Source organism: Vreelandella sp. F11, assembly GCF_042466685.1.
GTDB lineage: Bacteria > Pseudomonadota > Gammaproteobacteria > Pseudomonadales > Halomonadaceae > Vreelandella.
The window spans coordinates 3,540,139-3,596,812 of record NZ_CP170448.1; the positions used below are offsets into that span (position 1 = coordinate 3,540,139).

The following is a 56,674-nucleotide window of genomic DNA, read 5'->3' on the forward strand; positions in this document are numbered from 1 at the left end:
GAGCGAAAAACGTGCCAGCGAACTCTCCAGCGAAATGATTCGCCAGGTCATGTTCGACAATTTCACCCAGGAAGCACCGCTATCCTTAGTGGATTACCAGCTCTCCAAAGGGCAGCAGGAGGGTATTGAGGTCACGCTGCAACAGGGTGATGAAACGTTGCGTCTCTCTGGCAAGGGCAACGGCGCCATGTCCGCCTTTACCGATGCCTGGCAACGTCACTCCGGCAGCAGTGTGGGGATTATCGATTACAGCGAACACTCCTTGGGCGCCAGCAGTGAAGCCAATGCCATCGCCTTTGTACAGCTCAATATCGATGGCCAGCGTCTCTGCGCGGTGGCCGAGGATAGTGACACCGTGAGCGCATCGCTCAAGGCGCTGCTGTCAGGTATCAATCTCACGGCTATGAAAACCGATCAAGAGACTCAACCACAAGCTTCTGCGCTGGAACTCTAACGAACAGCATAACGTACCCATGCTTAGCGACGCCGCGTCGCTAAGCATGGGGTGAAATGGCGACACTCTCCATCAGCGCAGCATCAACACCGCCACCTGTGCTTTACTTTCGGCACTATACGCAACGCAGGTGAACCACCACTGCTGTTACTACCTTCTTCCTTTCTACACGACCTCTTTGACCGCCTCCCTAAAGCGCTCTTTGATGCTGTTCTGACGCTATAAAACGCGCGTGCTACACTCAGCAGCCTATTTAAGTGAGCGCCAATGGGGGGGGAACATGGGGTATGGCCTAACAAGCGTGCTGTTAGTCGCGCTTGGCGGTGCGCTAGGCGGTATGGGGCGGTTTGCAATCTCCAACCTAATGGCTAGCCATTTTGGCAAGACCTTCCCCTGGGGCACCCTGGCCGTTAACGCCAGCGGCGCCATTTTTGCCGGGTGGCTGCTCGGCAGCCAAGGGTTAGCCAGCCCTTCCTCGCCTTTATGGCTCTTCACCGTGGCAGGCCTGCTGGGCGGGTATACCACCGTTTCCTCATTTAGCTTACAAACGCTTGAGCTATGGCAGGGCGGTCAGGCACTGCGTGCCACTCTTAACGTGAGTGCCACACTGTTATTGGGCCTGGCAATGGTTGCGCTGGGTTGGACGGTAGCGGGGGGCTCGCTATGAGTGCCTGGAAAACCTACTTAGCCGTAGGGCTGGGCAGCGGACTGGGCAGCGTGCTGCGCTATGGCGTTTCACTGCTCTCCCAGGCTGCATTGGGGGGCTATTTTCCCTGGGGGACACTCATCGTCAACGTGCTGGGCTCCTGTTTGATTGGCTGGCTCGCCGCTACTATCTCGCGCTTTCCTCACGGTCAGTTGGCGCCGTTACAGCCATTGCTGGTCGCTGGCTTTTGCGGCGGCTTTACCACCTTTTCGCTGTTTAGCTTAGAGACACTGCATCTGGTGCAGTTAGGCCGACCGGGGATTGCACTGATTTATATTGTGGTCAGCTTACCCCTCTGGCTGGGCGCCGCCGTGGTGGGTGAGCGTATGGCGCTTAATCGTTAACAATCCGTTTTAATAGCATACGTCGACCAAAGGGTTAGCCAGATGCGCGATCAAATGGAAAAGCATCAGTCTTGGCTCTACCTGCTATTCATTGGTTTGGGATTAGCACTAGGCGCCGAGTCGCCGGGCGCTGCTGAGCAACTCGAAGGGCTGCTTTGGCCCCTGCTCGGCCTACTGCTCTACGCCACCTTTACCCAAATTCCCCTACTGCGCATTGCCGGTAGCTTTAAAGATACGCGCTTTATGGCCGCTTTGATGGTGGGAAACTTTATGGCTATTCCGGCCTTTTTAGCCGTTACCGTTGTCTGGCTACCACTCTCCCCCGCCGTGCTGGCAGGCGTTCTGCTTGTCCTGCTAGTGCCCTGCACCGATTGGTTTATCACCTTCACCCATTTAGGCAAAGGTGATAGCGCTCAGGCGGTTGCCGCCACCCCGCTTTTGCTGCTGGTGCAGATGATCGCGCTGCCGGTTTATTTGTGGCTGTTCTTGGGCAGTGAGTGGTTGGGGGTGGCCCTCTCTCGGGAGCTGCTGAACGCTTTTGCAGGGCTTATTATTACCCCATTAGCACTCGCCTGGCTTACCGAATACGCCGCCAAGCGCCACAAAGCGGTTAAAAGGGGCGTACATTACCTGGGACTACTGCCAGTACCGCTACTCGCCTTAGTCATATTTATAATTGCCGCCTCTCAGGTCAACACGGTGTTTGGCCTTAGCCAAGTATTGGTTCAGGTGGTGTTTATCTTTATCGGCTTTTTACTCTTTGCAGCACTGTTGGGTAAGGGGCTTGGCAAGTTGTTTAAACTGCCCATCGCCAGCGCTAGAACACTAGCGTTTAGCTTTGGCACACGTAACTCTTTTGTGATGTTGCCCATCGCTCTGGCGCTACCCAGCGCTTGGCAGGCGACAGTCGTGGTGATGGTGTTTCAATCACTGGTAGAGCTATTGGGTATGGTGGCGCTCTTACGCTGGGTGCCGAGTAAATTACTACCGGAACCCTAGCTTATGTTAGGTAGCGATTAGCTAACGCGGGAATAACCTCCCAGCACCCCCTGCTTACTCATCACCAACTGCCAAAGATGGATTTCCCTGGCCCGAAAGGCACCGGCACAACACAGCAAGTAATAGCGCCACATGCGATAGAAATGCTCGCCATACTGGCTTGCAAATGTCGACCAATGCTTCTCAAAGTTATGGTGCCATGCCATCAGGGTACGGTCGTAATCAGCTCCAAAATTATGCACATCCTCCACCACGAACAGTGCCTCAGTGGCATGCATGATTTGCCCCAGGGTGGGCAGTTCACCATTGGGAAAAATATACTTATCAATCCATGGATCAGTCACCGTGTGGCTTAAATTTTTGCCGATGGTATGCAGTAAAAACAGGCCGTCATCTTTTAGACAGCGGTTAGCCACGCCCATATACTCACGGTAGTTTTTATGCCCCACATGCTCAAACATGCCAATACTGACAATGCGGTCAAACTGCTCGCTTTCATTGCGGTAATCCTGCAAACGAAACTCTATCGGTAGCCCTTTTTTGATCAGCCGCTGCCCGAACTCCGCCTGCTCTTTGGAGATAGTCAGACCCACACACTCCACACCATAATGCTCGGCCGCGTAGGCCATAAAGCTACCCCAGCCGCAGCCGATATCCAGCACGCGCATGCCTGGCTTTAACTGCAGTTTACGGCAGACCAGGTTGAGCTTGGCCTCCTGAGCCTCGTCCAGGGTTTGGGCATTTTTCCAGTAACCGCAGGTGTAGGTCATGCGCTGATCGAGCATGGCCGCGTAGAAGTCATTACCCAAATCGTAATGCTTTTCACCCACCTCCCAGGCTCGTTTGGCCGATTGACGATTGAGCAGGCGCGAACGCAGTGAGTGATAAACCAATTGAGTGGGCTTGATACGCTGCCCGAGCCGGGCGCGCATTAAGCGGTAAAACAACTCGTCAAGCCGGTCGGCGTCCCAGTCACCCTTCATATAGCTTTCGCCAAGCCCAAGGTTGCCTCGCGAAAGGGCGCTATCAATAACGCCGGGGGTATTTAACTGGATATCCCAGGGGCGATGACCGTCAAGCTGAATATCGGCTTGCGCCAGCAGCTCGACAACAAAACGGTGGGAAGTAGAGGCTTCGTCGAAGCCAACAGGCTTTTTTTCCAACGTCGGCATATTCACAGCAGGCTCCTTACGCTATTCCGGTGGGTGAATAGGTCACAACCTGACTACTAGCATAGAAGCGCATTGCAACATTAGCATCATTTGATGGAGATCAATTTTATGCACTACAGAGATTAAAAAGCCGGCTCTCTCCAGAAAGAGGGCCGGCTGCGGGAAAGTCATAATGCGAGCTAAACGGTTATGCGCTACTACTTTTTTGGAGTTTTAGCTTTTTGAATTTTAGCGCAAAATAAGCACTGGTATGCGGCTACCACGGAGCATGGTCGTGGTTGTGCTGCCGACCAGCAGGTGACGAATACGCGAGTGCCCATAGGCCCCCATCACCAGCAGATCAATGCCGTGCTCTTTTTCATAGGCTTGTAGGGCTTCGTCTACCTCGCCAGCACGAATAGCACCTTCTGCTTCATGACCCGCTTCGCGCAGTGTGCTTACCGCCCACTCAAGCTCAGAACGACGTTCAGCCGTTTCAGCCCCCACGATCAACACATAGCACTCAGTACCGGCAAAAAGTGGCGAGCGTGCCAGCATCTCGACCCCTTTACGGGCGGTTTTGCTGCCGTCAAAGGCCATCAGGATCTTTTCAGGCTGCTTGAAGGTTTTCGGCACCATCAGAATCGGTCGATGCAGTTCACGCACCACCCGTTCAAGGTTAGAACCAAGATGTCCACTGGCCTGGTGAGCGGTTTCACCGCGTTTCCCCACCACCAGCAAACGCACCTCTTTTTCAAGCTCTAACAGGCTCTCTACGAGGGTGCCATTACGCTGACGAGTAACAGGGCCGCTGACCCCACCCTCAATGGCTCGCTCTTTAGCAGCCTCCAGCATCAGCTTGCCATGCTCGCGATTCACCTTAGCGCGCTGCTCATCCAGCTCAGAAAGCTCTTTCATCAGCCGCTCACGGGCACCGAAACGCAGATTACCGGAGAGGTTCTGCTCTTCGGGTACTTCTGAGTGGTTGTCGACCACATGCACAAAGGTTAACGGTGCCTCCATGGCCAAGCTGGCCCAGGCGGCGTAATCGCAGACGCCTTCAGAAAACTGGGAGCCGTCAATAGCGGCTAATACTTGATCAGTCATATTGCTCTCCATGCGTTGGTTTAGTGGCCGCCCATTAGTTTTTCAACCGCTTCAGGGTCGTTGTGTACCGCATAGCGATCCACGACCGTTGCGCTAGCTTCGCTCAAGCCCACCAACGCTACCTCGGTACCTTCACGACGGAATTTAATCACGATCCGATCAAGGGCCTGTACGGCAGTAACATCCCAAAAGTGTGCACGGGAAAGATCAATCGTCACTTGATCAATGCTTTCCTTTAGATCGAAAGCGGCTGTAAAGCGTTCAGAAGAAGCGAAGAATACTTGCCCCACCACCTGATACTCACGATGCTTACCAACTTCCACTTCTGTTGAACCAACGTAGAGGATATTGCCCACTTTATTAGCAAAGAACAGCGCTGCCAGCAGCACGCCCACAAAAACGCCAATCGCTAGGTTGTGTGTACTGACGGTAACTGCAACCGTTGCCAACATGACAATATTGGTGCTAATCGGATGTTTTTTAAGATCACGGATCGACTCCCAGCTGAAGGTGCCGATCGACACCATAATCATTACCGCCACCAAAGCCGCCATTGGGATTTGCGATACCCAATCGGCTAAAAAGACCACCATCATCAGTAGTACGACACCCGCTATCAGCGTTGAAAGACGCGTACGGCCACCCGATTTAATGTTGATTACCGATTGACCGATCATGGCGCAGCCCGCCATACCGCCCATTAAACCTGCACCAATATTAGCGATACCTTGGCCCTTACATTCACGGTTTTTATTACTCGGCGTATCGGTGAGGTCATCAACGATAGTGGCGGTCATCATGGACTCAAGCAGGCCTACCACGGTCAGCATGATCGCGGTGGGGAAGATGATCATCAATGTTTCAAGGTTTAAGGGCACTTCTGGCCATAGGAACATAGGCAAGGTATCGGGCAGTTCGCCCATATCACCCACGCTGCGAATATCCATGCCGCTGACCATATACACCACGGTTAACACCACAATGCACACTAGCGGCGAGGGAACTGATTTTCCGATGACGGGTAAATAGGGGAACAGGTAGATAATACCCAGGCCCGCCAACGTCATCACATAGACGTGCCAGGTGACGTCTGTCAACTCCGGTAGCTGTGCCATAAAAATCAAAATCGCCAGCGCATTTACAAACCCGGTCACCACTGAGCGCGACACGAAGCGCATCAAATCCGCAAGCTTTAGATAGCCCGCAATAATCTGCAGTACACCGGTGAGCAGCGTTGCCGCCAGCAGATACTCAAGGCCATGCTCTTTCACTAGCGTTACCATCAGCAGCGCCATCGCACCGGTAGCGGCAGAAATCATTCCAGGGCGGCCGCCGGTAAACGCAATCACCACCGCGATACAGAAAGAGGCGTAGAGGCCAACTTTAGGATCAACACCGGCAATAATCGAGAAAGCAATCGCTTCGGGAATTAGCGCCAGTGCGACAACAATTCCCGAGAGCGTGTCGCCTTTGATATTGGAAAACCACTCTTGCTTACTGAAAAGAGACATTCAGGGAGTCCATGGTTAGAGATTGAGAGTATAAGAACGAGAAAATCGCAACCTTTGACGCAACGCAGCGGCGCATCTATAGCGCGTAATAAAAGACCAGTGAGTCAGTGCTGTAGCAATCAAACAGTCGGCCCGCTCATTAGCGGAAGAGTGGCAATAGCTTGCCGCAACGCCATGACAACGCAATAAACGCGTCAAGACATTTTGCTTGGGAGGGGAAACCTAGGGTGGAGTCATCAGCCCTAAAGTAGATAGTGCATGCGTTGAATTTGAAAGGGTCATTACGGTTATGCCTTGCCGTCCGAAGAACGCGAATCAACATCACGTTGTTATAAGCCGAAGGATTCTACCAGTAATTTTGCCCTTCTGCATCCGCTGCTAAACCCTTCGCAGGGTGCCCAGCTGGTCTATTATGGCGTACCATTGCCAGCAAATAACGACTTGCTTAGTCCCATCTATCACGTTGAAGCGGCACTGCTTTGTATCCAACAGATACCTGTTAAACAAGCCTGCCGATTTAAAAGGAGCAGTACATGAGCCAATCTATTGCAGTCATTAAGGGCGACGGCATCGGCCCAGAAATTATGGATGCCACGCTAAAAGTACTCGACGCGTTAGATTGCGGCTTAACCTACCAGCATATCGATGCGGGTTTGGGGGCACTTGAGAAACATGGCACGCTGATTCCCCAGGAATCACTGGACGCCATCGAAAAATACGGCATTGCACTGAAAGGCCCGCTGACCACGCCGATTGGCAAAGGCTTCTCCTCAATTAACGTACAGCTACGTCGTCACTTTGATCTTTACGCCAACGTGCGCCCGGCGATTAGTTTCCCCGGCACCCGCTCGCGTTACGACGACATCGATATGATTACGGTTCGGGAAAACACCGAAGGTGCGTACCTTTCCGACGGCCAGGAGATGATCGACGACGGCAACACCGGCATTTCGGTGATCAAAGTCACCCGCAAAGGCTCCGAACGCATTGTCCGCTACGCCTTTGAGCTGGCCAAAAACAATGGTCGCAAAAAAGTCACCGCGGTACATAAAGCCAATATCATCAAAACCAGCTCGGGCTTGTTCCTGGACGTGGCGCGGGAGATCGCCAAAGAGTATCCCGAGATCGAATTTCAAGAGATGATCGTCGATAACGCCTGCATGCAGCTGGTCATGAACCCGCATCAGTTTGATGTAGTCGTTACCACCAACCTGTTTGGCGATATTCTCTCTGACCTGTGTGCAGGGCTTGTGGGTGGCTTGGGCTTGGCGCCTGGGGCAAACATTGGCGAAAAAGCGGCGATCTTTGAAGCGGTGCACGGCTCGGCGCCGGATATCGAAGGCAAAAACATCGCCAACCCCTGTGCCCTGCTGCTGGCCGCTGCACAGATGCTTGACCACCTGGGCATGACGGAGAAAGGCACCGCCATCCGTCAGGGCATTCGCACCGTGCTGGAAACCCGCCGCGATATGGTCACCCCCGATATGGGCGGCACCGGCACCACCGACTCCTTCGCCCAGGCGCTGGTCGAGTACGTCCAGAGTTAGTACGTTCAGGGCTAACGGGTTGTTGCGCTTTAGACGTCGTTAAAACGGTAACGCAACAGGTATAACGCATTGAGGGTGACCAGTACGGTCGCCCCGGTGTCTGCCATGACCGCGACCCACATCCCCGTGATTCCCAGCGCCGTGGAGACCAAAAACAGTGCTTTAAAACCCAGCGCCAGCGCCACGTTGGTCTTTACGTTGCGCATGGTCGCCCGGGAGAGCGCAATCATTTCGGCAATCCCACCCACACGGTTTTTAAGCAGCGCAGCATCGGCGGTTTCAAGCGCCACATCGGTACCGCTGCCCATGGCGATACCCACCTCTGCTGCCGCAAGTGCCGGTGCATCGTTGATACCATCGCCTACTTTGCCTATGGGGCCCAGCCCTGCTGCCTGCCATTGGCTCACGCGCAGGGCCTTGTCTTCGGGCATTAGTTCGCCCTCTGCTTCGATACCCAGCTGCTTACCAATAGCCGCCACGGTGCGGGCATTGTCTCCGCTGAGCATCACGGCCTGAACGCCCAGGCGCTCTAGTGCTTGAAGCCCCTTGCGAGCATCTTCACGGGGCTCATCCCGCAAGGCGATTAGACCGATAGGCCGCTGGTTTTCTAACAGAACTGCAAGGCTTTTACCCTGGGTTTCCAGCGCAGTAATAGTGGCGTCTAGCTTGCTGCTGCCCTGGGTGAGCGTTTGTAAGTAGCGCGGACTCACTAGCATTAATTCACGCCCTTCTACCTGCCCGGCAACGCCGTGCCCCGCTAACGCACGGCCAGCGTCTACTTTAGGCAATGTAGCTTGTGGCTGCTGGCCATTATTATTGTGAAAATAGTCACTAATCGCCACGGCAAGGGGATGGCTTGAACCCTGCTCAAGGGCGGCAGCAAGGCGTACTACTTCACCGTCACCGACGCCATCAAAGCTCTCTACATTTGTCACTGTGGGCTTGCCCGCCGTAAGCGTGCCGGTTTTATCCAGCGCAACCCGTTTGAGCTTGCCTAGCTGCTCCAGTACCGCACCACCTTTCATTAACAGGCCATTGCGAGCACCCACCGATAACCCGGCTGCAATCGCCGCAGGCGTCGAGATCACCAGCGCGCAGGGGCAGGCAATGAGCAGCAGCGCCAGGGCGCGGTAGATGGATTCAGACCAGAGCATCGTCGATACCAGCGGCGGTACAGTAGCAACCAGCAGCGCCACCCCAACGACCGCAGGCATATAGTAAAACGCAAAACTATCAATAAAGCGGGCCACCGGCGCTTTCGCCGCCTGTGCCTCTTCCACCAGCTTAATAACCCGGGCGATGGTGTTATTTTCCGCGCTGCGGGTTACCTCAACCTCCAGTACCCCCTGAAGATTGACGGTGCCAGCAAATACTGACTCGCCTTCGCTACGCTCCCGTGGCACCGATTCGCCATTGACCGGCGATTCATCGATCGAAGAGTGTCCGGCTATAATTTGTCCATCGCAGGGCAGCCGGTCGCCGGGGCGCACCTGTACCCGTTGGCCCGGCACCAGAGATGCAGCTGCGACTTCCCGAGCTTCCCCCTGCTCCAGCAATCGCGCAGTAGAAGGAGTCAGCTTGGAAAGCGCCGAAATACTGCGGCGTGCTTGGGCTGCGGCAACACCTTCCAGCATCTCCCCTACGGCAAATAGAAACACCACCACTGCTGCTTCAGCGGCGGCGTTTATCGCCAGCGCCCCAAGGGCTGCGATGCTCATCAGCATTTCAATGGTGAAGGGGTTGCCCAATTTAAGCGCTTGCCAGGCATGCTGAATAATCGGCACAAGGCCAACGACCGTTGCGGCGATGAATGGCCAACTGCCCAGGGCGGGCCAGGCGAATTTAAGCCCCCAGGCAAGCGCCAGCAATACACCGCTGATAATTACCAATCGCCCTTTAGGCGACTGCCACCATGATGACGACTTTTCCGATTCAGTTGTGTTCACCGACTCATCGATTACCTGGTAGCCCAGCGCCGTGATCGTTGACTCAATATCGGAATGTGGCAGGGTTTTACCAGGCGGCGCGGTTAATCGCACCGAGCCGGTGACAGAACTCGCTGAAACTTGTTCAACGTGGCTTAAGCGCTTTAGCGCCGTTTCTACCTTGCGTTCGCAGCCGCCGCAGTCCATGCCCTGCACGCGCAGGGTGGTCGGCGACGGGGAAACTGCAGAGGTTTTAGCCGGTGTGGTCGTACTCATCGCTCTTTGCTCCAAGTTAGTCTATCTTAGGAGCAGCGTAATACCTATAGTCACTAGAGGTTCAAGCAATGAAAGAGCAAAAACCAGCGCCAACTGCCACTGAGCGCTATATCGGCATTGGCGAGCTGGCACGCGAGTCCGGCTGCAAGCCAGAAACGGTGCGCTACTACGAACAGATTGGGCTGCTGCCTTCAGCACCGCGCAACGAGGGAAACCAGCGGCGCTACACCACAGCTGCTATCCGTCGCTTGACGTTTATTCGTCATGCGCGGGATTTTGGTTTTTCGGTGGAGGCGGTAAGAGAATTGCTGGAAATGGCTGACCACCCCGCGATGCCTTGCCAGGAGGTGGATACGCTGGCAAAACGTCATCTTGCCGAGGTGGAGGCGAGACTGGCGCGACTCACCGCGGTACGCGATGAGCTAAAACGCATGATCAATCAGTGCGCGGGAGGCAGTGTTGGCCAGTGCCATATCATTGACGTACTTAGCGACCACCGCCTGTGTCACCAGGCGGGCCCTCACGGTGGCGCGGAAATCATAGGCTAGGACTAACCCAGCCACACATCCAAAAACAGCATAATCACTAGGCCCATGGCCAAACCAAAGGTGGCCTTTTTCTGATGGCCGCAGCGGTGAGTTTCGGGAATGATTTCGTGGCTGATCACATACAGCATGGCACCGGCGGCAAACGCCAGCCCCCAGGGCAGCAGTATTTGGGAAACGCTGACAATACTGGCGCCAAATAGCCCGCCAATAGGCTCGATGAGGCCAGTCAGGGCGGCAATCGACCAGGAGCGCCACTTTGAGTAGCCCTCGCCCATTAGCGCAACCGCCACGGCGAGCCCTTCCGGCATATTCTGCAGCCCAATGCCAATCGCCAGCGGCATGCCGCCCTCTAAGCCATTGGCACCAAAGCCGACACCCACCGCCATGCCTTCCGGCAGGTTGTGAATGGTAATCGCAAAGACAAACAGCCATACCCGGCGCAGCGAAGCGGCTTCGGGCCCCTCACGCCCCTGGGCAAAGTGTTCGTGCGGCAAGTGCTCGTTAAGCAGTGCGATGGCACCCATACCCAGCAAGATAGCCGCACACACAATCCCGGCAGGCACAGGGCCACCGGCATAGTAGGTTTCTGCAGCATCCAGCGCGGGGATAATCAGCGAGAAAAATGACGCTGCCAGCATCACACCCGCCGCAAAGCCCAGCGCTAGGTCACGAAAACCCCTGCTAGGTGTTTTGCCTAACAGCACCGGCAACGCACCCACCGCCGTCAACAGTCCAGCAATTAAGCTGCCCAAAAAACCTAGTAACAACGTATTTTCCATGGACAGCATAAACCCAGTTGGCTATCAGAAAGGCATCAAAGAGAACGACACGTTGTTGTCTAACGTGGTATCAACACGTACTTTAACGCACTCATGCCTAATGAATAAATATTGATGGTCTTCATCAGCACGATGTAAGTGTGCGCCCTGGAGACATTACTAAAGGGATCATCGTGCCTTTTCCCGCTACATTTGCCGCGGCCCACTTTACCCAGCTACGTCCACGCTTAGTGGCCTTTGCGCGGTTGCAGCTACGTGATGCCACCGCCGCTGAAGATGCGGTACAGGAGACTTTGCTCACCGCCTTTGAGAAAAGTACCTCCTTTGAAGGGCGCTCCGAGTTCGAGACGTGGGTATTTGGCATTTTGAAATACAAAATTCTCAATCAACTCCGGCAACAGCGCCGTCAAGGAGCTTGGCAACCGCTAGACCAGGACTTAGATGACGACACCCTTGACCGTCTGTTTCAGCAGGATGGTCACTGGCAGAGCGCTGCCCGCCCTAGCCACTGGGGCGAGCCTGAGCAGGTATTAGAAAACCAGCGCTTCTGGCAGGTATTTGATGCCTGTTTAATCGCCTTACCGGAGAGCATCGCACGGGTATTTACCCTGCGTGAACTAATGGGGCTTTCCACATCAGAGATCTGTAAGGAAATCGGCATTACTGAAACCAACTGCTGGGTCATCTTACACCGTGCGCGTTTACGGCTAAGAGAGTGCTTGGATCATGGTTGGTTAAACTAACTTGAAGGAGCTTGCTATGCTCATGTGCCGCGAGGCCACAAGATTGATGTCTTTAAAACAAGACAGAACACTATCGATGCGTGAAAAGATGGCTCTGCGTATTCATCTGTCGATGTGCCGAGCCTGCCGCATCTGCGCTCGCCAATTCGATCTTTTACACCAAATTGGCAATCATCACCCGGCCTCCCAGCATAGTTTTCGCCAAACTTTAGACGATTAGCCTCTTCAACTAGGTACTACAAACCACCTCCCTCCCCATTTTCTGCTTCCCATCAGCAGAACGTTTCGTGCACTCAACAAAAAAATTTGTACAAAATATATACATTCAAGTGCTTCAACCTAAGAATTACTCTACAATTATACTTATACACACGCTGTACAACACGATAAAAGGGATGATTAGCTTTCACTGCTTTTTCAAGTTTCTCGAACAAGCAGCTATTCAGGTGACATTTTCTAAAGCTACTTATTATGAACAGTCCGGCTAGATGCCCTGGTTATTAGCCGAAACTAATGATCAAAAACACCGAAAAACTCACAAATGCAACATTTTGTGTCATCTGGATACAAAGTGATGCTTATAGACCGGGACTGCTCTAACCTTGTACACAAGACTTACATAGCCCCGTTGACAGGACTTAGCAATGCTCACACTTCTCGCTTCCAATGGTTTACACAGTGCAGTGTATCAACACACCGCTTGCATCTCTTTTACACCTGAAGGGGTGATTAAGAAGGCAAGTGAGCAATTCCTGACCACCGTCGGCTACACGCTTGACCAAGTGAAGGGGCAACACCACCGAATTTTCTGCTTCCCAGAAGAGAGCCGTAGCCTTGAGTACCGCACCTTTTGGGAAACCCTGGCAGCTGGGCATAGCCAACAAGGCCGCTTTCGGCGTGCTAATGCCCAGGGTGAGGAAATTTGGTTAGAGGCCACCTACTTACCGATCAGCAATCGACGGGGTAAGGTTGTCGAAGTACTCAAAATTGCCAATGACATTACGGCTACCCACCAAGAGGCGGAGCGGAAAAATGCCATCTTGGACGCGCTAAACAGCTCCATGGCGGTGATTGAATTTACCCCCAGTGGTGAAATTCTCAATGCCAACTCCAATTTTGAGCAGGCGATGGGATATCGAAATGATGAATTAGTGGGTGCGCACCACCGGATGTTTTGCCCTGCCAATTTCTCGCAAGCCAATCCACGTTTCTGGGAACGGCTGGCTCAGGGTGAGTACATGCAAGGGAAGTTTGAGCGTTTGGATTCCCGCGGTGCAAGTGTCTGGCTGGAGGCGACTTACAACCCGATTCAAGATAGCCATGGAAACGTCGTAAAAGTGGTCAAGTTCGCCACCGATATTACCCGATCCGTTCAGGCAGCAGAGTCCGCTACACGGGCTGTCACTGCCGCCCAAAGCACCTCTTCTCAAACAGAGCAGATCGCCCAAAACGGTCTTAGCCACCTACAGCGGGTGGTACGTGATTCAGAGCAAGCAGCGCTAACCTTGGCTGAAGCACAGCAGTTAATTGCCGCGCTTAACAACCAAGCCCAAAGCATCAATAGTATTACCGAATCGATTGCGCGTATCGCTAACCAGACCAACCTGCTATCGCTCAATGCCGCAGTGGAAGCCGCACGCGCAGGTGAACAGGGGCGCGGGTTCGCGGTGGTGGCTAACGAAGTGCGCCGCTTGGCTAAAGGCTCTAGTGAAGCGGTGGAGGATATTACCCGGGTGCTAAAAGAGAACAGAGCCTTGGTAGAGAGGACGACTCACGCTATGCAACAGGTAGTGGAGCAAGGCAAATCGAGCCAAACCAGCGTGAGTGAAATCGAGATTATCGTCAATGAGATACTCATTGGGGCGCGCAACGTTTCAACGTCCATTGAACAGCTTGCGCTAGAGTCCGCTTAATGTGCCATGAAAAAGCCAGCGCATAGACGCTGGCTTTTCGCTTCTTACATCACGCTATTAGCGCAGCGGTGTTTTACGCAGGTAAGGCAGAACCGTTTCATACTCGCCATACTTCTGCTTGGCATCCGCGTCAGAAACGCTAGGCGGAATAATCACGTCCTGGCCTATCGTCCAATCGGCTGGGGTGGCAACGCCGTGTTTGGACGTGGTTTGCAGTGCATCCAGGGCGCGTAGGATTTCCGCAAAGTTGCGTCCTACGGTCATGGGATAAGTCATGGAAAGTTTTAACTGCTTATCCGGCCCGATAATAAACACCGAGCGCACCGTGGCGCTGTCTGCGGGCGTACGGCCATCGGGCAGGTAGGCATCTTCGGGCAGCATGTCGTACAGTTTTGACACCGTTAGGCCATCATCAGCGATAATCGGAAAATCGACTTCGCTGCCACTGACGGTTTGGATGTCATTGCCCCAGCGCCTATGGTCTTCAACGCCATCCACAGAAACACCGATCACTTTGGTGCCGCGTTTCTTCCACTCTGCGCTCAGCTGCGCAACGGCACCGAACTCCGTCGTGCAAACCGGGGTAAAGTCTTTAGGATGTGAAAACAGGATCGCCCAACTATCGCCAATCCAGTCATGAAAACGAATCGGCCCTTGGCTAGTTTCCGCTTCAAAATCGGGCACGACTGCATTAATACGTAATGACATGCTTTCCTCCTTAATGGGCGTTAGACGCCCTAATAGCTTATTTGACTTTCAACACCTTCACTATAGATCATTTAGCGCTAAGACAGCGAGTCGTAACACAACGTTCACTCGCTCTGCCAAGCCCTCACTTCGCCAAGCTTAGTCTAACGGCGTAAAAGCCTGAATATAAATGACTGTAAAAGCAGAACGGCGCCCGAAGGCGCCGTTTTAGCTAAACAAACAGAGTATCCCCTCCTCGGATTACTGCTCTGCTTTGGTGTCTTTATCTTCCCGCTTCACCCGTTTGATCCACTGCTGCTTCGCATAGTGGCGTAAATTAGCCACACTATCAGTCTCGTCGACTATATCCTGCCCCAAAATGGTTTCAATAATGTCTTCTAATGTAATTAAACCTACAAAGGTGCCGTGCTCGTCGTAGACAACCCGCATGTGTAGATGGTCTTTCAGCATGGAGGTGAATACCTGCTCAACGTTGTGTGAGACGTCCACGCTACCGATCGGATGCATCAACTCGCGCATCGTTTTGGCATCGTCGGCGTGATACATATCCGCTTTATGCACATAGCCAAAGGCCTGCTCACCGTTGTCCATCACCGGGAAGCGCGTGAACGGCGCTTTGCCATACTGTTCATCGAACGTTTTCACGGTCATGTCCGGTAGGACGGTTTCACACACCGTGCGCGGGGTCATCGCTTTGCCGACCACGATATCGTGCAGGTTGAGCATATTGATAATAGTGCGCGACTCGTCTGCATCCAGCACCTTCTCTTCCAGACCAACACGGGCCAGCACTTTAATTTCATCGCGCAAATCGACATCGTGCTCAGACTTACCGAGTCGGCGGGTGATCTGCTCCGACATCCAGATAAAAGGCAGCAGACCCAAAATCATCGGTTTCAACAAGCGTGGTAGAAACGGGGATAAACCGCGCCAGTAAGTCGCGCCGATAGTCTTCGGAATAATTTCCGAGAGGATCAAAATCAGCATCGTCATGACCGCAGACACAATAGCGATGGACGATTCACCAAATACAATTGCCGCCTGAGCCCCCACTGCTGTCGCGCCCACAGTATGGGCAATCGTATTAAGGGTCAAAATAGCCGCAAGTGGCCGGTCGATATTGGTTTTGAGCTTAGTAAGCGAGGCGTATAACTTGGGCTTCTCCTCTTTCAGCTTCGCAATATAGCTGGGCGTAATTGACAGGAGGGCTGCTTCAAGGATGGAACACAGAAAAGAGAGTGCGATCGAAAGCGTGGCAATCGAGATCAGGAGGAACATGGGCGCCTAAGGTAGTGGATTATCGTGCTCTTATAGGGGCATCATAGCCAGAAGTCAATGGTTATCTATAACGTATCGCACAAAGCCGAGCAGGCCTGAATTTAAGCCCTTAATGGCAGCGCGGCGCCGATAGCGATGAAGATACCGCCGCAGGTACGGTTGAATCCGCGGCCTACGCGTTTTAGCCAGTGACGAATGCGATTAGCCATATTGGCAAGCAAACCCTCTACAACGCACTCGATAACAACAAAGGTGCCTGTCAACAGGAAAAATTGCAGCATTAGGCTGCGTTGCGGATCGATAAACTGAGCTAGAAAAGCGCTGAAAAACAGCAGTACTTTGGGGTTGGTAACCGATGCCAGTACGCCTTGGCGATAAAGCTGCCAGCCGCTTGCTTGGCTTGCCTTCACATTAAGCTCACCGGTAATCGGCGGTGAGCGCCACACCTGGATACCCAGCCAAATCAGATAGGCACCCCCGACCCATTTCAGTACTGTCAGCCACATCACCGACGACTTAAGCAGCGCCCCAATCCCAAACATGCACAGGGCAATAATCAGTATAAATCCTGTTGCACCGCCAACGATGGTAAACAGGGTTCTACGGCTGCCATGCAGCGCGCCATGGGTCAGCGCTAGCAGGCCGTTTGGCCCAGGCGAAAGCGACAGACCAAGGCAGGCGATTAGGTATAAAAGCCAAGTGTCCAACAGCATAGTAATGCCTACCCCTTGGAAGATATCTACGTTACGCCAGCATGTCACTGTTGGTTGGCGTTTTCCATTCGTTAAAACACTCTCAATAAAAACGCCTCCCCTTGCTTGATACAGCACGGGGAGGCGTCGGCTAACGGCCCATTGACGGTTACATCACGCTTAAGCGAACACTTCCGTCCACTCGCTACGCTTGGCCAATAGGCCTTTGGCCAATTCTTGTGCGCCCTCCAGGCTATGGCTGGCGGCCCAACCGCACTGCATTTCATTGCAGGCAGGCACTTCAGTGGCTTCTAGTACGTCGTTTAGGGTTTGTTCGATGATGGTGATCACGCCGTCGTAGTCGTCGTGGTTGATCATCGCGATGTAGAAGCCGGTTTGGCAGCCCATTGGGCTGATATCGACCACTTTATCGGTGTGATTGCGCGACAGTTCAGCCATCAAGTGCTCAAGGGAGTGTAGCGCGGGCATCTCCATATGATCTTTATTGGGCTGGCAGATACGCAGGTCGTATTTATGAATACGGTCGCCGTTCTGGCCTTCTTTAATATCGGCCAAGCGCACGTACGGGGCTTTGACCTTGGTGTGATCCAGGTTAAAACTCTCGACGTTCATCTTTTTATCGGTCATGTTGGCTCCTTTTTCGCTTAAAGCTTGATTCGCTTAAAGCTCGATTCGTTTAAACTTGGGGCGCGTCAAAATTCCAGGGTTCATCGGTGTAAACACACACGTTGGCATCTTCGATATCGCCATCCGGCGCTTCAACGTGCTTGGCAAAGAAGTCTTGGATCTCTTTGCGCTGGCAGTGGGCTTCAAACTCTTCGCGACTGGCCCAGATTTCATGAAACACAATCGGGTAGCTGGTGCCCTGAGCGAAAGGATTCTCGATCTGCCGGGTCACAGTATAGTGAATACAGGCATCTTCCCGGTGAGTATTCGGCTCTAACGACTGAAGCGCTTTGAATACCGCTTCTTCCTTGCCCGGTTTGGGTTTAAAACCAGCAATACAGTAGATTTTTTCTGACATGGTTAACTCCTAAGTCGTTAAGCGTGCGTCATTATGCGGCTTGTCGACATAGGTTAACAACCTAACGGATGATGCGCTCCGCCAATGCTTCCAGATCGGTCACCGTCATATCCGGCTCGATACCCCAGGGGTCAAAAGGCGCATCAGGGCTACGCCGCACCCAGGCACTGCGTAGGCCTGCATGGGTGGCACCAATCACATCAAAGGGGTTACTGGACACCAACCAAGTGTTTTCGGGGCGAGTTTCCAAGCGGCTACGCAGGTGAGAGTACACTGCGGGGTCTGGCTTAAAGCGTTTTACCTCATCGGCGCTGACCACGTCGTCCATGTGGCTCTCAACACCCGCGCGGGTGAGCAACTTGGACACGGCATCAGCGGTGCCGTTCGAAAATGCCACACAGCGTATGCCCGCATCGCGAAGCTGATCAAGCGCAGGCACCACATCGCCAAACGCGGGCAGCTCACCGTACACCGCCATTAGATGATCTTGGTCGTTATCAGAAAGCCCTGTTTGCAGTGCGCGGTCAACAAACACCAGCGCTTCGCGGGTGCACTCCGAAAACGGTACATAAGCCCCCATCACACCGTGGCGAAAGCTGTACTCTAACTGTTTATCGCGCCAGCGGCGGGCAAACTCTCCTGCTTTGGAGGCATCTGAGAGGCGGCGCTCAAGCTCAACGGTAACCCCTTGGGTATCGATTAACGTACCGTATACATCGAAGGCTAAGACCGGTTGCATCGTTGGCTACTCCTTAACTTTCAATTAATTGTGGCCTGAGTTCAGCTTGTATCTTTAGCATAGTAGACACCTTCAATAACAAAAGCGCCGCTGCACAGGCAGCGGCGCTTAGCAGGCTAAAACAGCCGATCAAACCGTAAACGCAGCCTCTTTTTCTCCACTTTTCAGGTCGCCAGAGCGCACCAGTTCGTCGGTCACCCGGTCAATGGCACGCTTCGCGCGGCCAATCATCTCGTCCACTTCACCACGATTAATGGTCAGCGGCGGCGCAAAGCCGAGAATATCGCCTTGGGGCATGGCGCGAGCAATCAGATTCTCTTCCATGGCCGCAGCGGCCACACGGGGGCCGACTTTAAGCGCTGGATCGAAGTGCAGGCGCTGTTTGGCATCCGGCGAAAACTCCAGCGCCGCCATCAGGCCAACACCGCGCACGTCGCCTAGCAGCGGGTGGCCTTCGAAGTTAGCCTTAAGTTGCTGCTGGAAGTAGCTGCCGGTTTCAGCAGCGTTACCCACCAGGTTTTCACGCTCGATAATATCCAGGTTGGCAAGTCCCGCCGCGCAGCCCAGCGCGTGACCGGAGTAGGTCCAGCCGTGGCCGATGGGCCCGTACTCGCCGGTGCCCTGCTCCAGTACTTGCCACACTTTCTCGCCAACAATCACGCCAGACAGCGGCTGATAAGCGCTGGTCAGACCTTTGGCAATAGTGACCAGATCAGGCTTCATATTGTAGTGGTGGCTACCGAAGTCAGAGCCGGTGCGGCCAAAGCCACACACCACTTCATCGGCAATCAGCAGCACATCGTACTTCGCCAACACGGCTTGGATCGCATCCCAATAACCTTCCGGCGGCGGTACGATACCGCCAGTACCCAGTACCGGCTCGCCAATAAAGGCGGCCACGGTGTCCGGGCCCTCTTCCAGAATCATCGCTTCCAGCTTGTCGGCACAAAACGCAGAGAACTCAAGCTCTGTCATACCGTGCTGTTCGGCAGCGCGCAGGTAGTAGTGCGGCGCTTCAGTATGGCGAATGGTGTCAATCGGCAAGTCGAAGTGGTCGTGGAACGCTTTTAGGCCGGTTAACGAACCCGAGGCGATGCCGGAGCCGTGGTAGCCGCGCATGCGCGAGATGACCTTTTTCTTCTGTGGGCGGCCCAGCACGTTGTTGTAGTAGCGCACGATCTTGAGCTGGGTTTCGTTGGCATCCGAGCCGGACATACCGTAGTACACTTTGGACATGTTCATCCCGGCGATTTTCAGAATGCGCTCGGAAAGCTCGATCTGCGGCTCATTGGAGTGGCCCACATAGGTGTGGTAGTAAGAGAGTTCTAGTGCTTGCTTATAGATCGCTTCGGCGACTTCGGTGCGGCCATAGCCGATGTTGACGCAGTAAAGGCCGGCGAAGCCGTCGATAAATTCACGGCCGTCTTTATCCACGATATTGATGCCTTTACCACCGGTAATCACCCGGCCCGGCGAATCGCCGTGGGCGAAGTCGCGCAGGTGGGTAGAGGCGTGGAAAGTGACTTTACGGTCGCGTTCGATCAAATCCTGATGCAAGCTCATAGCGTTCTCTCTGTACGATAAACCTCCCCGAGCAGCGGGGCGGCAGTTAAATTATTGCGGGCAGCACGGCTGGTTAGGCACACGCGAACACGCTGTAAACCCGTCCCTGGGCGCTCGGCTTTTTCATCCCTGAAAAAGACGGTTCGCTTAGTGCCTAACCAGCCTCGACTGCGACACTATCCGCGCTAGCTCCCCGACACCGAACCTAGCGCACCCAGGCAGTAATATTTAGTTTCCAGATACTCATCGATACCCGTGGCGCCGCCCTCACGGCCAAGACCGGACTGCTTCACGCCACCAAAGGGAACCGGCGGGCCAGTCATCTTAACCGAGTTGACGCTGACCATGCCGTACTCCAGCGCGCGCATTAGCTTCCAGATGCGGCGAATATCGTGGGTATAGATATACGCGGCCAGGCCGTACTCGGTGTCATTGGCCATTTCGATGACTTCGTCGTCGGTACTGTAAGCAGTGATACCGGCCACAGGGGCGAAGTTCTCTTCCCGCCACACTTTCATCTGCGGCGTCACACCGGTCAGCATCGCCGGCATAAAGAAGTTTTCGCCGGGTGCCTGGCTTTGATCACCGCCGATCATAGTGGCGCCTTTGGAAATGGCGTCATCGACGATAGCAGCTGCTTTTTCAACCGCCTGGCGGTGAATCAGTGGGCCAAGGTCAATCTCACTCTGCAAACCGTTACCCAAGGTTAGCGCCAACATACGCTCGCTGAAGTGTTCAACGAACTCATCGTGGATGGATTCGTGCACCAGAATACGGTTGGCGGCCAAGCAGTCCTGCCCCGCAGTTTGGAACTTGGCATCGATTGCCGCGAAGGCCGCCTCTTTGGGATCCATATCAGGCCCCACGATAAAGGGCGCATTGCCCCCTAACTCCAGGGAGAGCCGCTTAACGGTGTTGGCGCTCTGTTCAATGAGCAGGCGGCCAACCCGAGTGGAACCGGTGAACGACAATGCGCGAATACGCGACTCTGCGCAAAGAATCTTCGAGACTTCCGCCGGATCACCCAACACCACGTTGAAAATCCCCGCAGGAATACCCGCCCGCTCAGCCAGCTCCGCCAGCGCCAACGCAGAGTAAGGCGTTTCATTGGCGGGTTTGACGATCACCGGGCAGCCCGCTGCCAGCGCCGCCGCGGCTTTGCGGGTGATCATCGCCAGCGGGAAGTTCCAGGGCGTAATCATCGCCGCGATACCCACCGGCTCTTTAATCGTGCCCAGAGAAGCATTCGGAATATGGCTGGGGATGGTTTCGCCGTAGGTGCGTTTGCCCTCTTCAGCGAACCAACGCACGAAGCTGGCACCGTACTCTACTTCACCACGGGCATCGGGCAGCGGCTTACCCTGCTCCAATGTCATGATAGTCGCGAGGTCTTCACGGTTAGCTTGAATCAAGTCGTACCATGCTAACAGTTTCTCGCAACGCTCATCGACGCGTAGGGCGCGCCACTGAACAAAAGCGTCTTCCGCCGCATCCACCGCAGCGGTAATTTGCTCGGCTTCCAGGAGCGGGATATGGCCAATGGCTTCATTGGTGGCAGGGTCGTAAACCGCTTCTTCGCGACCGCCCTCCCCGTGGGTCCACTTACCGTTCACGTAGGCGTACTGCCGGAACAGACGCGGATCTTCCAGGCGCTTGGCGAGCGTGGTCGAAAGTGTGGTCATGGGAACCTCCCCTTAAATGCAGTCTGGCTAACCGAGCGCTGCAGTCACTGTGTGGCATTGTCAGCAAGCGCTGATTAGCCTTGCCGTCGAATGCCCCCAGGTTAACGGAGAGGGGCCACGAAGTGTTTTTGAAAACCGAGGCTTATCACGCGACTTTTTTTGTCAGTGAGCGTTTGGCAGTGGTTTTTTTTGGCGGGGGCACCGCAAAGGGTCAACGTAGCAGTTTATAGAATATCGTCGGTATCGATGCCAATCGGCACCCGCTTAACGGTTTTGGTCACAATATAGGTGAAATAACGTTCTATACCGGCCTCAGAGACCAGCCACTTATCCATCAACCGTTGGTAGCTATCAATAGTGCGCGCTTCAAATTTCACCAGGTAATCCACCCCACCGCCTACTGCCACACACTCGGTCACTTCCGGGGTTTGCATCACCAGGGCTTCAAAGCGGGTAAAGCTTTCGGCATTGTGCTGTTTGAGCTCGATTTGTACCCACACCGGGTTACGCGGCACCAACACATCGGCATTGATGCGCGCGGTATACCCTTCGATCACACCCGCTTTTTCAAGCCTTTTTACCCGCTCCCAGCAGGGGCTGACCGAGAGATTGATCGCCTCGGCCAGCTTCGACTTGGTGATTCGCCCATCGCGGGAGAGGATATCGAGAATTTTCAGATCGTAACGGTCAAGTTTCATCATGCCGAGGATTACGCCTCCAGGCGTTCAACAACATCGGCAATCACCGCCAGGGTATCCCCCATATTGATCAGTGCGGGCGCGCGCCGGGCCATCAGAATGCCATCGCGCTCTGCTTTATAGGCCACCGGATCGGTGCCGCTGCGGGTCATGTCGTACACGTAGGCGATGGTTTGGCCTTTTTTCACTTCATCACCCAGCGCTACCAACAGCTCTAGCACGCCAGAGTGCCGGCTCTGCACGTAGCAGCTGGCGTCGGGCATATCGAGATACATCTGCCCACCAGCGGGCATCTCCACTTCACCCGCTACCAAACCGTAGTGAATCAGGAAATTACGCACGCCCCGCTCGGCAATGGCGATACTCTGAGGCGTCGAAGTGCCGCCGCCACCCAGCTCGGTGGCCACAAACACTTTGCCCTGGCGCTCGCAGGCGGTGTCGAAGAGTTTTTCTGCATCCAGCTCAAACATCACCATGGCATAGGGGGCACCGAACGCTTTGGCACCTTCCAGAGCGGCCTGCTGCTGCGCTTTATTATCCAGCACGTGGGACGCGCCGAAGGGCAGAATATCCAGCGTTCTCCCACCAGAGTGAAGGTCGAGCACCACGTCGCTCATCGGCACTAATACGCGGGTGAAGTAGTCGGCAATTTGCGGCGTAACGCTGCCGTTGGGGTCGCCGGGAAAGCTGCGGTTGAGGTTGCCCTTATCCATCGGCGAGGTGCGCTTACCCGCAATCACTGCTGGAGTATTCATGCACGGCACGATAATCACCCGGCCCGTGACATCCTCTGCTTTCAGCGTTGACGAGAGCTTTAACAGCGAGGTGATGCCTTCGTACTCATCGCCGTGGTTACCACCGGTCAAAAGTGCCGTGGGGCCGTCGCCATTCTTAACCACGGTGACGGGGATCATCACCGCGCCCCAGGCGGATTCATCAGTAGAGATCGGCAACTTTAAAAAACCGTGCTGCACGCCATCGGCATCAAAATCAACGGTGGCAGAAATAGGGCTCGGCCGCAGTTGGCTCGGTTGATCGGTCATTGGAGGTTCCTTTTTACAATCCGCTACTTTACAAACAGCTGGCGCGGGAAATTGGCCAGAGTTTCACAGCCGTCTTCGGTAATTAAAATACTCTCGGTAATTTCCAAGCCCCAGTTCTCTTCCCAGAGCCCCGGCATAAAGTGGAACGTCATGCCCGGTTCCAGAATAGTGTCATCGGAGGGGCGTAGGCTCATGGTGCGCTCACCCCAGTCGGGCGGGTAGGAAATACCGATGGGGTAACCACAACGGGCACCGCCGCGGTCAAAACCGTATTTATCCATCGCCGCCCCCAGCGCCATGGCAATATCCGCCGTACGGTTACCGGGTTTGGCGACTGCCAAGCCGTTTTCGATGCCTTCCAGGAGGGCTGATTCCGCGCGAATAAAATCCGTAGGCGGTGTGCCCAAAAACACGGTACGTGACATCGGCGCATGATAGCGCTTAAACACCCCAGCTATCTCAAAGAAGGTACCTTCCCCTTTGCGAAACGGCGTGTCGTCCCAGGTTAGATGGGGCGCAGCAGCATCTTTACCGGTAGGCAGCATCGGCACGATAGCCGGATAGTCGCCGCCAAAGACTTTGCCGTTCTCATCCACAAAACCTTCAATGCCGACGCGGTAAATCTCTGACACCAGCTTACTCTTGGGCAATCCTGGCTCAATCACTTCCAGGATACGCGTATGCATGCCTTCGACAATTTTGGCGGCAATACGCATGTACTCAACTTCTTGGGGCGACTTTATCGCCCGGCACCAGTTCACCAGCGAATTGGCATCCATAAAGCGCGCATGGGGAAGCTCACGCAGCAGGCTTAGATAGGCCTTGGCGGAGAAGTAGTAATTATCCATCTCCATGCCCACCACCCCCAGATGCCAGCCGCGATTAGGCATGATCGACTGAGCCAGATACTCCATCGGGTGCATGTCCGGATTCTGGACGTAGTAATCCGGATAGTAGGTAATGTTTTCGGGATCGATCCAGCAGGTGCGCAGGGCACCATTGGCGTCCATGCGCCGCCCGAACCATACCGGCTCGCCTTCGAGGCCCACCAGCACACACTGATGCACATAAAACGACCAACCGTCGTAGCCGGTTAGCCAAGCCATATTGGAAGGGTCACTAACGATCAGTACGTCAATGCCACGACTGGCCATTTCAGCACGCACTTTCCACAGGCGGGTAGCGTACTCTTCGCGCGTGAAAGGCAGGGAAACCTGAGTCATCGGGCAACTCGCCATTAAAGATCACCAAGAACCAGCGCACTGCCCACTATAGACATGCACCGCTGGGCCACAGGATCGACCTGGCCACCACCGATCAGGCGTCGGGGTTGCATCTGCTGCCATTGCAGCAGGCCCGCCAATGTCGTCTTAAGCCGATACTAGCACCGACCCTTGGTCAGCGGTCAAAGGCTTTATGACAAAAAGTACATACGGCATCGTTATTTGCACTAAGCAAGCTTGCAACAGCCTTTACCGCTCACCATGATAACCTGCAGTGATAACACTTTTAGCAAGAGGGGAAACGGGATGAAAATTGTCGTGCATATTGATGAGGCTGCGCAGTGGCAAGCGGCGCTTGCGGAAGCCTTGCCCCACGCCACCGTGCTGACCAGCGAGGCGCCGGCAGATGAACGTAAAGAGGCTGACTATCTCGCCATCTGGAAGGCCCCAGCACACATACTGCAAGAGCAGACCCAGCTAAAGGGCATTATCAATTTGGGTGCTGGAGTGGATTATCTGCTGAAAACTCCTGGCCTGCCTAACGACGTACCCATCGTAAAACTGCGCGATGCGGGCATGGGCGAACTGATGGCCGATTACGTCCTCTATGGCGTGCTGCACTTCTACCGCAGCATGGATCGTTACGCAGAACAGCAGCAAAGCGCTACTTGGCAACCGCAAGAAGTGGTGGAAAAAGCTCAGTGGCCGGTGGGTGTATTAGGCCTGGGCGCTATTGGCAGCTCCGTGGCCAGTGCCTTGCAACAGGCGGGCTTCCCGGTGCTGGGCTGGAGCCGCTCCCCCAAGCAGATCAGTGGTGTGCGCTGTTTTCATGGCGATGAAGGGCTAGGCGAGCTACTAGGCCAGGTGCAGAGCCTGATCACCATTCTCCCCGACACCGCCGCCACTCACCATATTCTTAACGCCGAGCGGCTGGCTCAGCTGCCCAAAGGGGCTAGTGTGATTAACCCTGGCAGGGGTAGCTTGATTGATGAACAGGCGCTACTAGAAGCGCTGGGCAGTGAACATCGGTCTGGACACCTTCGGGGGGCACTCTTAGATGTATTTCATGAAGAGCCGCTGCCGTCTGACAATCCGTTATGGCAGCATCCCAGGGTAATCGTCACTCCACATATGGCAGCACCTACCCCGCTTAACGATGCCATCGACCAAGTAATCTCTTACTTGCATGCTTTTGAATCGGGCGAAAAACTCGCCACGATCAACCCAGAGGCAGGTTACTGACTCTCATACCCAAGCTATACTGGCACGCTGGGAACCAAGTCCAGGCTAAAGGCTCTTAGGAAGATACGTTTTTATGGAGGAAAGGCTCTTGGTCAATGTTTTCGCACGACTGCCTAGCCGCGCGCTCGCAGGGGTGGGATTGAGTTTTGCCGTCTGGTATTCAAGTGACACGGCCTTAGCCGCCGAGACGTTCAAAGACCCTCAGCCCTTTGAGGCACAGTATCGGCTTGAGGTTCGCGGCTGGCCGGGGGCAACTATTACCCACCGTCTCTCTAATGAGGGGAATCACTGGTTAAGCGATATGCGCTTTTCAGTCACCGTGGCACGCGGGCAAGAATTCAGCCGCTTTTCTCTGAACGATAATGATCCCCACGCGCTGCTCTATAGCAGCAGCTATTCGTTGCTCGGCGTAGGTGACAGTTATCAATTGGGCGAACGGGATATTCCCAACTTAGACCGTCAGACCGCACTCTTTGACCTATCGCGCCGAGCAGGTCACGAAAACTGCACAGAGAGCGCCCCTTGCGATATTGAGTTTGTCGATCACAAAGGGCGTGATGAGCATTTTCAATACTATGTTGAAAAACAACGGGTAGCTGACCCCAGTAGCATTGGGATGCCGGGCGACGAGTTCGAAGCCCTCAACGTATCGCTCATTGATGTGGAAAAGCCTGATCGCCTGCTACAGATCCGTTTTCACCCTGACTGGCCCGGCCTGATTCTATCGGTGGTGTACCAAAAAGAGGGCAGTCGTGAAACACAGCTCACATTGACTAACTTCAACCCAAACGGGGGCGCGACGCCCTAAATGCTATCGGGTTTATTGATTGTTCTACTACCGCTTTTACTCGGCTATTTGGTTCGCGTTCGTTCCACGCAGCTGCAAAACCTGATCAACCGAGCGGTTAATAGTTCGGTCTATCTAATCCTACTGTTCATGGGAATAAGCCTTGCCGGGCTTGAGAATCTATCTAGCCAGCTTTCACGCCTGGGCGGCAACGCCCTGCTGCTGTTTAGCATTACCACGCTATTCAATTTAGCAGCACTATGGTGGTTATCGCGCCGTTTAACGCTTAAGGCAGGCAACTCGCCAGTGGTCAAAGACGCCCCCACCAGCAAGCTGGCGGCCATGCAGGGGTCGCTGCTGTTGGTCGCCGTGGTGGCTGGAGGTGTGATTACTGGCTTGCTGCTAGGGCCACACCTGGGCGAAAGACTTTTCAACAGCGCAGATTTACTGGCCGAATGGGTGCTCTACCTGCTGCTAGCCCTGATCGGCTGCCAGCTGCGTAACTCTGGTATGCCACTAAGGCAAATCTTACTCAACCGCATGGGGCTGGCGATTGCGGTGACACTGGCGCTAAGTTCCCTGCTGGCAGGTTTAGCCGCCGCCCCGCTACTCTCGCTAAGCTGGAACGAAGGGCTGGCGATGGCGTCAGGCTTTGGCTGGTACTCGCTCTCGGCCATCTTGATAGGTGACCAGCTAGGCCCGCTGATGGGTGGCGTGGCATTTTTCAACGACCTGACCAGGGAGCTGCTGGCATTTATCCTGATTCCGCTAGTGATCCACCGCCATACCGCACTGGCGATTGGCTACGGCGGCGCCACCTCCATGGACTTCACCCTACCGGTGATTCAACAGCACGGCGGCGTAGCCTGCGTGCCTATTGCCGTGGTCAGCGGGTTTATTCTCTCGCTACTGTCACCACCGCTAATTCTGTTTTTTCTCTCGCTTTCGGGTTAGCGATAGTGGGCATTGATTAGTTAGGATAAGCAGCACTGTCTGTTTAACCGATCACTGCCCAGGATGCCCGCCCCTCATGCTCAACGGAATTTGGTTAAGCTTCTTTATCGCTGCCTTTGCCGCCTCTCTTTGGCAGTGGTTGATTGGCGGCGATAGCGAAGTGTTCGCCCGCCTGGTGCAGTCTCTATTCGATATGGCACGCGTCAGCGTCGATATCATTCTGGTGCTACTAGGCACCATGACGCTATGGCTGGGGTTTCTTTCGATTGCCGAAAAAGCCGGTTTGATTCGCCTGCTTGGGCGGGTGCTCGACCCGCTATTCTGCCGTTTAATGCCTGAAGTGCCTCGTGGGCACCCTGCGATGGGGCTGATCAGTATGAACTTCGCGGCGAACATCCTGGGCCTGGATAACGCCGCCACGCCGATTGGCATCAAGGCAATGCACTCGCTGCAGAGCCTTAACCCCAGCAGTGAGACCGCCAGCAACGCGCAAATTCTGTTTCTGGTGCTTAATACCTCATCGCTAACGTTATTGCCGGTAACCATTTTTATGTATCGCGCCCAGCAAGGCGCCGCCGACCCAACGCTGGTGTTTTTACCTATTCTGCTGGCGACAACGGCCTCTAGCCTAGCTGGGCTTTTGGCAGTGGCGATGATGCAGCGCTTAAAACTGTGGCAGCCCGTGGTGCTAGCCTATTTATTAGCTGCTGCTCTAGCGTTGGGGCTACTGATCACCACGCTGGCAGGTATGTCCGCCCAGGCGCTGGCCGCGGCCTCTACGCTAGTCGGGAACCTGACGCTATTTAGCATCGTGATGATGTTTCTAGTGGTCGGCGCGTTGCGTGGTGTCAGAGTGTATGACGCTTTCATTGAAGGCGCAAAAGAGGGGCTGAGCTTTACCATCACACTGCTGCCCTACTTGATTGCCATGCTGGTGGCGGTGGGGGTGCTGCGCGCAAGCGGCGTGTTAGACGCTGGCTTAGGCGGTATCCGCTGGATAGTAGAAGGCTTTGGCTGGGACACCCGCTTTGTGGACGCCCTGCCCACCGCCTTTGTGAAGCCTCTTTCCGGTAGCGGCGCCCGCGCCATGATGATTGAAACCATGGATACGTTCGGTGTCGATAGCTTCCCAGGCCTGCTCGCGGCCACCATGCAAGGCAGTACCGAAACCACCTTTTATGTGTTGGCGGTCTACTTCGGTGCGGTAGGCATCACGCGTATCCGTCACGGTCTGGGCTGTGCACTAGTGGCAGACTTCGCAGGCGTTACCACCGCCATTGCAGTGTGCTATTGGTTTTTTGGCTGACAGGCGTTAATAGGCTTTCGTTTGTTGAGCGCAGCGTCTACCTTTCATATAAGTAAAAACAGGGTCTGCAGGCAGCAGATCTAGAGCTATCGTTATGCAAAGGAAATGCGTTTCAACACTCGTCGCTCCCGGGTGTTAACCGCTCAAGGATGAAAGGTGAAATATGGCAGGCGCCAGCACTATATGGATTGCGCTCGCCGCTTTTTTCTGGGGAATTTCCGGAGGAATTGCGGGCATTCTATTAGACAGCGGTTGGGATCCGGCTGTCGTGTCATTTTATCGAGGGTTTGTAGGACTTCTCTTCGCGCTTGTTTGGCTACTGTTTCAGCGTCGGCATAGCGGGCTGAACAGCAGGCAGCTTTGGTTCTGGTCGGTGGTAGCGGGCCTTGGCGTGGCAGGCAACTTTACGTTCTATTTCCTGAGTATTGAGTATGGCAATGTGGCGGTCGCGGCCACCTTGATGTACTGCGCTCCTGTTTTTGTCTATCTCGTTTCATTTGCCTTGAAGCTTGAGCGCCCTACCACTGCCAAATGGCTTGCCATTGCGCTAGTGATGGTGGGTGTGGTGTTGCTAACCAAGCTGTATGCCATTGGCGCTAGCGACCTCTCGCTGATGGGCGTGGCTGCGGGTCTGCTTGCCGGGCTCTCCTATGCCGTTTTCATTTTTGGTTTTAAATACGCGGCACCCCATGGTACTCCCCAGGCAATACTTTCGGTTGCCTTTACCGTACTGGCCATCACCCTGCTGCTACCAACGGATATTAATCAGGCGGTCAGCGTCATCAGCGCACCTGAACTACCACTGTTTGTAGCGCTGGGCATTCTTGGCGCTGGGCTATCTTTTTTGCTGTACGTGGTAGGTATCAAGCATGCGGCACCTGCATTAGCCTCCATGGTGGCCATGGTGGAGCCGGTCACCGCCACGCTGTTTGGGGTCGCAGTGTTAAGCGAGAGCCTGGGTATTATTCAAATGGTCGGCATGGGGATCATATTAATAACCGTCACCGCGTTGAGCATTTCCTCCCGCTAATGGGCTTAATGGCTACACTCACCGCGCATGGACGCACTCAATGCCTTGCGCAGCGCTGGCCCTACGAGCCCTTGCCCAATTAACACGGTGAGCTTCGCGATGGCGGCTTCCAGGGTGATATCGCTGCCGGCAATCACGCCCGCTTGATTAAGCGCGGCACCGGTGGCATAAGCGCCCTGCACCACCTCGCCTTGGGCACACTGGGTCACATTAAGTAGCGCTACGCCTCGCTCATTGGCCGCCTTGAAGGCGTTAAGCAGCTCGCCTTCAAAGCTAAGCGGGTTGCCAACCCCGTAGCTATACAGCACCAGTCCTTTTAGCGTTTTATCCGCCAGCAGCGCCTTGGCACGGCGCAGCGACATCCCTGGGTGCAGCGGCAGTACCGCAACCGCCTCGTCGTCCACGTCAATAGGCGCAAAATTGGGTAGTCCGCTCAGCAGCGCCGAGGGCTGGGGAAAACTGATGCCAATGCCCAGCTCGGCAAGCCAGGGGAAGTTGGGTGATTCGAAGGCATCTAAGCCTTGAGTGCGCACTTTGCGGGCCCGGTTACCGCGCAACAGCCGGTCATGAAACGCCAGGCTGACTTCGCAAGGTGTCGCGGGGTGAGCCGCAAGCTGCAGCGCGCTGACCACACTGTTCAGCGCATCGCTTCTTGGCTCACCCAATGGAATTTGGGAGCCGGTGAAGATCACCGGCTTGTTCATCGCACCGAGCATAAACGAAAGCGCGGCGGCGCTGTACGCCATAGTATCGGTGCCGTGAAGCACGACAAAGGCATCGTAAGCCTGCCAGTGCGTCTCCAATACTGCCACTAATCGATTCCAGGCCTCGGGCATTAACTCGGCGCTATCAATCAGCGGCTGCATCTCAATCACATCAAACGCTGGCAGCCGGTAAGGGTCACCCAGCGCCAGATGCGCCGCCAGGCGTTCGGCCAGCCCCGCGCAGGGTATATAACCTTGTGGCGATGGCTGCATACCAATCGTCCCACCGGTATAGAGCATCAGTACGCGGGGCATGGCGCTCCTCTCCTTATCAGTACAATCTAGGTAACTGCTTACTTCGCAGGCGCGCCTTCCAGGCGCTGTTTTAACGCTTCAGCCTCTTCGGGCTCGAGCTCCCAGGCTTTCGGATCCAGGTCGAGATCGGGATGCTGGTTGGCATCAAAAATCGGCTGTTTGATGCCCTGCCGACGCTGCACATCGAAGTCTTTCAAAATGCGCAGGCCGCACTTGAACAGTAGAATCAGCGCGATCAGGTTGACCACCGCCAGCAGGCCCATGGTGACATCAGCAAAGCCAAACACGGTGCCCAAATCGGTCGTCGCCCCCCAGCAAACCAGCAGCACGATAGCCACGCGGAAAGCGTTAAACAGGTTCTGGTTGTCGCGGCTGAAGAAGTTAAGGCTGTTCTCGCCAAGGTAGTAGTTGTAGAGAATAGTACTGAAAGCGAATAGCAGCAGTGCCAAGCTGACAAAAGTACGCCCCCACTCGCCCACATGGTCGGCCAGTGCTGCCTGTGTCAGAGCGATGCCCTCAACGCCAGCACCCGCAGTGGGATCATAAGCACCACTAAGCAGAATCAAAAACGCCGTGGCCGAACAGATAATCACGGTATCGATAAAGACTGAGAATGCCTGCACGATGCCTTGGTTGGCCGGGTGTGGCACGTAGGCAACAGCAGCAACGTTGGGCGCACTGCCCAGCCCCGCTTCGTTAGAGAACAAACCCCGCTTTAAGCCCATCATAATCGCCGCGCCGATACCGCCACCAATCAACGGCTCAAGGCCAAAGGCACTCTTCACAATCAGCGTAATCACACCAGGGATTTCGCTAATATTCATGGCGATAACCAGCAGCGCAATAGCGATATAGCTCACCGCCATAAAGGGCACGAGAAACTCAGATATACGTGCAATACGCTTGATGCCGCCGAAAATAATCAGCCCGACCAGCATGGCAAGACCAATGCCGCTATACAGCACCGGCACGCCGAAAGCATCGCCGAAAGAGGTGGCCACCGCATAGGATTGCAGCGCGGTAAAGGCAAAGCCGAAGGTCAACAGCAGCAGTACCGAGTAGAACGCAGCCAGCCAGCGCCACTGCTTACCCAGCCCTTTAACAATGTAATACGCAGGGCCGCCGCGATAGGTGCCGTCACCTTCGGCTTCTTTATAGGTCTGTGCCAGGGTGCACTCCAAAAAGCTGGTAGCCATACCCATTAAGCCCACCAACCACATCCAAAAAATCGCCCCTGGGCCGCCCAAGGTAATCGCAACCGCTACGCCGGCGATATTGCCGCCACCGACACGCCCGGCCACCGAAAGCACCAGCGCCTGGAACGAGCTTAAATGGCCGTGTTTATTACGCTTAAAGGCTTGGCCGGATCCGAGGATACGAAACATCTCACCGAAATAGCGAAACTGCACAAAGCGGGACGCAACGGTAAAACCGATGCCAACACCCACCAGCAGCACTAGCAGAACCTTCCCCCACAGGAGGTCATTGAGCATATCGAGCATGTGATTCTCTCCGCGTTTTTGTATTAGCGTTATGTTGGAATTCGCGTCGTTTTGAAGATTGCGCGTTTGGGATACGCGCCGCGGAGAACGTTTTACCAAGCGTGGGGGAGGATTAAATTTGGCGCAGCGTTGCAGTTGTATGCACCCACTGCATCAGCCGGTGCGTCAGAGTGCATCAGGTGTACCGTCAGACCTTCTCGGCAATGCGATGGGCTAGCTTATGAATAAAGGGGCCGCTGATAAACGCGATGATCCCAGCAGCAGGCCAAGCAAGGAGCCATGCATGCATCCAAATAGCCACAAAATCGGGATGAGCACCGATATTCACGTAAGTCACCCAGGCCGACATCATCAGTGAGAGGGTGAACGACATCAGTAGCGCGAAAATAATTCTGTGTTTCATGGGGTGTCCTTAAGAGCTTTATTTAACTGGGACAAGGCTATCAAACACCCATTACGGTAATATATGCCAATATATAAGAAACCATTTTACAGAATTGCAAAATGCGAAAGCCTTCTCTGGATGACCTGAACATCTTTATCGTGGCTGCCAATCAGCACAGCCTTACAGCGGCGGCGGCAAAACTAAAGATGACTATTGCTACCGTGTCGCGCCGTATTAGTGCACTGGAGGCCACGCTAGGCGTAGAGCTGCTCCATCGCTCCACCAAAGGGTTGACGTTAACGCCCCACGGTGAGTCCTATTATCGCGAGTGTGAAGAGCTAGTGCTCGCCCTTGATCAGCGTATTTTGAATCTGGATCAGGCGCTGCATAGCCTAAGCGGGCCGTTGAAGATTATGGCACCCGTCAATCTGGGCAGCGGGCCGCTAGATGCGTTTTGGCGACACTTTATACACCACTACCCTGACATTGCGCTGACGATCGAACTCGATAACAACGTAGTCGATATTCGCGACCATCAGGCGGATATTGCCCTTCGCTCCGGGCCACAAAAAGATTCGACGCTGATCCAAAAATACCTGGGCTATATAGAGCCGATTTTAGTAGCTTCACCGACGATGAAGCACTCTCTTCCCCATACGGTTGAAGAATTGCAGGCGTGCCCCAGCGTGGCAGCCAAAATGTTTAGCGAGTGGCAGCTGTTCCACCAGGCGGGCAGCCAGCACGCTTGCCATAAGAGCCACTTTCATATCAGTAACGATATGAATATTGTGCTAAACCTCACTAAATCGGGCGCAGGCGTCGCCTTAATGCCCGCCAGTATGGTCGCGAATAGCTTACAAACGGGAGAGTTAATACGGATACTTCCTGAATGGCAGGGGCGCCACCGAGAGATCTTCTTGGTATGGCCCTACCGGCGTAGCCTTTCAGCGCGGGCCAAGCTGTTTCGCAGCGAGTTAACCGAATTCCTCAGCCGCCAATCCTGGTTCCACTCTGCTGATTAGACCGTCTGTTCGAAGCAACCAAACAGAGCAAGCTCTGCTAGCGCCGTCACGCCAGCAGAGATCTATCGCCGCGTTTGGATAATGCTTAAATGCCCGCTTTAGCCGCCCGTGCCGCGTGAAGCTTCTTATAGCTTTCGATCAAGCGCTGATGGCGCTCCAGGCCTTCTAGCTGCATGTTAGTGGGCGTTAGGCCATGGAAGCGCACTTCTCCACTCACCGAGCCAACTACAGCCGCCATGGTCGCTTCACCGAACATGCGCTGGAAGTTGTGCAGGTAGTCTTCGAGCGCCAGTTCATCATCCAGCACTATTTCCAGAACCGCATTCACTGCCTGATAGAACAGGCCGCGCTCGACGGTGTTGTCGTTGTACTGCAGGAACATCTGCACGCAGTCCAGCGCCTCTTCATGGCGCTGGAGCGCCAGATAGACCAGTAGCTTCAGTTCCAGAATGGTTAGCTGGCCCCACTCGGTGTTCTCGTCGAACTCGATACCAATCAAGGTGATGATATCGGCGTGGTCATCCATCTGACTCTCTTCCAGCCGCTCGACCAGATCAGTGAGTTGATCGTCATCCAGGCGGTGCAGATTGAGAATATCTTCGCGGTAATCCAGTGCCTTGTTGGTGTTATCCCAGATCAAATCCTCGATCGGATACACCTCGGAGTAGCCCGGCACCAGAATGCGGCATACCGGCGCGCCCAGGTCTTCGTGTACCGCCATATACACTTCGGCACCCAACTCTTCAAAGATACCAAACAGCGTCTCGGCTTCTTCCTCGTTGCTGCCGGAGAAGTCCCACTCGCTGAATTCAAAGTCAGGTTTAGCGCTAAAGAAACGCCAGGAAACCACGCCTACCGAGTCGATAAAGTGTTCAACAAAGTTATTGGGCTCGGCCACGGTTTGCGAGTTAAAAGTCGGCAGCGGTAGATCGTTCAAGCCCTCGAAGCTGCGGCCCTGGAGCAACTCGGTAAGGCTGCGCTCCAGCGCCACTTCAAAGCTTGGGTGGGCGCCAAAGGAGGCAAACACGCCGCCAGTGCGCGGGTTCATCAGCGTGACGCACATCACCGGGAACTGCCCACCCATGGAGGCATCTTTGACCAGCACCGGAAAGCCCTGGGCTTCCAAAGCGTTGATGCCCTCGACAATGCTGGGGTACTTCGCCAGCACCTCCTGAGGCACATCCGGCAGGGCCAACTCCTGCTCAAGAATTTCGCGCTTGACCGCCCGCTCGAAAATTTCCGAGAGGCACTGTACCTGAGCTTCCACCAGCGTATTGCCCGCACTCATACCGTTACTGAGGAACAGGTTTTCGATCAGGTTGGAGGGGAAGTAGATCGTTTCACCATCCGACTGGCGCACAAAAGGCAGCGAAACAATGCCCCGGTCTTCACGACCCGAGTTGGTATCGATCAGGTTTGAGCCGCACAGCTCGCCTTCCGGGTTGTAGATCGACAGGCAGTGCTCATCGAGAATCTCCGCCGGCAGTTCGTCGTTCGGGCCCGGTTTGAACCACTTCTCATTGGGGTAGTGAACGAATTCGCTACCCGCAATCTCTTCACCAAAGAACTGATCGTTGTAGAAAAAGTTGCAGCTCAGGCGCTCGATAAATTCGCCCAATGCCGAGCACAGCGCGCTCTCTTTGGTGGCGCCTTTGCCGTTGGTAAAGCACATGGGGGCAGCCGCATCGCGGATATGCAGCGACCAGACATGGGGCACGATATTGCGCCAAGAAGCGATCTCGATCTTCATGCCCAGGTCGGCAAGGATCGCACTCATATTGGCGATGGTCTGCTCCAGCGGCAGGTCTTTGCCCTCAATGTAGGTACTGCCGCCTTCCGGCGCGCCCATCAGCAGCGCCTGGGCGTCTTCGTCTATGTTCTCGACCACTTCGATCTGAAACTCAGGGCCGGTCTGGACGACTTTCTTCACCGTGCAACGATCAATGGAGCGCAGCATGCCCTCGCGATCTTTTTCAGAGATGTCATCCGGCAGCTCGACCTGGATTTTAAAAATCTGCTTGTAGCGGTTTTCCGGGTCAACGATGTTGTTTTGCGACAGGCGGATGTTCTCGGTGGGAATATTGCGCGCGTTGCAGTACACCTTGACGAAGTAGGCGGCGCACATGGCCGATGAGGCCAGAAAGTAGTCAAACGGCCCGGGCGCCGAGCCGTCGCCCTTATAGCGAATCGGCTGGTCGGAGATGACCGTAAAATCATCGAACTTAGCCTCCAGGCGGAGGTTGTCGAGATAGTTAACTTTGATTTCCATGAGCGGGCGTCCGGGGTAATGAGTGTGCCTGAGCTGTTAAATGCATAAGCCGGTAGGCGAATGGCAGCCATTATCCAGTTTTTCACCCGCTTCGTCTTGGGCCATCGCCCAAATCATCTACCACTCGTCGTGCGAAAACGACAGTGCTTGTTACAGCAGCTCTCTGTGATCTGTTCAGGAGAGGAAGGAATTACTGCGCTTGCATCATACGCTCTGCCTCAGCTTCGCTGACCCCGAGCATCAGTAAAATCTGCCGTTGTGTGGCTATCAACACCTGCTTGCGCTCCACTTCCCCCGGCAGACTTTTGGCAATGGCGACGGCTCCTACCAGGGAGGCCAATATAACCCGGGATTTATCAGCAATCGCGTTGCGGTCAGTGGCAAAAGGGAGTTGCTTCAGCTTACTCAGCGCTATCAACCGGGTTTCAAGCATCTTTTTCATACTCATATAAGAAGCTTCAAACAGGGTGCGGATTTCTGCTTTTTCACTGCCTATTTCGTTGAACAGTACCGCTTCTGGCCCCGGTTTATGCTTAGCTTCCAACTCTTGAAGATTGCAGTAGTTGGCGACTAATTCGGTTAAATGCTGTAACGAAAGCGGCCCTTTTACCAGCCTAGCCGCCCGACTGTTATCAATGGTCAGGCGAACAGACTCATGGTAAAGCGCCTCTTTTGAAGCGAAATGGGCATAAAAGGCGCCGTGGGTCATCTTTGCTAGCTTCATGATCTGGCCAATCGACACCTTTTGAAACCCATTGCGACTAAATAGCTCTGTCGCCGAAGCCAAAATGCGCTCTTTGGTTTTCGATTTATGGCTTTTGGGGTAAGGCATATCCACCTCGTCGTGCGTCACGCTAAATATTATCTTGATCATATACTGCCCATTGCTAGGGTGACCATATCAATAAATTAGGAGTCACTATGCACTCACCTATCGTGATTACCGGCATGGGCATGGTCAGCCCGCTCGGCAACAGCGTCAATATAAGTTGGCAGCGACTGGTTAACAGCCAGTCTGGCATCAGCACCATTGACCGCTTTGACACCAGCAATATCCCGATCAAAATTGCCGGGGTGGTGCCTAGCATTAACCAAGACCCCAGCGGCGGTATTGACCTGAATGAAATAGCCGACCCCAAAGAGCAGCGCAAAATGGATCTGTTCAGCCTTTATGCGTTAGCGGCAGCCCAAGAGGCGCTATCACAAGCCAACTGGTTCCCCGCTGAGCAGGCACAAAAACGCCGAACGGCCACCATTATCGGTTCTGGCATTGGCGGCTTCCCGACCATTACCCAAGCCCAAAGGACACTTGCTGAACGCGGCTATCGCAAACTCTCTCCCTTCACGGTGCCCGCCTTTCTAGCCAATTTAGCGGCTGGCAATCTCTCCATTCGTTATGGCTTTCAAGGCCCACTGGGTTGCCCGGTAACGGCTTGCGCAGCGGGTCTACAGGCCATTGGTGACGGCATGCGCATCATCCGCAACGGAGAAGCCGATGTTGCCGTCGTAGGCGGCGCTGAGGCGTGCATTGACCCTCTTTCGCTCGCCAGCTTTAACGCCTTAAAGGCCGTATCCACAGAAGCAGACAATCCGGGGCGGGCATCAAGGCCCTTTGATAAAGCCCGGAACGGTTTCGTGATGGGAGAAGGCGCTGGCGTTATGGTGATCGAAACCCTTGACCATGCCCTTGCGCGGGGTGCAACGCCGCTAGCACTAATCAGCGGCTACGGTACCAGCGCGGATGCCTACCACCTGACGGCAGGCCCAAAAGATGGGGCTGGCGCCGCAGCAGCGATTCAAGCAGCGCTAGGGATGGCGAACCTATCTACTGATGCCATTGACCATATCAATGCCCACGCCACCTCTACGCCCGTTGGCGACCGAGCTGAAATTGCTTCATTGCGCAATGTATTTGGTGAGCGCTTGCCCGCTATCCCGATTTCGGCAACGAAAGCCGCCACAGGCCACCTATTAGGTGCAGCGGGGGGCATAGAGAGTATTTTTTCTGTCTTGGCCGTCAATACGCAGCAACTGCCACCCACCATCAATCTTGAGCAGTGCGATGACGATATGCAGGATTTGACCTTCGTCACGGCGACTGGTCAGAAGCACTCCACCCAGCATGTATTGTGCAATGGATTCGGTTTTGGTGGCGTCAATGCAGCGCTTATCGTCAGCAGTATGGAGCGTTAAAGGCGAAAGTAGATGAACCGATCTGCTGTCAGGCCATGATCGGTTTTTTTAAATCCTATTATTATCCTTCCTGGCGTAGAAACGGCAGCGCTTCCTCAAGCAATAGTTCGGGAATCTCCTCGGCAATATAGTGGCCACATGGGAGCGCTTTGCCGTCGACTTGAGTGGCTACCTTGCGCCACTCTGTCAAGGCATCAAAGCAGGCTTCAATGGCACCTTCGGCGCCCCACATCACTTTTAACGGGCAGGTGAGTTTTACCCCTGCATCGATATCCGCCTGATCATGCACCAAATCAATCGTGGCGCTGGCACGGTAGTCGCCGCAAATACCGGTGGCGGTGCCAGGGAGGGACAAGCAGCGCTCGTACTCAGCCAGCGCTTCTGAGGAGAAAGGCGCCATGCCGGCACTGCGGGCGCCCGTTACACTTTTAAGGTATTGAGCGGGGTCACTCTGAATCAGCCTTTCCGGCAGCGGCTGGGGGCGAATCAGAAAGAACCAGTGCCAGTAGCTGCGCGCAAAGGCCTCATTGGTGCCACTATACATGGCAAGCGTAGGGGCGATATCCAATAGCACCATGCGCTCTACGCGTTCAGCGTGGTCAACGCCTAAACGGTGGGCAACCCGCGCACCGCGATCATGGGCTAGCACTTTAAAGTGCTCAAAGCCCAGCGTATTCATCAGTTCTGCCATATCGGCAGCCATGGCGCGTTTGGAATAATTAAGATGCTCGGGATCGTCGTCGGGTTTACTGCTGTCGCCGTACCCGCGTAGATCTGCTGCAATGACAGTGAAGTGCTGGGCAAGCTCTTCCGCGACGTTGTGCCAAATTACGTGGGTTTGAGGGTGTCCGTGGAGCAGCAGTAGCGCAGGGCCACTGCCGCCCTTGCGAAACGTGATCTCGACGCCGTTAACGCGGCGCTGCAATTTTTCAAACCCATGAAACATGGTGTACTCCTGGTTTGCTGCAGAAGCTTTTTGCTGTGCATGTTAGTAATGTAGCTGACTATTATATAGCATAGCTTTTTACGCCAGCGAGCCGTCAGACACGGGGTGCTCGGAAAATGGGAAAGCGTTGCACTCTGGGGCGTGAACCATCACATTAGGCAGCCACGACATTAAGAGAGTCGACACCCCATGCATGACGATTTTGTGGCCAACCTGCGCCTGCTCTGTAGCTACTACCCGTCCATTGCTGAGATCTGTCGCCGTTTAACGATTAACCGTGCTCAGTTTAACCGCTACCTGAGTGGGCGCTATCGCCCCAGCCACGCGGCGCTTCAGCGCATTTGCCACTTTTTTGGCGTTAGCGCTGAGGATATTGCGCTCCCCCATCACGATTTTCGAGCATTGGTACAAACCGGCCAGCTCAATAGAGAAGCCACCCCAGCAACGCTGCCTTGGCCTAACGCGCTGATTCAGCGCGGCAGCGAAGGCATGGAGCGCTATATAGGTCGCTACTTTGAGCTTTATCACTCCATGTCCCGTCCGGGGCAGTTGATGCGTACGTTGGTTTGCCTGGAACAGCGTGAAGGCGGCGTGGTGTATCAGCGCACTGAGCGGATGCAGACCACGCCCGGCGCCCGCTCATGTCACAATCGCTATGTGGGTACCGCGGTGAAACTTGCAGATCGATTGTTCTTAATGGATCACGAAACCCTTAATGGCCATGAGATCACTCAGACCATTCTGTTTCCGAGTTTTCAAAGCCAGGTGACGCGTTTAACCGGCTTAAAAATGGGCGTGGCTGATAACAGCGAGCGCATGCCCTGCTGCGTGCGAGTGGTGTATCAGCGCCTGGACGAGCAAGTCAGCCTACGCGAAGCGCTGGCACAGTGCGGTTTAATCGCCCTGGATGACCCTTCACTCGATGATGCCCTCATAGCTGCAACCCGAAACGATGTGGCCACTGACGAGCATCACTTCCGTGCTCGTCACTAGGGCGCAAGCGAGAGGGAAAAAGGGTTAAGGCGAAGGCACCAGCACCTGCTGGAATAGAATCGTTTCAAAGTGCACCATGGGCTCGACAGACTTCAACGTCTTGGCGCGTAGAATAGCGCCCTCCCAACCGGTAAGGATAAAACTGGCGAGCGCTTCTGGCGTGGTATGGATGGCAATATCACCTTGCGCCTGGGCATCTTTCAGGCAGAGCACGAAGCGCTGCTCCCAGCGCTGAAAGACCAAATTTAGCGCATCACGGAAGGTGTCACTCTGGCCCGAAAGCTCTTGGCCAAGGTTACCAATCAAACAGCCCGTGGCGTGGTTGCATTCGTGCATATACTCACGGCCAGCCGCGAAGTAACGCCTTAGACGTTCGAGCGGCGGCGTGTCACTGTCTTCCAGCAACGCCACCAGCGTTTCATCATAGTTGGCGGCAAAGCGTTCGATCACTGCCAGCCCGAAATCTTCTTTGCTGGAGAAGTAGTGATAGAAAGAGCCTTTAGGCACACCGCAGGTTTTTAACACGGCATTAATGCCCGTCGCGTTGTAGCCTTGCTGACTAATCAGCTGAGCGCCGCTATCGATTAATTTGTCACGCGTTGCGGTATTTTTCATATGCTTAAAGTAGACCAGTCAGTCTATTGCTTTCAAGTGAGAGAAAGCCAAGTGAGTGAAAACCAATTTGTAAGAAAACCAAGTGGTAATAAAGCTCGGTGAGTGGCAGTTGCACGTTATTTACACATTGTTTGACTAATGGCTGCTTAACAATGCGCGATGCTAGCATCATACGCTTATTTTTCTGGAATTTTCGCCCCTAATGGATGACGCGCGGTAATGACTCTTTCTCGCTATTACGCTACGCATCAACATGGCCGCATTCGTTTAGGTGCCGTGGTTGCATTATTGATTCTTGTTGCCACTTTGGCGCTTGCTTGGTGGATTATTACCCAACCGCCGCGTATAGAGCGTACCCCACCGCCGGAGCCTCTGCCTAGTATGGTAGACGTTGTCACGGTGAGCGCTAGTGCCCAGGCTCCGAACCTGTATGCTTTTGGTCGCGTTGAGGCGGAGCAGGAAACAATGCTGGCCAGCCGTGTGTCGGGCCAGTTGGAGCGTTTTGCCGACGGCGTTGTGCCCGGCCAGGTAGTCGAGCAGCAAGCGCCGGTCGCCTATATTGACCAAGCCGACTTACAGCTAGCCCTTGAAGATGCCGAGGCTCAGCTCGCCAATGCCCAGGCCCAGCTAGCGCTAGAGCAGGCAGAGCAGCAGCGGGCGCGCAGCGAGTACGAATCCTTTGGCCGCCAGCTCTCTGCCGAACGGCGGGCGCTGGTACTGCGTGAACCGCAGTTACGCCAAGCCCAGTCTCAGGTCACCCAAGCGCGGGTGGCTCGCGATCAAGCGGCGCTCAATGTGGAGCGCGCCACCCTCATCGCCCCCTGGCGAGCCATGGTGCAAGAGCGCTTGGTCGGTGCCGGCAGTTTACTCAGCCAAGGTACCGAGGTACTGCACCTAGTGGGTGTAGAGCAATTTTGGGTGCGCGCCTCGCTCCCCGGTGAGTGGACTGAGTGGTTGGAAGCAGGCACCACAGTCACCTTAACCAGCCGCGGCTGGCCCGAAGGCGCCACACGCCAAGGGACACTGGTCTCAATGCTGCCTAGCCTTGAAGAGAATGGCCTGCAGGCTCAACTGTTGATCGCCGTTAACGACCCGCTCGCCCTTGAGACCGACGGCCCTGCCCTGCGCCTGGGTGACGTGCTGCGCGCCTCTTTCCAACCGGCTGTTCAGGAGCAGCTCATTTCTCTGCCGTCTGCGGCACTTCGTCCAGGTGACGTAGCATGGCGGGTAGATGAAGATAATCGCCTACGCCGTACACCGGTCACCCTGGCTTTCCGAGGTGAAGATGATGCTTTAATCCGTAGCGGTTTGGAAAACGACCAGCAGGTCGTTACCTCAGGCTTGGCCCAGCCCCGCGAAGGCCAGCTAGTGCGCATCCGCCGCCCCAACGACACCCCGGCTCAAGCGGGTGATGAACCGGGAGACGAATCATGAAGGTGCCACGCGGCCCGTTAGCTTGGATGGTGGATCACGGCGTAGCGCCTAACTTACTGATGGTGCTATTTATCGTCGGCGGCCTAATGGCCTCGCTGGCGATTAAAAAAGAGGTCTTCCCCGAATTCGATATTGAAGTCGTACAAGTCTCTATCAGCTACCCTGGCGCCACGCCGGAAGATGTGGAACAGAGCCTGCTGCTACCGATGGAAGCCGCGATTGCTGATGTAGAAGGCATCGACGAGCTGACCGCCACGGCCAGTGAAGGCAGTGCCAGCGTCAACGCGACACTGATTGACGGCGTGGATGTGATGCGCGCCTACCAGGATATTCAGCAGGCGGTGAACGCCATCACCACGCTGCCCAGCGCTGCCGACCCACCCCGTTTTACCCTGGCGGGGCGCTCCCGCAGCGTGTTGAGTCTGCAGGTCTACGGCCCAGTCGGCCTAGAAGCACTGCACGACGCCGCCGAAGATGTACGCGGCGAACTCCAAGCCACCTCGGGCATTTCCCGCGCTGAGCTTTCCGGCAACCGCGAGAGAGAGATTCAAGTTCATCTCGATGATGAGGCCATTGAGCGCTTTGGCCTCGATCATCAGGAACTGGCCAGCCGCATTGCCGAAGAGGCGTTGGATCTTGCCAGTGGCCAGCTAACAACGGCCGAAGGGGAGTGGCTAATTCGCTACCAAGGGCGCCGCAACAGCGCCGAAGCCTTTGCCGAGCTGCCGATTCTGACCAGCACTCAGGGGGCGCCGATTACCCTGGGTGAGATCGCCAGAGTCAGCGATGGCTTTGCCGAAACCGACCGGGAAGAGTTTTATAACGGTCAACCCGGCCTCTCCGTGGATGTTTACCAAATTGGTGATCAAACCCCGACCAGCATTTCACAAGCGGTCAACGGTGAGCTTGAGCGCCTGCGTGCAGGCATGCCCGAAGGCGTCAGCCTGGATATTTCCCGCGACAGCTCAGAGGTTTACGAAGACCGCCTCAGCCTACTGTTAAAAAATGCCTGGATGGGCCTAGCGCTGGTGCTGGTACTCATGGCGCTGTTTTTAGAAGCACGGCTGGCGTTCTGGGTCACCCTGGGTATCCCAACGGCGTTTCTCGGCGCGATGCTGTTTCTGCCCTGGATCGGCGTCTCGCTCAATATGATGTCGATGTTCGCCTTTATTATCGCCCTGGGGATCGTCGTCGATGACGCCATTATCGTCGGCGAGAATATCTACAGCTACCGTGAAGAGGGCTATTCGCTGCGCGATGCGGCAGTCAAAGGCGCCAGCGAAATTGCTACCCCGCTGACCTTCGCGATTCTTTCCAATATCGTCGCCTTTATGCCGCTGCTGTTTTTGCCCGGTTTCCTAGGGCTGATTTTTGCTACCGTGCCGGTGGTTGTGGTGACCGTCTTTTTAATCTCCTGGCTGGAAGCCTTAGTGATTCTGCCTGCCCACTTGGCGCATAGTCGCAAGCCCCGCCAAACCCCGACGTGGCAGCGTCCCCTTGAAGCGCTGCGCCAGCGGCTTCAGGGCGGTTTGCACCACTTTACCTATCGCCAGTTTGAGCCTTTCTTGCAGCGCGCCCTGAACCAACGCTTGCTGAGTATTTCGCTGGGCATCGCCATTCTGCTCATTGCGCTCTCCTGGGCAATCAGCGGCCGGTTGGGTTTCTCGCTAATGCCACGGGTCGAATCGGATCAGGTGCAGGCCACAGTCACCCTACCCATTGGCAGCAATATCAGTGTTAGCCGCGAGCTAAGCCAACAGCTACTCGACGCCGCCGATGCCCTTAGCGAGCGCGAAGAGACCCTCAGTTTTAGCAGTTCACGCAGCCGCCTGGACGGCGAAAGCCTGGAAGTGCGGTTAGATATTGCCAGCGAAAGCCTGGAAGCTTGGCCACCCTCACGCATCGCACGAGAGTGGCGCGATCTTAGCGGTGATTTGCTCGGCGCCCAGTCAGTGCGTTTTGAAGCCGACGTCGGCGGCCCTGGTAGTGGCGCGGCGCTCAGCCTTCGCCTCTCCCACCCGGATACCCAGGTTCTGGAAGCTGCCGCCGAACGGCTAGCGGAAACGCTGGGTGGCTATGGTCTTACCGATATCGACAGCGGCCTGGGGGACGGAAAACCGCAGTTAGAGATGCGCCTTTCTGCCGAAGGCCGCGCCTTGGGGCTTACGGGTAATAACTTGGCCCAAGCCCTGCGCGGCCCCCTCCAGGGCGCCACGGCGCTTGAGCAGTACGTAGGGCGCAGTGAGATCAGCGTTGAGGTGCGTTTGCCCAATGACAACCGCGACAGCCTGAACGAGCTTTACCGTATGCCGGTGCGCACGCCCGATGGGCTGAGTGTACCGCTATCCCGGGTGGCCGACATTACCCTCAGCCAAGCCTCTAGCAGCCTTGAGCGCATTAACGGCCGGCGGATTATTACCGTCACTGCCGATTCTGAAAGCGACCTGGCCATCAACCAAGTGCTTGCCACACTACAGGAGGAGGAGTTCCCCAATCTGGAAGCGACCTGGCCGGGGCTGGAAGTCAGCATGGGCGGTCGTCAGCAGGACACCGCCGACAACCTAGCCACGCTTAAAACCTCCATGTGGTTAATGATTGCGGCACTCTACGCCCTGCTCGCTATTCCCTTCAGAAGCTACCTACAGCCGCTACTGGTGCTGGCCGCCATTCCGTTTGGCATTGTCGGCGCCGTCGCTGGACATATGATTATGGGCTTCGGGCTTTCGATTATCAGTTTGTTAGGTATGTTGGCGCTATCCGGCGTGGTAATTAATGATGCGCTGGTACTGATCGACTACGCCAATCGCAAACGCCGCGAAGGCATGGCCGCCCGGGAAGCCATTGTGGCCGCCGCCACTCGCCGCTTACGGCCAATTATGATGACCACGCTGACGACCTTTCTCGGTCTGGCACCGATGATTTTGGAAACCTCGCGGCAGGCGCGCTTTATGATCCCCATGGCGATTTCACTGGGCTTTGGCATGCTGTTCGCCACCGTGATCCTGCTGATACTGGTACCCTGCCTCTACCTAGGCATGGAGAACACCCGCGAACGACTTAACGCACCGCGCCAGCCCGTACTGGACAAAAAGGAGGGAGCCCACTGATGGCCTTGCTCTCAGCCATACGTCAATGGCGCCCCTCCCGGCTGGGGCTCAAGCTGTTTGTGATTATTCTCAGCGTGAACGTAGCGATTTCAGCCAGCATGTTTCTGGCCGTCTCCTACAGTATCGACCGCGGCTTTCTCGACTACCTCAATCAAGCCCAGGAGCGCCGCGCCACACTGCTGGCTGACGGACTCGTCACCCGCTGGGAAACCCAGCAAAGCTGGGAGTGGCTGGAGCAGTCGCCGGAACGCTGGCCGTATATCGTCCGCTTTGAGCTAGGACAGGAGCATCGTGATCGCCCTTCCCCGTTAGGTGAGGCGCGTGATTTCACTCTTCGCGCCGCCGATGACCGCTTTGTAGTGCCGCCCAGGAGTGGTCGGGAAGGCTCAGGCAGTTGGCATTGGCTGACGCTGCATAGTGGTGACACCCATATCGGCTCGTTGGGTTTTCGGCCTCCCCGAGAAATGATGGAGCGTATGGAGAGCCGCTTCCTTGAGCGCCAACAGCGTAACTTGGTGCTTATCGTGATATCGCTCTGCGTTGCCTCACTGCTGCTGGCAGGCGGGCTCTCCTGGTGGCTGGGACGACGCACCCGAGCACTGGCGGGCGCCACGCTGAGGCTTACTGAGGGCGACTATCGCACTCGACTGCCTGAACGCGGTCGCGATGAGCTGTCGCGCTTGGCGCGCGACTTCAACGTTTTGGCGGCCACCCTGGAAGCCAGCCGCGATGCCCGCGCACGCTGGGTGTCTGACACCGCGCACGAACTGCGCACGCCGCTGGCGGTGCTGCGCGGCGAGATCGAAGCCATGCAGGATGGCATTCGCCCACTGAACCAGGAGAACCTTAGCTCCCTCGCCCAAGAGGTGGGGCAGCTAGAGCGTTTAGTAGCGGATTTGCGCCTACTGTCGCAAAGCGACGCGGGTGCGCTGGATATCCAACTGGCACCGATGGATCTAAGCGACTGCCTCGACAGCCGCCTGGCCGACGCCGACCGCTGGTTAGTCGAAAGCGGTTTAACGCTGACCGAACAGATCGAACCTGGCATTATGATTCGTGGCGACGCCCAGCGCCTGCGCCAGCTCTGGAACAACCTGCTGGACAACAGCTGCGCCTATACCCAGCCGCCGGGCGAGCTACGGGTCACGCTTACCGCGCAGCAGGGAATGGCAGTGGTCATCTGGGAAGACAGTACCCCAGGCGTACCGGAGGGTGAATTAGCTCGCCTGACCGAGCGGCTCTATCGCGTCGAAGGCTCGCGCAGCCGTGCCAGCGGCGGCAGCGGTTTAGGGCTTTCGATTGCCAGCGCCCTGGTTAATGCCCACGGCGCAACGCTGACGCCCTCTAGCTCAACGCTAGGCGGGCTACGCTGGACGCTACGTTTTCCGCTGTTGACTGCTGATTAATATTGCCAAGGCTGAGGTCACCAAAACTGATATTACAAGAACCGTTAAGCCCTGCTTTTACGTTCACTGTTAAGCGAGTCTACCGCTATGTCTGATGCTGCCTCTTTACTGATTGTTGAGGATGAACCGAAGATTGCCCGCCTAATGGCGGACTACTTAACCACTCATGGTTTTGAGGTGACGACCCTGGGCCACGGCGATGAGGTAATGCCGTGGCTGGCGCAGCACTCCCCCGCTTTGGTGCTACTCGATATCATGCTGCCGGGTAAAGATGGCCTCACTCTCAGCCGGGAAATACGTCAGCAGTGGCCTGCCATTGCCATTATTATGGTCACCGCCAAAGTAGAAGAGGTTGACCGCCTGCTTGGATTGGAACTGGGCGCCGACGACTATATCTGCAAGCCGTTCAGCCCCCGGGAAGTCGTCGCTAGAGTGAAAGCGGTACTACGCCGCAGCCAAGCGGCAGCCGATGCCCCAGCCGAGGTGCAAAATGCACCGGTGGTATTAAACGAAGATGGCTGGCAGGCACTCGCCCACGGGCAGGATTTAGGCCTGACGGCGGTGGAGTTCCAGCTACTGCGGGTAATGATGCAGGCGCCGGGGCGAATTTTCAGCCGCGAGCAGCTTATGGATCATATGTATCGCGACAACCGCATCGTCTCGGAGCGCACTGTGGACAGCCACATCAAAAAGCTGCGCAAGAAGATCCACGAAGCGCTGCCTGAACTGGAGATCATCCGTTCGGTATATGGCGTCGGCTATAAGTATCAGCCGGAGGGGTAACAACAGGACTGCTTATGAAGGCGCTGGTAGTAGAAGACAACGTAAATTTAGCTAACTCTATTGCAGCGACTTTACGTGAGGCTGCCTTTAGCATTGATGTCGCCGACGACGGAAGAAAAGCACTCCATATGCTCGAACAGGGCGGATATGACTTGTTGGTACTGGATCTTGGCCTACCTGAAATTGATGGCATTTCTCTGCTACGCACATTACGCCATCAGCAGGATACGATCCCCGTCTTGATTATTTCGGCTCGCGACAGTCTGGATCAGCGCATACATGGTCTTGAAGTAGGCGCAGACGACTACCTATGCAAGCCTTTTTCGTTAGAAGAAGTGACTGCACGCGCCCGAGCGTTAGTACGGCGTGCCAAGCACTTTGGCGGAGAAACGCTGCAGTGTGGGCGTTTAGAGTTTTTACCCGATGCCATGGAGCTGCGGCTTGACGGCAAGCCCTTGCTGTTGCATCGCCGCGAATTAGAAGTCATGGAGTACCTGCTGATCAACCAAAACCGCCTCGTTAATAAGGATCAAATTATCGACCGACTATCTACCTCAGATGAGACGGTCAGCTATGCCGCAGTGGAAACTTACATCTCCCGGATTCGTAAAAAAATTGGCTACGATTTCGGTTTAAAAACGGTACGCGGTCTGGGCTATTACCTTGATTCTAAAAAAGATGGTTCTAAAGACGTGAAAGCCCCTGGCTATGAATAAACGCACATCGATCCGCAGTCGGCTGCTGTTATGGATCGGACTGCCTTTTACCGCCCTCGCGATCTTGGCATTGATCTCTAGTCACCTGCTGCTGTCTCGGCAAATTAATGCCACCTTTGATGACCTACTACTTAATGCCGCTCAGCGGCTGGAGCGTCGAATTTACACAGCAGATGGTGAACTGCGCATTAATATGCACTATTTCAGCATCAGTACACTTGGCAGCAGAGGCGAAGGAAAAATTTTCTATCGCATCAGAGAAAGTGACGGAGACATAATCGCAGGCTTTAGCGGTTTGACAGATCCCCCTGAAACGTCGCAAGAGCCCATTTTTTATGATGTAGATTATGCGGGCAATGCTTTAAGAGCCGTTGCGCTTACTCTTCCATTCCGGCGAGGAGGCGAACCGGTAGACATTGAAGTCGTCGTCGCCGAATCAAAGGAAGCCCGCCACACCCTTACCAATGACTTTATGATAACGCTCACAGGGTTAATGGTCGTTACAGGATTACTAGCCATTTCAATTGCACTTTTAGCCATTCACCTTGGGTTATCACCTCTTAACGCCGTTAGCCAGGCCTTGCGACAACGTTCACCGAATGACTTACATGCATTGGATGATGCAGCCCCAAAAGAGATTCTGCCGCTAATCCAGAGTATTAATCATTTAATGCAGCGTATGCGACGTAGTATTGAAAGCACTCAGCAGCTCAATGCCGATGTTTCGCATCAGCTTAGAACACCTGTCTCAGAGATTCGCGCTTTAACGGAAATGTCGCTTAAAGACGCATCCCAATCACCCGCTCATACTAGCCTGCGAGAGATCCAGCGCATTGCTGAACATGCCAGCCATACCGTTAAGCAACTGCTTAAATACGCCAAAACACGCAGCGAATTAGTCGATACATCTCACCTCGAAAGTGTCGATTTAATCGCCATTTGCCATGATGCCTGTGCTCAGACAGCCCCTAATATCTATAAACAAAACCAAGAGCTCGCCTTCGACCAACATAAAGCAATACCTAACATTTTGGGCGACCCCATTATGCTGCGTTGGTTGGTGACCAACCTTATCGAAAATGCCAGCGTGCATGCAGGTGGCCCCATGGCCTATAGAGGCGTTATAACCGTTGCACTAACGGCTAACACACGTCAGGTAACGTTAACGGTTAGCGATGAGGGTGCTGGCGTGGAGGAAGCGCAGCTTTGCAAATTGACGGAACGTTTTTTCCGCCACAACAAACATACGCCTGGAAGCGGATTAGGGCTGGCCATTGTGGAACAAATTGCAACGACGCACTCTGCCCACCTAACGTTAACTAATCGGCCCCAGGGCGGCTTTGAGGTCACGGTGACTTTCCCCGCTATTTAAGCGGCTGATTGACCATTCGCAGCATTAGCGGGGTCATAAAGATCAATAGCAGTAGACGCAATATATGGTGAGAAACAACATAGACTGGGTCGATACCCATCACCATGGCAATCACCGCCATTTCTCCTACTCCACCAGGAATTAACGCAAGCAGGACGGCAACGAAGGATAGTTGAGTAAAACTTGAAACCAACCACGCCATTAGCGCCGCTACCACCAACGCAAATAGGGCAAAAGTAATCCCATAGCGCCCCATGCTGACCACCTGCGACCACTGAGTTCCTGAAAAACGCGAGCCTACAGAAGCCCCCAGCACCAGAAAGGCAGCAAGCACTACCCCGGCTGGCAGGGAGTAATCAGATCCAAGGTTAGCAATAATGGCCCCTGCGGCCATGGGCCCTAAAAACTCAGGCAGGGGAATTCTTAACAAGCGCGCTAGCCACCAACACAGTGGTGCCAACAACAGAGGCAAAATATCGACTAAGGCTAGCGCTGATGATGAACTGGCAAGCGCTACATCATCAACAAAGAAACTCGCCACAAAAGCCGCCCCCGAAACCACGGTGACTAAGCGTAGCGAGTGAGAGATGGCGATCCAGCGTAAATCTCCGTTAGCACGTTCAGCCAGCACCAGCGCTGAATTCATACTCCCTGGGTACGAGCAAAAAATAGCATTCATCCGCCCTACACTCGCTCGGTTAAAAATCCAGAAACCGCCGATCAGCATTAGCCCCATATAAACCAGCATTGCCAGCACACTGGGGTACCACAAAACTAACCCTACGAGTTCATCTGCTTGGATTCGACTGCCGATAAATAGCCCTAGCAGTGCGATGGCGGTGCGATGCAGGCGCTTATCGACACCTGTTTTTACCCCCATCAGTGATAAGCCCATCACCATAAACAGAGACCCAAGCATCCAAGCCAAGGGCAATGAAAAAAGGGTGGCAAACCAGCCACCCACAAAACCCAAGCCAACGGTAATGACAGTTCTTTTCAACATCTCAAATTCTGAATTCAGGAATCATAGTTGAGCAGCCTCTTGGCGCGCTTTAAGGCGCTTCATTAATGGCTGGCTAAATAGCGAGATAAGCAGTAAGGCAAAAATGGCCAGCGTCACAGGGCGCTCAAAAACGTACGTGATGTCGCCACCACTGATTTGGTAGGAGTGAAGTAGCGATTTTTCAGCCAACGATCCTAATAGCATGCCGATAACAGCGGCGGGTACGGAGTAGCCGTAGTGGCGAAATATCCACCCGATCACCGCAAACACCAGTACCGTAGCGGGCCCCGTCATATTGCCGGTTAGCCCGAAGGATCCCATGACCGCCAGCACCAACACAGAAGGAATCAAGTAGCGCATGGGCACTTTGACGATATTGGCCAAAAGAGGAATAAACAGTAAACCGATGATCACCAGTAGAAACACCTGGGCAAAGTTAGCGAAGATAATCGCGTAAACCACATCAGTTTGTTGGCGAATAAACTGTGGGCCGCCAGTGATATTATGCATAGCAAACGCCGCTAACATGACCGCTGTAGCGCCACCGCCGGGAATCCCTAGTGCCAGCAGTGTTGCCATCGAGCCCCCTTCGGAGCTGCTATTCGCCGCTTCTGATGCCACCACGCCTTTTGGGTTGCCCTTGCCAAATGAATCAGGATCCTGATCACGACGCTTAGTTTCTATGTAAGAGAGCAGGTTAGACACGGAGGAGCCCACACCAGGAACCGCCCCGACCAACACCCCGATCAAACCACCCCGAATCATCACAACAGGGTAGCGCATCGCCATTCTGCAACCTTCGAAGATCTCACTTACCTTGACCTTGCGGGCGTCGGCAGATTCAACGATGAAGCCTTTGTTGGCCAGCTTAAATAGCTCAGAGGCCGCAAACATGCCCATCATGGCAGGGATAACGGGGACGCCATCCAACAGGTAAGTCTGCCCCATCGTCCCCCGTGCCAAGCCAATTTCACTAAACCCAACCGTACCGACTAACAGGCCAACAAAACCGGCAATCAAGCCCTTAAGCACCTGTTCGCCTTTTAAGCTCGCAATCAGCGTCATTCCCCAGAGAATCACTACAAACATCTCTGCTGGCCCTAGTCTCAGCACCATGTAGGAAAGCGGCTGTATCATAAAGAACAGCACCACATAGCCCATCAGCGCGCCAATCACCGAGGAGGCTAACGCGACGCCTAACGCCTGGTTATGCTGCCCCTTCCGAGCCATGGGGTAACCATCAAACGCGGTAGCGATTGCCGAAGAGGTACCCGGTATATTCATCAAAATTGCCGGGATACCGGCACCAAAGGAGCCGCCAGTAAAAATAGCGGTGAGAAACAACATGGCTTGAATAAAGTCCATGTACATGGTCATCGGCAGGAAAATGGCCATCGCCATTGATATCTGTAGGCCTGGCGTTGCGCCAAAAATAAGCCCCAGTACGATACCCGGCACTACCACCAGCCAAGGGCCAAAATTAGAAAAAAGCAGATCCAAACTCTGCCCTACTGCGCCAAAATCAATCATGGTATCTCCTCAGCTTGGAAGCAGCAGCAGTGTCATCGGGTACGGCAGCATCTGCGAGAAAAAGAACGCGACACTCAGCCCAAACGCGACGCTATAACCACCTAACAACAGCCAATTGCGCTCTCCCTTAAGAACCAGGAAAAGCGCCAGAAACACTACAGTGGCAATATCAAAGCCTATCGCTTCAAGCGACAGCACATAGGCGGCGAAGAGACCCACAACTGGTAATGTTTTATGCAGTGGCTCCTCTTCAGAGGAGCGAAATAGCGAGCCGTGTTTAATACGCAGGATCAATTCAAGTGCAATAATCGCCAACACGATAACGGCAAGTGGCAATATAAGCAGCAGGTTTTGCGGCGTGGCGGATACGCGAATGGCATCTAATAAATACCATAGTGTAAAGCCAGCCAGACCCATGAGAACGATAAAGTCCCCATAGTCACGTTTAGATTCAGACATGGTAAAACCCCATACTGGCCCCTCATTAATGTGAAGGACCAGCGATTATGGAAGGATTAGCTCGGAAAAGATCTGGAAAAAGAGTCCAGATAAACTAGTTCAGCAGGTGAGCGTACTTCTCAAACACCTCATAATTTTCACGCATCAGCTCGTTGGAGCGCTCTGGGCCGACCCAAACGCCGCCCATTTCGTTGCGCTCAAGCTGCTCTTGAACATCTTTGCGAGCAAGCGCATTTTGAATAGCAGAGGAGAGCTTCTCAAAACGCTCGGGGTGCTGGCGCTCCATTTCACTGGTTACTGCAAAGCCGCGCATTGAGCCCTGAAGAACGGGCACCTCAAGATTCATCGGCGCCAGCGCTTCGTTGATCGGGAGTGCATCCCACTGCTCAATGCGCTCATCACTGACGATCGCCAACGGGGTTAGAAACTCACGAATCCCCTCACTGCCTTGGGCACTAATAGAGACAAAATCCACCTGCCCACCCGCTACCGCTGAACGGGCTTCACCACCGCTGTTATAGGTCACCAAGTTGAGGTTATCTTGGGGAATACCTGCTTCATCAAGTAACAAGCGCACCATTAAGTGGCCAGCAGAGCCTTGAACTACCGCCCCACGAACTTGACCGCTCTCTTCACGAATTGCTTCAAGAAGACTGGGCAAATCCTCATAACCGCTGTCTTTATTGGCAGCGATTAGATCCAAATCAAACCACTGGAAGTTGATATAAGAAAAGTCGTCGACACTAAACTCTGCATCACCCGTCAGAATCGAGTTAGTTAAGTAAGGAGCAAACGTCGAGGCATAAACGGTATAACCATCATCTGGCACGTTAAGAACGTAATTCGAGGCGACTTGGGTACCCGCACCAGGCCGATTAGTCACTTGTATCGGTACGCCTAGCTCTTCGGAAATGGGGCCAGACATCATGCGGGCCATGCGATCCGCACTACCGCCCGTGCCAAAACCTACCACCATGTTGAGCGGTCGAGAGGGAAAGTCGTCAGCGGCAGCAGGAAGCGCCATTGATAGAGAGGCAATGGCGGCTGTTGCCCCTACCAGCATGGATTTAATATTAAGCGATAAGGACGCACTGGAAGTATTAAGCATAGCGTGGCTCTCTTTTTATAGGTTTGTTTGATTTTCGCACAGGTATCTCGCTGTGAGCCTAGAACGCTACACCCCGAAACTGTCACCAACCTTGCATAAAGTAAGAAGGCAACTAAAGTCTAATCCTCACTAGCTACCTGCCGATTAAGAAACGCCATGCCTGCATCAATGGTCATGCAGCAATGATGGCTGTCCCTGTTTCAATGACTTTCAGGTCACCTGAGTGTTTCTTAGCATATGCTAAAGTATTGTCTCAGACTGCCGATAACTCTATTAGCCTGCTTTAGAACCTATTTCTTTACGCAGGCCTGCGTAGTCGCTGTCGCGCCTGCTTAAAGTAGCCCTTAATCTAACGAGAGATTGCCATGACCATCTCTTTACCTACCGGGAGTGCCCCTTTAGACGCACATCCTTTACGTAGTGAGCCGTCAAATGTCGAGAAGGTAACAGCTACACCGGTCACTGCTAACGCCGCAACGACGGATTCCGACACCAGCATTCACTTGGATCTTTCTCCCGTGGCTAGAGGCATCGCCTCAGCTTCAGAAAAGGCTGGCAATACACAGGAAGCGAAGAACACCAAAATCGATGAAAGCGATCTACCGCAGGAGATTAAAGAACTACTAAAGCGAATTGTTGAATATAGAGAAAAATTAAAGGAGAAAGAGCAGGAACTGGAAGAGGTTATACGCGACCAGTCCCTAAACGATGAACAACGCCAAGCAAAACTCGACGCCCTGCAACAGGAAATCAGTAGCCTCAATAATTCGCTTCAAGAGGCTATGAGCCAACTAAGCAAACTCATCACTCAGCTGGATCTTGATGATGACGCTGTTGTCGGAATGATGTCATTGGCCATGTCTTGATGACGTATAGCCGTTAAGGATTGACCTGCCGATTAAGAAACGCAATACCCGCATCAATGGCGCCGCCACGCAGCAGGAAACTAGTAATATGACCACGCCAGCGCTGCAGATACAGCTCGCTCTCGATGCTGTTGTCCTGCAGGGCTTGATAGAAGTCCGTGGCATGATCCACTGGCACCAGCTGATCCCACTTGCCGTGGAACAGAAAAAATGGCGGCGCCTGCGGGGTAATTTGTCGCGCGGGTGAGGCTAGGCGATATGCTTCGTGCTCTTCAGCGCGGGTACCGCCGATAAAGTCGACGACTAAGCGCCCATCATCAAATTTGAGCAAATCACTGGGTAGCCCTCCAGCCAATACCGCGGCTAAACGACTCTGCTCGCCGCCGTAGGGTTCGGCCAGCGGCCCTTCTGCTCCCGCCACCGCCAGCAAGCTCACCAAATGCGCACCGGATGAAAACCCAACGCCTACAATTCGGTTTGTATCCACTTGCCACTCATCGGCATTGGCGTGAATCCAAGCCATCGCCTGCTGCAAGTCATGTAACTGGCTAGGGAAGCGATATTCAGGCGCAAAACGGTACTCAATATTCACCGCTACGTAGCCCTGACCCGCTAGCTGTTCAGCGATGCCCTGCATATCTTCCGGTGTGCGGTTGCGCCAGCCGCCGCCATGCACCACCAAGGCAGCAGGTCGCAACTCTCCGTTCGAGTCGTCGGGTAGATAAACATCGGCTGCTAACGCCTGGGGCCACTCTTCAGGTGTATAAGTGGCAGGTGCCAAGCGCGTAAAAGACTGGGGTTCACGCAGCATACTGCTTTCAATCGCGAGCTCATCTTGGCTAACGTGTTGGGCAGCGCTACAGCCACTCAGCATTAAGGCAATTGCACCCAGGCCAGTCACGCGGCGAAGGGAGGTAAACGCGCAACGCTGCTGCCATACGCGAAGTTGCTCGGTTCGCGACATCATGCTTCTCCTTGAAAATAGGTGACCCCTCACCTACCCACTACGACCTGCAACAAGCCAATAAGGTCACGATTGTTGCACACTCTCTGCAAACGGTTTGCACGCCATCTAGTAATACTGGCATCGTCAACTCACCAGGAGAGAACTATGAAAATTTCAAATGCCAGGAACGTTTCCATTCGTCAACTGTTTGCCCCTGCCCTGCTGGCTATCGCCATTATGCCATTAGCGTTTACTGCTCAAGCGCATAGCCACGGTGATCATGAAGGCCAAGGCCCAGATCGTGAACGTATGGAAGAGCGCATGGAGGAGCGCCGCCAAGAGGTCTACGAGCGCGCTGATATTTCAGCCGAGAAACAGGCTGAGCTCAACGAGGCACACGCCGAACATCGTGAAGCCATGCAGGCACTACGCGAAGAACACCACGAGCGGGTAGCTGAAATTCTCACCGAAGAAGAGCAGGAAGCGCTGCGCAACGCCATGCAGGAAGCCCATGAAGAGTATCGTGGTAAGCGTGGCAAAGGTGGCCACCACGATGATCATAGTGACGAGAACGCCGATAGCGAATAAACGCAGACCAAGCCTCGAACCTTGATCCAACGCCCGGTTTTCCGGGCGTTTTTGTGTCTGTGCTTTAGCCAGCTCGCTACTAACTCCACGCTAATTCAACCTAAATAGGAGAGGTTAACTTGATGAGGGTCGGTTAATCACGTATTTTATTTGAACGTTCATTCAAAATAAAATCATCTTTCAACAACAGGAGTCCGCCTGCATGGCGAAAGACAACCCGATCCTCCCCTCCCGCGACCGCCTCAATCCCGTGGTTTTCCACGGTAGTGTGGCCGGTATTCTTATCTTTTTAGTGCTCACCATGCTGTTTACTGAGCAAGCTGGGGCTTTTTTTGATGCAGGCCTTGCCTGGGTAAGTAAAACCTTTGGCTGGTACTACATGCTCGCCATTGTGGCCTACCTGGTTTTTGTGGTCGCCA

General features: G+C 54.6%; 54 protein-coding genes (2 of these 54 running past the window's edge). 26 read left to right on the forward strand and 28 right to left on the reverse strand.

Annotation, left to right across the window (positions count from 1 at the left end; all coding sequences use genetic code 11):
• The 4 genes from ACFIOZ_RS16235 to ACFIOZ_RS16250 form a co-directional block, all read left to right on the forward strand.
• A protein-coding gene (locus ACFIOZ_RS16235) for a 2-isopropylmalate synthase (protein WP_386079676.1) crosses the window boundary here: on the forward strand, positions 1–454 show its 3' portion. It extends 1,238 nt beyond the left edge of the window; 454 of the gene's 1,692 nt are visible here — the last part of the coding sequence; its start codon lies off the left edge, out of view; it ends in the stop codon at positions 452–454.
• A gap of 280 nt (positions 455–734) precedes the next feature.
• Complete coding sequence (gene crcB / locus ACFIOZ_RS16240; protein WP_386079678.1) at positions 735–1,121, forward strand: fluoride efflux transporter CrcB; 387 nt, start codon at positions 735–737, stop codon at positions 1,119–1,121.
• Complete coding sequence (locus ACFIOZ_RS16245; RefSeq protein WP_386079679.1) at positions 1,118–1,504, forward strand: fluoride efflux transporter FluC; 387 nt, start codon at positions 1,118–1,120, stop codon at positions 1,502–1,504. Before crcB ends, ACFIOZ_RS16245 begins: the two co-directional genes overlap by 4 nt.
• 42 nt (positions 1,505–1,546) lie before the next feature.
• Positions 1,547–2,503: an arsenic resistance protein gene (locus tag ACFIOZ_RS16250; protein ID WP_386079681.1), complete on the forward strand. Its 957-nt coding sequence runs from the start codon at positions 1,547–1,549 to the stop codon at positions 2,501–2,503.
• Positions 2,504–2,520: 17 nt separating this feature from the next.
• Here ACFIOZ_RS16250 and cfa read toward each other — a convergent pair whose 3' ends face one another.
• The 3 genes from cfa to ACFIOZ_RS16265 all read right to left on the reverse strand — a co-directional run bounded on the left by cfa (position 2,521) and on the right by ACFIOZ_RS16265 (position 6,272).
• Complete coding sequence (gene cfa, locus ACFIOZ_RS16255; protein ID WP_386084111.1) at positions 2,521–3,675, reverse strand: cyclopropane fatty acyl phospholipid synthase; 1,155 nt, start codon at positions 3,673–3,675, stop codon at positions 2,521–2,523.
• Between the two features lie 228 nt (positions 3,676–3,903).
• Positions 3,904–4,761 carry a universal stress protein gene (locus ACFIOZ_RS16260; protein WP_386079683.1) on the reverse strand — a complete coding sequence of 286 codons (858 nt, stop codon included), beginning with the start codon at positions 4,759–4,761 and terminating at the stop codon, positions 3,904–3,906.
• Positions 4,762–4,781: 20 nt separating this feature from the next.
• Positions 4,782–6,272: a SulP family inorganic anion transporter gene (locus tag ACFIOZ_RS16265; protein ID WP_386079684.1), complete on the reverse strand. Its 1,491-nt coding sequence runs from the start codon at positions 6,270–6,272 to the stop codon at positions 4,782–4,784.
• A 533-nt stretch (positions 6,273–6,805) separates the two neighbouring features.
• Here ACFIOZ_RS16265 and ACFIOZ_RS16270 point away from each other — a divergent pair.
• Positions 6,806–7,819 (forward strand): isocitrate dehydrogenase, encoded by a 1,014-nt coding sequence (locus ACFIOZ_RS16270; protein ID WP_386079686.1) that lies wholly within the window; start codon positions 6,806–6,808, stop codon positions 7,817–7,819.
• Positions 7,820–7,848: 29 nt separating this feature from the next.
• Here ACFIOZ_RS16270 and ACFIOZ_RS16275 read toward each other — a convergent pair whose 3' ends face one another.
• A complete protein-coding gene (locus tag ACFIOZ_RS16275; RefSeq protein ID WP_386079687.1) occupies positions 7,849–10,020 on the reverse strand; it encodes a heavy metal translocating P-type ATPase in 2,172 nt (723 codons plus the stop codon).
• A gap of 68 nt (positions 10,021–10,088) precedes the next feature.
• Here ACFIOZ_RS16275 and ACFIOZ_RS16280 point away from each other — a divergent pair, with 68 nt between their 5' ends.
• Positions 10,089–10,568, forward strand: coding sequence for a MerR family transcriptional regulator (locus ACFIOZ_RS16280; RefSeq protein WP_386079689.1), 480 nt, complete (start codon positions 10,089–10,091; stop codon positions 10,566–10,568).
• Between the two features lie 2 nt (positions 10,569–10,570).
• Here ACFIOZ_RS16280 and ACFIOZ_RS16285 read toward each other — a convergent pair whose 3' ends face one another.
• Entirely contained in the window at positions 10,571–11,347 is a 777-nt protein-coding gene (locus tag ACFIOZ_RS16285) for a ZIP family metal transporter (RefSeq protein ID WP_386079691.1), read from the reverse strand.
• 173 nt (positions 11,348–11,520) lie between these two features.
• On the opposite strand from ACFIOZ_RS16285, the gene ACFIOZ_RS16290 reads away from it, so the two are divergent.
• The 3 genes from ACFIOZ_RS16290 (at position 11,521) to ACFIOZ_RS16300 (ending at position 14,003) form a co-directional block, all read left to right on the forward strand.
• Positions 11,521–12,090: a sigma-70 family RNA polymerase sigma factor gene (locus ACFIOZ_RS16290; RefSeq protein WP_386079693.1), complete on the forward strand. Its 570-nt coding sequence runs from the start codon at positions 11,521–11,523 to the stop codon at positions 12,088–12,090.
• 22 nt (positions 12,091–12,112) lie between these two features.
• Complete coding sequence (locus ACFIOZ_RS16295; RefSeq protein WP_386084113.1) at positions 12,113–12,310, forward strand: zf-HC2 domain-containing protein; 198 nt, start codon at positions 12,113–12,115, stop codon at positions 12,308–12,310.
• A gap of 424 nt (positions 12,311–12,734) precedes the next feature.
• Entirely contained in the window at positions 12,735–14,003 is a 1,269-nt protein-coding gene (locus ACFIOZ_RS16300; protein WP_386079695.1) for a PAS domain S-box protein, read from the forward strand.
• Between the two features lie 57 nt (positions 14,004–14,060).
• Here the strand turns inward: ACFIOZ_RS16300 and ACFIOZ_RS16305 are convergent, their stop codons facing one another.
• From ACFIOZ_RS16305 to doeA, 11 genes are all read right to left on the reverse strand, one after another.
• Positions 14,061–14,711: a peroxiredoxin gene (locus ACFIOZ_RS16305; RefSeq protein WP_386079696.1), complete on the reverse strand. Its 651-nt coding sequence runs from the start codon at positions 14,709–14,711 to the stop codon at positions 14,061–14,063.
• A gap of 240 nt (positions 14,712–14,951) precedes the next feature.
• Complete coding sequence (locus ACFIOZ_RS16310; protein WP_386079698.1) at positions 14,952–15,989, reverse strand: CNNM domain-containing protein; 1,038 nt, start codon at positions 15,987–15,989, stop codon at positions 14,952–14,954.
• A gap of 101 nt (positions 15,990–16,090) precedes the next feature.
• Complete coding sequence (locus ACFIOZ_RS16315) at positions 16,091–16,702, reverse strand: LysE family translocator (RefSeq protein WP_386079700.1); 612 nt, start codon at positions 16,700–16,702, stop codon at positions 16,091–16,093.
• Positions 16,703–16,861: 159 nt separating this feature from the next.
• Positions 16,862–17,329 carry an S-ribosylhomocysteine lyase gene (locus ACFIOZ_RS16320; RefSeq protein ID WP_386079702.1) on the reverse strand — a complete coding sequence of 156 codons (468 nt, stop codon included), beginning with the start codon at positions 17,327–17,329 and terminating at the stop codon, positions 16,862–16,864.
• A gap of 49 nt (positions 17,330–17,378) precedes the next feature.
• Positions 17,379–17,726, reverse strand: a complete 348-nt coding sequence (locus ACFIOZ_RS16325; RefSeq protein ID WP_386079704.1) for a putative quinol monooxygenase — start codon at positions 17,724–17,726, stop codon at positions 17,379–17,381.
• A 61-nt stretch (positions 17,727–17,787) separates the two neighbouring features.
• Positions 17,788–18,465, reverse strand: coding sequence for a haloacid dehalogenase type II (locus ACFIOZ_RS16330; protein WP_386079706.1), 678 nt, complete (start codon positions 18,463–18,465; stop codon positions 17,788–17,790).
• A 129-nt stretch (positions 18,466–18,594) separates the two neighbouring features.
• Positions 18,595–20,028, reverse strand: coding sequence for an aspartate aminotransferase family protein (locus tag ACFIOZ_RS16335; RefSeq protein ID WP_386079708.1), 1,434 nt, complete (start codon positions 20,026–20,028; stop codon positions 18,595–18,597).
• Positions 20,029–20,213: 185 nt separating this feature from the next.
• Entirely contained in the window at positions 20,214–21,710 is a 1,497-nt protein-coding gene (locus ACFIOZ_RS16340; RefSeq protein ID WP_386079710.1) for an NAD-dependent succinate-semialdehyde dehydrogenase, read from the reverse strand.
• A 224-nt stretch (positions 21,711–21,934) separates the two neighbouring features.
• Positions 21,935–22,411, reverse strand: coding sequence for an Lrp/AsnC family transcriptional regulator (locus ACFIOZ_RS16345; RefSeq protein ID WP_386079712.1), 477 nt, complete (start codon positions 22,409–22,411; stop codon positions 21,935–21,937).
• Between the two features lie 8 nt (positions 22,412–22,419).
• Entirely contained in the window at positions 22,420–23,451 is a 1,032-nt protein-coding gene (gene doeB / locus ACFIOZ_RS16350; protein WP_386079713.1) for a N(2)-acetyl-L-2,4-diaminobutanoate deacetylase DoeB, read from the reverse strand.
• A 23-nt stretch (positions 23,452–23,474) separates the two neighbouring features.
• Positions 23,475–24,674 (reverse strand): ectoine hydrolase DoeA, encoded by a 1,200-nt coding sequence (gene doeA / locus ACFIOZ_RS16355; protein WP_386079714.1) that lies wholly within the window; start codon positions 24,672–24,674, stop codon positions 23,475–23,477.
• 306 nt (positions 24,675–24,980) lie between these two features.
• Here doeA and ACFIOZ_RS16360 point away from each other — a divergent pair, with 306 nt between their 5' ends.
• The 5 genes from ACFIOZ_RS16360 to ACFIOZ_RS16380 all read left to right on the forward strand — a co-directional run bounded on the left by ACFIOZ_RS16360 (position 24,981) and on the right by ACFIOZ_RS16380 (position 29,993).
• Positions 24,981–25,916 carry a 2-hydroxyacid dehydrogenase gene (locus tag ACFIOZ_RS16360; protein ID WP_386079716.1) on the forward strand — a complete coding sequence of 312 codons (936 nt, stop codon included), beginning with the start codon at positions 24,981–24,983 and terminating at the stop codon, positions 25,914–25,916.
• 73 nt (positions 25,917–25,989) lie between these two features.
• The gene (locus ACFIOZ_RS16365) at positions 25,990–26,724 is read left to right on the forward strand and encodes a hypothetical protein (protein WP_386079718.1); all 735 of its coding nucleotides are present in this window, start codon (positions 25,990–25,992) and stop codon (positions 26,722–26,724) included.
• Positions 26,725–27,657, forward strand: a complete 933-nt coding sequence (locus ACFIOZ_RS16370; protein ID WP_386079719.1) for a lysine exporter LysO family protein — start codon at positions 26,725–26,727, stop codon at positions 27,655–27,657.
• Positions 27,658–27,733: 76 nt separating this feature from the next.
• The gene (locus ACFIOZ_RS16375; RefSeq protein ID WP_386079721.1) at positions 27,734–28,963 is read left to right on the forward strand and encodes a nucleoside recognition domain-containing protein; all 1,230 of its coding nucleotides are present in this window, start codon (positions 27,734–27,736) and stop codon (positions 28,961–28,963) included.
• A gap of 163 nt (positions 28,964–29,126) precedes the next feature.
• Positions 29,127–29,993 carry a DMT family transporter gene (locus ACFIOZ_RS16380; protein ID WP_386079722.1) on the forward strand — a complete coding sequence of 289 codons (867 nt, stop codon included), beginning with the start codon at positions 29,127–29,129 and terminating at the stop codon, positions 29,991–29,993.
• Between the two features lie 5 nt (positions 29,994–29,998).
• Here the strand turns inward: ACFIOZ_RS16380 and ACFIOZ_RS16385 are convergent, their stop codons facing one another.
• The 3 genes from ACFIOZ_RS16385 to ACFIOZ_RS16395 all read right to left on the reverse strand — a co-directional run bounded on the left by ACFIOZ_RS16385 (position 29,999) and on the right by ACFIOZ_RS16395 (position 32,917).
• Positions 29,999–31,012: an asparaginase gene (locus ACFIOZ_RS16385; RefSeq protein WP_386079724.1), complete on the reverse strand. Its 1,014-nt coding sequence runs from the start codon at positions 31,010–31,012 to the stop codon at positions 29,999–30,001.
• 38 nt (positions 31,013–31,050) lie between these two features.
• A complete protein-coding gene (locus tag ACFIOZ_RS16390) occupies positions 31,051–32,514 on the reverse strand; it encodes an alanine/glycine:cation symporter family protein (protein WP_386079726.1) in 1,464 nt (487 codons plus the stop codon).
• Between the two features lie 187 nt (positions 32,515–32,701).
• Positions 32,702–32,917 (reverse strand): DUF2798 domain-containing protein, encoded by a 216-nt coding sequence (locus ACFIOZ_RS16395; protein WP_386079727.1) that lies wholly within the window; start codon positions 32,915–32,917, stop codon positions 32,702–32,704.
• A 101-nt stretch (positions 32,918–33,018) separates the two neighbouring features.
• Between ACFIOZ_RS16395 and ACFIOZ_RS16400 the strand changes: the two genes are divergently transcribed.
• Positions 33,019–33,921 carry a LysR family transcriptional regulator gene (locus ACFIOZ_RS16400; RefSeq protein WP_386079729.1) on the forward strand — a complete coding sequence of 301 codons (903 nt, stop codon included), beginning with the start codon at positions 33,019–33,021 and terminating at the stop codon, positions 33,919–33,921.
• Positions 33,922–34,006: 85 nt separating this feature from the next.
• Here ACFIOZ_RS16400 and ACFIOZ_RS16405 read toward each other — a convergent pair whose 3' ends face one another.
• Both ACFIOZ_RS16405 and ACFIOZ_RS16410 read right to left on the reverse strand, forming a co-directional pair.
• Entirely contained in the window at positions 34,007–36,190 is a 2,184-nt protein-coding gene (locus ACFIOZ_RS16405) for an OsmC domain/YcaO domain-containing protein (protein ID WP_386079731.1), read from the reverse strand.
• 190 nt (positions 36,191–36,380) lie between these two features.
• Positions 36,381–37,064: a TetR/AcrR family transcriptional regulator gene (locus tag ACFIOZ_RS16410; RefSeq protein ID WP_386079733.1), complete on the reverse strand. Its 684-nt coding sequence runs from the start codon at positions 37,062–37,064 to the stop codon at positions 36,381–36,383.
• A gap of 47 nt (positions 37,065–37,111) precedes the next feature.
• On the opposite strand from ACFIOZ_RS16410, the gene fabF reads away from it, so the two are divergent.
• Entirely contained in the window at positions 37,112–38,383 is a 1,272-nt protein-coding gene (gene fabF / locus ACFIOZ_RS16415; RefSeq protein WP_386079735.1) for a beta-ketoacyl-ACP synthase II, read from the forward strand.
• A gap of 61 nt (positions 38,384–38,444) precedes the next feature.
• Here fabF and ACFIOZ_RS16420 read toward each other — a convergent pair whose 3' ends face one another.
• Entirely contained in the window at positions 38,445–39,329 is an 885-nt protein-coding gene (locus tag ACFIOZ_RS16420; RefSeq protein WP_386079737.1) for an alpha/beta fold hydrolase, read from the reverse strand.
• Positions 39,330–39,518: 189 nt separating this feature from the next.
• On the opposite strand from ACFIOZ_RS16420, the gene ACFIOZ_RS16425 reads away from it, so the two are divergent.
• Positions 39,519–40,322, forward strand: coding sequence for a helix-turn-helix domain-containing protein (locus tag ACFIOZ_RS16425; protein ID WP_386079739.1), 804 nt, complete (start codon positions 39,519–39,521; stop codon positions 40,320–40,322).
• A gap of 24 nt (positions 40,323–40,346) precedes the next feature.
• On the opposite strand, the gene ACFIOZ_RS16430 is transcribed toward ACFIOZ_RS16425, so the two are convergent.
• Positions 40,347–40,937, reverse strand: coding sequence for a TetR/AcrR family transcriptional regulator (locus ACFIOZ_RS16430; protein WP_386079741.1), 591 nt, complete (start codon positions 40,935–40,937; stop codon positions 40,347–40,349).
• A 219-nt stretch (positions 40,938–41,156) separates the two neighbouring features.
• Between ACFIOZ_RS16430 and ACFIOZ_RS16435 the strand changes: the two genes are divergently transcribed.
• The 6 genes from ACFIOZ_RS16435 (at position 41,157) to ACFIOZ_RS16460 (ending at position 49,755) form a co-directional block, all read left to right on the forward strand.
• The gene (locus ACFIOZ_RS16435; RefSeq protein WP_386079742.1) at positions 41,157–42,371 is read left to right on the forward strand and encodes an efflux RND transporter periplasmic adaptor subunit; all 1,215 of its coding nucleotides are present in this window, start codon (positions 41,157–41,159) and stop codon (positions 42,369–42,371) included.
• The gene (locus tag ACFIOZ_RS16440; RefSeq protein ID WP_386079744.1) at positions 42,368–45,478 is read left to right on the forward strand and encodes an efflux RND transporter permease subunit; all 3,111 of its coding nucleotides are present in this window, start codon (positions 42,368–42,370) and stop codon (positions 45,476–45,478) included. The genes ACFIOZ_RS16435 and ACFIOZ_RS16440 overlap by 4 nt, the downstream gene beginning before the upstream one ends.
• A complete protein-coding gene (locus tag ACFIOZ_RS16445) occupies positions 45,478–46,884 on the forward strand; it encodes an ATP-binding protein (RefSeq protein WP_386079746.1) in 1,407 nt (468 codons plus the stop codon). Before ACFIOZ_RS16440 ends, ACFIOZ_RS16445 begins: the two co-directional genes overlap by 1 nt.
• Before the next feature lie 87 nt (positions 46,885–46,971).
• The gene (locus tag ACFIOZ_RS16450; protein WP_386079747.1) at positions 46,972–47,667 is read left to right on the forward strand and encodes a response regulator; all 696 of its coding nucleotides are present in this window, start codon (positions 46,972–46,974) and stop codon (positions 47,665–47,667) included.
• Positions 47,668–47,681: 14 nt separating this feature from the next.
• The gene (locus ACFIOZ_RS16455) at positions 47,682–48,383 is read left to right on the forward strand and encodes a response regulator transcription factor (RefSeq protein ID WP_386079749.1); all 702 of its coding nucleotides are present in this window, start codon (positions 47,682–47,684) and stop codon (positions 48,381–48,383) included.
• On the forward strand, positions 48,376–49,755 hold the full coding sequence (locus ACFIOZ_RS16460; protein WP_386079751.1) for a sensor histidine kinase: 1,380 nt from the start codon (positions 48,376–48,378) through the stop codon (positions 49,753–49,755). Before ACFIOZ_RS16455 ends, ACFIOZ_RS16460 begins: the two co-directional genes overlap by 8 nt.
• On the opposite strand, the gene ACFIOZ_RS16465 is transcribed toward ACFIOZ_RS16460, so the two are convergent.
• The 4 genes from ACFIOZ_RS16465 to ACFIOZ_RS16480 form a co-directional block, all read right to left on the reverse strand.
• The gene (locus ACFIOZ_RS16465; protein ID WP_386079752.1) at positions 49,748–50,758 is read right to left on the reverse strand and encodes an AbrB family transcriptional regulator; all 1,011 of its coding nucleotides are present in this window, start codon (positions 50,756–50,758) and stop codon (positions 49,748–49,750) included. The two genes, ACFIOZ_RS16460 and ACFIOZ_RS16465, sit on opposite strands and share 8 nt — an antisense overlap.
• A 21-nt stretch (positions 50,759–50,779) precedes the next feature.
• The gene (locus ACFIOZ_RS16470; RefSeq protein ID WP_386079753.1) at positions 50,780–52,288 is read right to left on the reverse strand and encodes a tripartite tricarboxylate transporter permease; all 1,509 of its coding nucleotides are present in this window, start codon (positions 52,286–52,288) and stop codon (positions 50,780–50,782) included.
• A gap of 9 nt (positions 52,289–52,297) precedes the next feature.
• Positions 52,298–52,747, reverse strand: a complete 450-nt coding sequence (locus ACFIOZ_RS16475; RefSeq protein WP_386079754.1) for a tripartite tricarboxylate transporter TctB family protein — start codon at positions 52,745–52,747, stop codon at positions 52,298–52,300.
• Between the two features lie 94 nt (positions 52,748–52,841).
• A complete protein-coding gene (locus ACFIOZ_RS16480; RefSeq protein WP_386079755.1) occupies positions 52,842–53,855 on the reverse strand; it encodes a Bug family tripartite tricarboxylate transporter substrate binding protein in 1,014 nt (337 codons plus the stop codon).
• Between the two features lie 365 nt (positions 53,856–54,220).
• Between ACFIOZ_RS16480 and ACFIOZ_RS16485 the strand changes: the two genes are divergently transcribed.
• A complete protein-coding gene (locus ACFIOZ_RS16485; protein ID WP_386079756.1) occupies positions 54,221–54,721 on the forward strand; it encodes a hypothetical protein in 501 nt (166 codons plus the stop codon).
• Between the two features lie 13 nt (positions 54,722–54,734).
• Here the strand turns inward: ACFIOZ_RS16485 and ACFIOZ_RS16490 are convergent, their stop codons facing one another.
• Positions 54,735–55,685, reverse strand: a complete 951-nt coding sequence (locus ACFIOZ_RS16490) for an alpha/beta hydrolase fold domain-containing protein (protein WP_386084115.1) — start codon at positions 55,683–55,685, stop codon at positions 54,735–54,737.
• 147 nt (positions 55,686–55,832) lie between these two features.
• Here ACFIOZ_RS16490 and ACFIOZ_RS16495 point away from each other — a divergent pair, with 147 nt between their 5' ends.
• Positions 55,833–56,255, forward strand: coding sequence for a hypothetical protein (locus ACFIOZ_RS16495; RefSeq protein WP_386079757.1), 423 nt, complete (start codon positions 55,833–55,835; stop codon positions 56,253–56,255).
• 202 nt (positions 56,256–56,457) lie between these two features.
• Positions 56,458–56,674: the beginning of a choline BCCT transporter BetT gene (gene betT / locus ACFIOZ_RS16500; protein WP_386079759.1), read on the forward strand. The gene runs 1,832 nt beyond the window's last position; only the first 217 of its 2,049 coding nucleotides appear in the window; its start codon is at positions 56,458–56,460; its stop codon lies off the right edge, out of view.

Bases quoted from the DNA above. Each gene is read 5' to 3' on its own strand.
- ACFIOZ_RS16475 (WP_386079754.1), bottom strand. From the start codon at position 52,747: ATGTCTGAATCTAAACGTGACTATGGGGACTTTATCGTTCTCATGGGT.
- doeA (WP_386079714.1), bottom strand. From the start codon at position 24,674: ATGACTCAGGTTTCCCTGCCTTTCACGCGCGAAGAGTACGCTACCCGC.
- ACFIOZ_RS16425 (WP_386079739.1), top strand. From the start codon at position 39,519: ATGCATGACGATTTTGTGGCCAACCTGCGCCTGCTCTGTAGCTACTAC.
- ACFIOZ_RS16465 (WP_386079752.1), bottom strand. From the start codon at position 50,758: ATGTTGAAAAGAACTGTCATTACCGTTGGCTTGGGTTTTGTGGGTGGC.
- ACFIOZ_RS16310 (WP_386079698.1), bottom strand. From the start codon at position 15,989: ATGTTCCTCCTGATCTCGATTGCCACGCTTTCGATCGCACTCTCTTTT.
- ACFIOZ_RS16250 (WP_386079681.1), top strand. From the start codon at position 1,547: ATGCGCGATCAAATGGAAAAGCATCAGTCTTGGCTCTACCTGCTATTC.
- ACFIOZ_RS16435 (WP_386079742.1), top strand. From the start codon at position 41,157: ATGACTCTTTCTCGCTATTACGCTACGCATCAACATGGCCGCATTCGT.
- ACFIOZ_RS16345 (WP_386079712.1), bottom strand. From the start codon at position 22,411: ATGATGAAACTTGACCGTTACGATCTGAAAATTCTCGATATCCTCTCC.
- ACFIOZ_RS16370 (WP_386079719.1), top strand. From the start codon at position 26,725: ATGCTATCGGGTTTATTGATTGTTCTACTACCGCTTTTACTCGGCTAT.
- ACFIOZ_RS16395 (WP_386079727.1), bottom strand. From the start codon at position 32,917: ATGAAACACAGAATTATTTTCGCGCTACTGATGTCGTTCACCCTCTCA.
- crcB (WP_386079678.1), top strand. From the start codon at position 735: ATGGGGTATGGCCTAACAAGCGTGCTGTTAGTCGCGCTTGGCGGTGCG.
- ACFIOZ_RS16455 (WP_386079749.1), top strand. From the start codon at position 47,682: ATGAAGGCGCTGGTAGTAGAAGACAACGTAAATTTAGCTAACTCTATT.
- ACFIOZ_RS16270 (WP_386079686.1), top strand. From the start codon at position 6,806: ATGAGCCAATCTATTGCAGTCATTAAGGGCGACGGCATCGGCCCAGAA.
- ACFIOZ_RS16360 (WP_386079716.1), top strand. From the start codon at position 24,981: ATGAAAATTGTCGTGCATATTGATGAGGCTGCGCAGTGGCAAGCGGCG.
- ACFIOZ_RS16495 (WP_386079757.1), top strand. From the start codon at position 55,833: ATGAAAATTTCAAATGCCAGGAACGTTTCCATTCGTCAACTGTTTGCC.
- ACFIOZ_RS16340 (WP_386079710.1), bottom strand. From the start codon at position 21,710: ATGACCACACTTTCGACCACGCTCGCCAAGCGCCTGGAAGATCCGCGT.
- ACFIOZ_RS16470 (WP_386079753.1), bottom strand. From the start codon at position 52,288: ATGATTGATTTTGGCGCAGTAGGGCAGAGTTTGGATCTGCTTTTTTCT.
- ACFIOZ_RS16325 (WP_386079704.1), bottom strand. From the start codon at position 17,726: ATGTCAGAAAAAATCTACTGTATTGCTGGTTTTAAACCCAAACCGGGC.
- ACFIOZ_RS16430 (WP_386079741.1), bottom strand. From the start codon at position 40,937: ATGAAAAATACCGCAACGCGTGACAAATTAATCGATAGCGGCGCTCAG.
- ACFIOZ_RS16305 (WP_386079696.1), bottom strand. From the start codon at position 14,711: ATGTCATTACGTATTAATGCAGTCGTGCCCGATTTTGAAGCGGAAACT.
- ACFIOZ_RS16260 (WP_386079683.1), bottom strand. From the start codon at position 4,761: ATGACTGATCAAGTATTAGCCGCTATTGACGGCTCCCAGTTTTCTGAA.
- ACFIOZ_RS16275 (WP_386079687.1), bottom strand. From the start codon at position 10,020: ATGAGTACGACCACACCGGCTAAAACCTCTGCAGTTTCCCCGTCGCCG.
- ACFIOZ_RS16300 (WP_386079695.1), top strand. From the start codon at position 12,735: ATGCTCACACTTCTCGCTTCCAATGGTTTACACAGTGCAGTGTATCAA.
- ACFIOZ_RS16280 (WP_386079689.1), top strand. From the start codon at position 10,089: ATGAAAGAGCAAAAACCAGCGCCAACTGCCACTGAGCGCTATATCGGC.
- ACFIOZ_RS16450 (WP_386079747.1), top strand. From the start codon at position 46,972: ATGTCTGATGCTGCCTCTTTACTGATTGTTGAGGATGAACCGAAGATT.
- ACFIOZ_RS16385 (WP_386079724.1), bottom strand. From the start codon at position 31,012: ATGCCCCGCGTACTGATGCTCTATACCGGTGGGACGATTGGTATGCAG.
- cfa (WP_386084111.1), bottom strand. From the start codon at position 3,675: ATGCCGACGTTGGAAAAAAAGCCTGTTGGCTTCGACGAAGCCTCTACT.
- ACFIOZ_RS16480 (WP_386079755.1), bottom strand. From the start codon at position 53,855: ATGCTTAATACTTCCAGTGCGTCCTTATCGCTTAATATTAAATCCATG.
- ACFIOZ_RS16265 (WP_386079684.1), bottom strand. From the start codon at position 6,272: ATGTCTCTTTTCAGTAAGCAAGAGTGGTTTTCCAATATCAAAGGCGAC.
- ACFIOZ_RS16440 (WP_386079744.1), top strand. From the start codon at position 42,368: ATGAAGGTGCCACGCGGCCCGTTAGCTTGGATGGTGGATCACGGCGTA.
- doeB (WP_386079713.1), bottom strand. From the start codon at position 23,451: ATGACCGATCAACCGAGCCAACTGCGGCCGAGCCCTATTTCTGCCACC.
- ACFIOZ_RS16315 (WP_386079700.1), bottom strand. From the start codon at position 16,702: ATGCTGTTGGACACTTGGCTTTTATACCTAATCGCCTGCCTTGGTCTG.
- ACFIOZ_RS16330 (WP_386079706.1), bottom strand. From the start codon at position 18,465: ATGCAACCGGTCTTAGCCTTCGATGTATACGGTACGTTAATCGATACC.
- ACFIOZ_RS16405 (WP_386079731.1), bottom strand. From the start codon at position 36,190: ATGGAAATCAAAGTTAACTATCTCGACAACCTCCGCCTGGAGGCTAAG.
- ACFIOZ_RS16245 (WP_386079679.1), top strand. From the start codon at position 1,118: ATGAGTGCCTGGAAAACCTACTTAGCCGTAGGGCTGGGCAGCGGACTG.
- ACFIOZ_RS16375 (WP_386079721.1), top strand. From the start codon at position 27,734: ATGCTCAACGGAATTTGGTTAAGCTTCTTTATCGCTGCCTTTGCCGCC.
- ACFIOZ_RS16400 (WP_386079729.1), top strand. From the start codon at position 33,019: ATGCGAAAGCCTTCTCTGGATGACCTGAACATCTTTATCGTGGCTGCC.
- ACFIOZ_RS16380 (WP_386079722.1), top strand. From the start codon at position 29,127: ATGGCAGGCGCCAGCACTATATGGATTGCGCTCGCCGCTTTTTTCTGG.
- ACFIOZ_RS16410 (WP_386079733.1), bottom strand. From the start codon at position 37,064: ATGATCAAGATAATATTTAGCGTGACGCACGACGAGGTGGATATGCCT.
- ACFIOZ_RS16445 (WP_386079746.1), top strand. From the start codon at position 45,478: ATGGCCTTGCTCTCAGCCATACGTCAATGGCGCCCCTCCCGGCTGGGG.
- ACFIOZ_RS16365 (WP_386079718.1), top strand. From the start codon at position 25,990: ATGGAGGAAAGGCTCTTGGTCAATGTTTTCGCACGACTGCCTAGCCGC.
- ACFIOZ_RS16420 (WP_386079737.1), bottom strand. From the start codon at position 39,329: ATGTTTCATGGGTTTGAAAAATTGCAGCGCCGCGTTAACGGCGTCGAG.
- ACFIOZ_RS16460 (WP_386079751.1), top strand. From the start codon at position 48,376: ATGAATAAACGCACATCGATCCGCAGTCGGCTGCTGTTATGGATCGGA.
- ACFIOZ_RS16285 (WP_386079691.1), bottom strand. From the start codon at position 11,347: ATGGAAAATACGTTGTTACTAGGTTTTTTGGGCAGCTTAATTGCTGGA.
- ACFIOZ_RS16295 (WP_386084113.1), top strand. From the start codon at position 12,113: ATGTGCCGCGAGGCCACAAGATTGATGTCTTTAAAACAAGACAGAACA.
- ACFIOZ_RS16335 (WP_386079708.1), bottom strand. From the start codon at position 20,028: ATGAGCTTGCATCAGGATTTGATCGAACGCGACCGTAAAGTCACTTTC.
- ACFIOZ_RS16390 (WP_386079726.1), bottom strand. From the start codon at position 32,514: ATGCTCGATATGCTCAATGACCTCCTGTGGGGGAAGGTTCTGCTAGTG.
- ACFIOZ_RS16490 (WP_386084115.1), bottom strand. From the start codon at position 55,685: ATGTCGCGAACCGAGCAACTTCGCGTATGGCAGCAGCGTTGCGCGTTT.
- ACFIOZ_RS16320 (WP_386079702.1), bottom strand. From the start codon at position 17,329: ATGACCGATAAAAAGATGAACGTCGAGAGTTTTAACCTGGATCACACC.
- ACFIOZ_RS16485 (WP_386079756.1), top strand. From the start codon at position 54,221: ATGACCATCTCTTTACCTACCGGGAGTGCCCCTTTAGACGCACATCCT.
- fabF (WP_386079735.1), top strand. From the start codon at position 37,112: ATGCACTCACCTATCGTGATTACCGGCATGGGCATGGTCAGCCCGCTC.